53 protein-coding genes and 4 tRNA genes (2 of these 57 running past the window's edge) are annotated in these 56,159 nt (G+C 60.6%); 38 read left to right on the top strand and 19 right to left on the bottom strand.

Features of this window, described 5'->3' with window-relative positions:
• The 3 genes in view from bufB to ASG55_RS02555 are tightly spaced (each overlapping or abutting the next) and all read left to right on the top strand, a layout consistent with a single transcriptional unit that may run on beyond the window.
• Positions 1–174: the 3' portion of an MNIO family bufferin maturase gene (gene bufB / locus ASG55_RS02565; protein WP_056783393.1), read on the top strand. 714 nt of this gene lie to the left of the window's left edge; the window shows 174 of its 888 coding nt (coding positions 715–888); its start codon lies off the left edge, out of view; the stop codon is at positions 172–174.
• On the top strand, positions 171–929 hold the full coding sequence (locus ASG55_RS02560; RefSeq protein ID WP_056783391.1) for an HvfC/BufC N-terminal domain-containing protein: 759 nt from the start codon (positions 171–173) through the stop codon (positions 927–929). Before bufB ends, ASG55_RS02560 begins: the two co-directional genes overlap by 4 nt.
• Positions 926–1,402: a DoxX family protein gene (locus ASG55_RS02555; RefSeq protein WP_056783388.1), complete on the top strand. Its 477-nt coding sequence runs from the start codon at positions 926–928 to the stop codon at positions 1,400–1,402. Before ASG55_RS02560 ends, ASG55_RS02555 begins: the two co-directional genes overlap by 4 nt.
• Before the next feature lie 98 nt (positions 1,403–1,500).
• On the opposite strand, the gene ASG55_RS02550 is transcribed toward ASG55_RS02555, so the two are convergent.
• Entirely contained in the window at positions 1,501–2,415 is a 915-nt protein-coding gene (locus ASG55_RS02550) for a LysR family transcriptional regulator (RefSeq protein WP_056783386.1), read from the bottom strand.
• A gap of 104 nt (positions 2,416–2,519) precedes the next feature.
• Between ASG55_RS02550 and ASG55_RS02545 the strand changes: the two genes are divergently transcribed.
• A complete protein-coding gene (locus ASG55_RS02545) occupies positions 2,520–3,119 on the top strand; it encodes a short chain dehydrogenase (protein WP_056783385.1) in 600 nt (199 codons plus the stop codon).
• Positions 3,120–3,123: 4 nt separating this feature from the next.
• Here ASG55_RS02545 and ASG55_RS02540 read toward each other — a convergent pair whose 3' ends face one another.
• Entirely contained in the window at positions 3,124–3,471 is a 348-nt protein-coding gene (locus ASG55_RS02540; protein WP_056783383.1) for a hypothetical protein, read from the bottom strand.
• A 137-nt stretch (positions 3,472–3,608) separates the two neighbouring features.
• On the opposite strand from ASG55_RS02540, the gene ASG55_RS02535 reads away from it, so the two are divergent.
• Both ASG55_RS02535 and ASG55_RS02530 read left to right on the top strand, forming a co-directional pair.
• Complete coding sequence (locus ASG55_RS02535) at positions 3,609–4,262, top strand: COG3650 family protein (RefSeq protein ID WP_056783380.1); 654 nt, start codon at positions 3,609–3,611, stop codon at positions 4,260–4,262.
• A gap of 96 nt (positions 4,263–4,358) precedes the next feature.
• Entirely contained in the window at positions 4,359–5,972 is a 1,614-nt protein-coding gene (locus tag ASG55_RS02530; protein WP_056783378.1) for an NAD(P)/FAD-dependent oxidoreductase, read from the top strand.
• A 136-nt stretch (positions 5,973–6,108) separates the two neighbouring features.
• On the opposite strand, the gene ASG55_RS02525 is transcribed toward ASG55_RS02530, so the two are convergent.
• Entirely contained in the window at positions 6,109–7,203 is a 1,095-nt protein-coding gene (locus tag ASG55_RS02525; protein ID WP_056783376.1) for a PLP-dependent cysteine synthase family protein, read from the bottom strand.
• A 251-nt stretch (positions 7,204–7,454) separates the two neighbouring features.
• Here ASG55_RS02525 and nhaA point away from each other — a divergent pair, with 251 nt between their 5' ends.
• The 5 genes from nhaA (at position 7,455) to ASG55_RS02500 (ending at position 11,379) form a co-directional block, all read left to right on the top strand.
• Positions 7,455–8,642, top strand: a complete 1,188-nt coding sequence (gene nhaA / locus ASG55_RS02520; protein WP_056783374.1) for a Na+/H+ antiporter NhaA — start codon at positions 7,455–7,457, stop codon at positions 8,640–8,642.
• A 120-nt stretch (positions 8,643–8,762) separates the two neighbouring features.
• The gene (locus tag ASG55_RS02515; RefSeq protein ID WP_056783372.1) at positions 8,763–9,032 is read left to right on the top strand and encodes a hypothetical protein; all 270 of its coding nucleotides are present in this window, start codon (positions 8,763–8,765) and stop codon (positions 9,030–9,032) included.
• Positions 9,029–9,769, top strand: a complete 741-nt coding sequence (locus ASG55_RS02510; RefSeq protein ID WP_056783370.1) for a zeta toxin family protein — start codon at positions 9,029–9,031, stop codon at positions 9,767–9,769. The genes ASG55_RS02515 and ASG55_RS02510 overlap by 4 nt, the downstream gene beginning before the upstream one ends.
• A gap of 201 nt (positions 9,770–9,970) precedes the next feature.
• Positions 9,971–11,155 carry a colicin E3/pyocin S6 family cytotoxin gene (locus ASG55_RS02505; protein ID WP_056783368.1) on the top strand — a complete coding sequence of 395 codons (1,185 nt, stop codon included), beginning with the start codon at positions 9,971–9,973 and terminating at the stop codon, positions 11,153–11,155.
• On the top strand, positions 11,152–11,379 hold the full coding sequence (locus ASG55_RS02500; protein WP_056783366.1) for a hypothetical protein: 228 nt from the start codon (positions 11,152–11,154) through the stop codon (positions 11,377–11,379). The genes ASG55_RS02505 and ASG55_RS02500 overlap by 4 nt, the downstream gene beginning before the upstream one ends.
• Positions 11,380–11,506: 127 nt before the next feature.
• Here ASG55_RS02500 and ASG55_RS02495 read toward each other — a convergent pair whose 3' ends face one another.
• The 6 genes from ASG55_RS02495 to dinG all read right to left on the bottom strand — a co-directional run bounded on the left by ASG55_RS02495 (position 11,507) and on the right by dinG (position 20,111).
• Positions 11,507–11,971 (bottom strand): glycine zipper 2TM domain-containing protein, encoded by a 465-nt coding sequence (locus ASG55_RS02495; protein ID WP_016771369.1) that lies wholly within the window; start codon positions 11,969–11,971, stop codon positions 11,507–11,509.
• A gap of 180 nt (positions 11,972–12,151) precedes the next feature.
• Positions 12,152–12,799, bottom strand: a complete 648-nt coding sequence (pdxH, locus tag ASG55_RS02490; protein WP_056783364.1) for a pyridoxamine 5'-phosphate oxidase — start codon at positions 12,797–12,799, stop codon at positions 12,152–12,154.
• Positions 12,800–12,823: 24 nt separating this feature from the next.
• The gene (locus ASG55_RS02485; protein ID WP_056783362.1) at positions 12,824–13,933 is read right to left on the bottom strand and encodes an OmpA family protein; all 1,110 of its coding nucleotides are present in this window, start codon (positions 13,931–13,933) and stop codon (positions 12,824–12,826) included.
• A gap of 113 nt (positions 13,934–14,046) precedes the next feature.
• Positions 14,047–15,192 (bottom strand): serine hydrolase domain-containing protein, encoded by a 1,146-nt coding sequence (locus tag ASG55_RS02480; protein ID WP_056783360.1) that lies wholly within the window; start codon positions 15,190–15,192, stop codon positions 14,047–14,049.
• Positions 15,193–15,402: 210 nt separating this feature from the next.
• On the bottom strand, positions 15,403–17,871 hold the full coding sequence (locus ASG55_RS02475; protein WP_056783358.1) for a beta-galactosidase: 2,469 nt from the start codon (positions 17,869–17,871) through the stop codon (positions 15,403–15,405).
• A gap of 95 nt (positions 17,872–17,966) precedes the next feature.
• Entirely contained in the window at positions 17,967–20,111 is a 2,145-nt protein-coding gene (gene dinG / locus ASG55_RS02470; protein WP_024011911.1) for an ATP-dependent DNA helicase DinG, read from the bottom strand.
• Positions 20,112–20,208: 97 nt separating this feature from the next.
• Here dinG and ASG55_RS02465 point away from each other — a divergent pair, with 97 nt between their 5' ends.
• Positions 20,209–20,673: a CopD family protein gene (locus ASG55_RS02465; RefSeq protein WP_016771373.1), complete on the top strand. Its 465-nt coding sequence runs from the start codon at positions 20,209–20,211 to the stop codon at positions 20,671–20,673.
• A 200-nt stretch (positions 20,674–20,873) separates the two neighbouring features.
• On the opposite strand, the gene ASG55_RS02460 is transcribed toward ASG55_RS02465, so the two are convergent.
• The 4 genes from ASG55_RS02460 to ASG55_RS02445 all read right to left on the bottom strand — a co-directional run bounded on the left by ASG55_RS02460 (position 20,874) and on the right by ASG55_RS02445 (position 23,575).
• Positions 20,874–21,632 carry a collagen-like triple helix repeat-containing protein gene (locus tag ASG55_RS02460; RefSeq protein WP_056783356.1) on the bottom strand — a complete coding sequence of 253 codons (759 nt, stop codon included), beginning with the start codon at positions 21,630–21,632 and terminating at the stop codon, positions 20,874–20,876.
• A complete protein-coding gene (locus tag ASG55_RS02455) occupies positions 21,625–21,906 on the bottom strand; it encodes a DUF1145 domain-containing protein (protein ID WP_016771375.1) in 282 nt (93 codons plus the stop codon). Before ASG55_RS02455 ends, ASG55_RS02460 begins: the two co-directional genes overlap by 8 nt.
• A 160-nt stretch (positions 21,907–22,066) precedes the next feature.
• A complete protein-coding gene (locus tag ASG55_RS02450) occupies positions 22,067–22,789 on the bottom strand; it encodes an OmpA family protein (protein ID WP_056783354.1) in 723 nt (240 codons plus the stop codon).
• A 90-nt stretch (positions 22,790–22,879) separates the two neighbouring features.
• Entirely contained in the window at positions 22,880–23,575 is a 696-nt protein-coding gene (locus ASG55_RS02445; RefSeq protein WP_056783352.1) for an OmpA family protein, read from the bottom strand.
• Positions 23,576–23,774: 199 nt separating this feature from the next.
• On the opposite strand from ASG55_RS02445, the gene ASG55_RS02440 reads away from it, so the two are divergent.
• The 4 genes from ASG55_RS02440 (at position 23,775) to ASG55_RS02425 (ending at position 25,548) form a co-directional block, all read left to right on the top strand.
• A complete protein-coding gene (locus tag ASG55_RS02440; RefSeq protein WP_056783350.1) occupies positions 23,775–24,272 on the top strand; it encodes a DUF6231 family protein in 498 nt (165 codons plus the stop codon).
• A gap of 4 nt (positions 24,273–24,276) precedes the next feature.
• Complete coding sequence (locus tag ASG55_RS02435; RefSeq protein ID WP_041478058.1) at positions 24,277–24,753, top strand: YchJ family protein; 477 nt, start codon at positions 24,277–24,279, stop codon at positions 24,751–24,753.
• A 100-nt stretch (positions 24,754–24,853) separates the two neighbouring features.
• Entirely contained in the window at positions 24,854–25,339 is a 486-nt protein-coding gene (locus ASG55_RS02430) for an LEA type 2 family protein (RefSeq protein WP_024011906.1), read from the top strand.
• A 5-nt stretch (positions 25,340–25,344) separates the two neighbouring features.
• Positions 25,345–25,548 (top strand): SEC-C metal-binding domain-containing protein, encoded by a 204-nt coding sequence (locus ASG55_RS02425; protein WP_003198420.1) that lies wholly within the window; start codon positions 25,345–25,347, stop codon positions 25,546–25,548.
• Between the two features lie 146 nt (positions 25,549–25,694).
• Here ASG55_RS02425 and ASG55_RS02420 read toward each other — a convergent pair whose 3' ends face one another.
• Entirely contained in the window at positions 25,695–26,252 is a 558-nt protein-coding gene (locus ASG55_RS02420; protein WP_056783348.1) for a cysteine hydrolase family protein, read from the bottom strand.
• Positions 26,253–26,453: 201 nt separating this feature from the next.
• Here ASG55_RS02420 and ASG55_RS02415 point away from each other — a divergent pair, with 201 nt between their 5' ends.
• From ASG55_RS02415 to pdeM, 10 genes are all read left to right on the top strand, one after another.
• Complete coding sequence (locus ASG55_RS02415) at positions 26,454–28,904, top strand: penicillin acylase family protein (RefSeq protein ID WP_056783347.1); 2,451 nt, start codon at positions 26,454–26,456, stop codon at positions 28,902–28,904.
• A gap of 791 nt (positions 28,905–29,695) precedes the next feature.
• On the top strand, positions 29,696–30,730 hold the full coding sequence (locus ASG55_RS02410; RefSeq protein WP_056783345.1) for a ligase-associated DNA damage response exonuclease: 1,035 nt from the start codon (positions 29,696–29,698) through the stop codon (positions 30,728–30,730).
• Complete coding sequence (locus ASG55_RS02405; protein WP_056783344.1) at positions 30,727–32,415, top strand: ATP-dependent DNA ligase; 1,689 nt, start codon at positions 30,727–30,729, stop codon at positions 32,413–32,415. Before ASG55_RS02410 ends, ASG55_RS02405 begins: the two co-directional genes overlap by 4 nt.
• A 369-nt stretch (positions 32,416–32,784) precedes the next feature.
• Entirely contained in the window at positions 32,785–33,567 is a 783-nt protein-coding gene (locus ASG55_RS02400) for a transporter substrate-binding domain-containing protein (protein WP_041478063.1), read from the top strand.
• A gap of 56 nt (positions 33,568–33,623) precedes the next feature.
• The gene (locus ASG55_RS02395) at positions 33,624–34,352 is read left to right on the top strand and encodes an ABC transporter permease (RefSeq protein ID WP_056783342.1); all 729 of its coding nucleotides are present in this window, start codon (positions 33,624–33,626) and stop codon (positions 34,350–34,352) included.
• Complete coding sequence (locus tag ASG55_RS02390) at positions 34,349–35,059, top strand: ABC transporter permease (RefSeq protein WP_016771384.1); 711 nt, start codon at positions 34,349–34,351, stop codon at positions 35,057–35,059. The genes ASG55_RS02395 and ASG55_RS02390 overlap by 4 nt, the downstream gene beginning before the upstream one ends.
• 27 nt (positions 35,060–35,086) lie before the next feature.
• Positions 35,087–36,205 carry a succinylglutamate desuccinylase/aspartoacylase family protein gene (locus ASG55_RS02385; protein WP_056783340.1) on the top strand — a complete coding sequence of 373 codons (1,119 nt, stop codon included), beginning with the start codon at positions 35,087–35,089 and terminating at the stop codon, positions 36,203–36,205.
• 12 nt (positions 36,206–36,217) lie between these two features.
• On the top strand, positions 36,218–36,982 hold the full coding sequence (locus tag ASG55_RS02380; RefSeq protein WP_056783337.1) for an ABC transporter ATP-binding protein: 765 nt from the start codon (positions 36,218–36,220) through the stop codon (positions 36,980–36,982).
• Between the two features lie 193 nt (positions 36,983–37,175).
• On the top strand, positions 37,176–39,665 hold the full coding sequence (locus ASG55_RS02375; protein WP_056783335.1) for a ligase-associated DNA damage response DEXH box helicase: 2,490 nt from the start codon (positions 37,176–37,178) through the stop codon (positions 39,663–39,665).
• Entirely contained in the window at positions 39,662–40,315 is a 654-nt protein-coding gene (pdeM, locus tag ASG55_RS02370; protein WP_370695115.1) for a ligase-associated DNA damage response endonuclease PdeM, read from the top strand. The genes ASG55_RS02375 and pdeM overlap by 4 nt, the downstream gene beginning before the upstream one ends.
• A 44-nt stretch (positions 40,316–40,359) precedes the next feature.
• Here the strand turns inward: pdeM and ASG55_RS02365 are convergent, their stop codons facing one another.
• On the bottom strand, positions 40,360–40,569 hold the full coding sequence (locus ASG55_RS02365) for a hypothetical protein (RefSeq protein ID WP_016771389.1): 210 nt from the start codon (positions 40,567–40,569) through the stop codon (positions 40,360–40,362).
• Between the two features lie 107 nt (positions 40,570–40,676).
• Positions 40,677–41,243, bottom strand: a complete 567-nt coding sequence (gene dcd / locus ASG55_RS02360; RefSeq protein ID WP_007940589.1) for a dCTP deaminase — start codon at positions 41,241–41,243, stop codon at positions 40,677–40,679.
• 355 nt (positions 41,244–41,598) lie between these two features.
• Here dcd and ASG55_RS02355 point away from each other — a divergent pair, with 355 nt between their 5' ends.
• A complete protein-coding gene (locus ASG55_RS02355; RefSeq protein ID WP_002554837.1) occupies positions 41,599–41,808 on the top strand; it encodes a cold-shock protein in 210 nt (69 codons plus the stop codon).
• Between the two features lie 119 nt (positions 41,809–41,927).
• Here the strand turns inward: ASG55_RS02355 and ASG55_RS02350 are convergent, their stop codons facing one another.
• Positions 41,928–42,935, bottom strand: a complete 1,008-nt coding sequence (locus ASG55_RS02350) for a DUF481 domain-containing protein (protein ID WP_024011896.1) — start codon at positions 42,933–42,935, stop codon at positions 41,928–41,930.
• 165 nt (positions 42,936–43,100) lie between these two features.
• On the opposite strand from ASG55_RS02350, the gene ASG55_RS02345 reads away from it, so the two are divergent.
• The 4 genes from ASG55_RS02345 to ASG55_RS02330 all read left to right on the top strand — a co-directional run bounded on the left by ASG55_RS02345 (position 43,101) and on the right by ASG55_RS02330 (position 47,873).
• Entirely contained in the window at positions 43,101–43,454 is a 354-nt protein-coding gene (locus ASG55_RS02345; RefSeq protein WP_016771391.1) for an MGMT family protein, read from the top strand.
• A 43-nt stretch (positions 43,455–43,497) separates the two neighbouring features.
• Positions 43,498–45,057 carry an AmpG family muropeptide MFS transporter gene (locus tag ASG55_RS02340; protein WP_041478070.1) on the top strand — a complete coding sequence of 520 codons (1,560 nt, stop codon included), beginning with the start codon at positions 43,498–43,500 and terminating at the stop codon, positions 45,055–45,057.
• A gap of 129 nt (positions 45,058–45,186) precedes the next feature.
• On the top strand, positions 45,187–46,902 hold the full coding sequence (locus tag ASG55_RS02335) for a proline--tRNA ligase (protein WP_056783331.1): 1,716 nt from the start codon (positions 45,187–45,189) through the stop codon (positions 46,900–46,902).
• Between the two features lie 17 nt (positions 46,903–46,919).
• Positions 46,920–47,873: a hypothetical protein gene (locus ASG55_RS02330; protein ID WP_056783330.1), complete on the top strand. Its 954-nt coding sequence runs from the start codon at positions 46,920–46,922 to the stop codon at positions 47,871–47,873.
• Positions 47,874–47,983: 110 nt separating this feature from the next.
• Here the strand turns inward: ASG55_RS02330 and dinB are convergent, their stop codons facing one another.
• A complete protein-coding gene (gene dinB / locus ASG55_RS02325) occupies positions 47,984–49,045 on the bottom strand; it encodes a DNA polymerase IV (RefSeq protein ID WP_056786745.1) in 1,062 nt (353 codons plus the stop codon).
• 279 nt (positions 49,046–49,324) lie between these two features.
• Here dinB and ASG55_RS02320 point away from each other — a divergent pair.
• The 7 genes from ASG55_RS02320 (at position 49,325) to ASG55_RS02300 (ending at position 54,956) form a co-directional block, all read left to right on the top strand.
• Positions 49,325–49,401 (top strand) — tRNA-Met (locus ASG55_RS02320).
• A gap of 10 nt (positions 49,402–49,411) precedes the next feature.
• Positions 49,412–49,483 (top strand) — tRNA-Met (locus ASG55_RS26725).
• Between the two features lie 217 nt (positions 49,484–49,700).
• Positions 49,701–49,777, top strand: a tRNA-Met gene (locus tag ASG55_RS02315).
• Positions 49,778–49,787: 10 nt separating this feature from the next.
• Positions 49,788–49,859: transfer RNA gene (locus tag ASG55_RS26720), tRNA-Met, on the top strand.
• Between the two features lie 278 nt (positions 49,860–50,137).
• Positions 50,138–52,777, top strand: coding sequence for a bifunctional lysylphosphatidylglycerol flippase/synthetase MprF (gene mprF / locus ASG55_RS02310; RefSeq protein ID WP_056783328.1), 2,640 nt, complete (start codon positions 50,138–50,140; stop codon positions 52,775–52,777).
• Positions 52,777–54,072 carry a virulence factor family protein gene (locus ASG55_RS02305; protein WP_056783327.1) on the top strand — a complete coding sequence of 432 codons (1,296 nt, stop codon included), beginning with the start codon at positions 52,777–52,779 and terminating at the stop codon, positions 54,070–54,072. The genes mprF and ASG55_RS02305 overlap by 1 nt, the downstream gene beginning before the upstream one ends.
• 554 nt (positions 54,073–54,626) lie before the next feature.
• Complete coding sequence (locus ASG55_RS02300; RefSeq protein WP_056783324.1) at positions 54,627–54,956, top strand: DUF3077 domain-containing protein; 330 nt, start codon at positions 54,627–54,629, stop codon at positions 54,954–54,956.
• 198 nt (positions 54,957–55,154) lie between these two features.
• Here ASG55_RS02300 and ASG55_RS02295 read toward each other — a convergent pair whose 3' ends face one another.
• Positions 55,155–56,159: the 3' portion of a potassium transporter Kup gene (locus ASG55_RS02295; protein WP_370695135.1), read on the bottom strand. It continues 837 nt past the right edge of the window; 1,005 of the gene's 1,842 nt are visible here — the last part of the coding sequence; its start codon lies beyond the right edge, outside the window; the stop codon is at positions 55,155–55,157.

Genomic DNA, 56,159 nt, shown 5'->3' with positions numbered 1-56,159 from the left:
CACGGCGCGCCGATTGATCCGGCCGTCTGGGATCTGTACCGGCAAGTGCTGCAACGTATCGGCCCGGTGGCGACACTCATCGAACGCGATAATCACGTCCCGACTTTCAACGCATTGCTCGCCGAAGCGCAGCAAGCCGAGACGCTGTTGCGCCGCGCGGAGCGTGCGGCATGAGCACGCAAGCGGATTTCGCCGCCGCTTTGCTCAATGCGCAACTGCCGTATCCCAAGGGCCTGTGCAGCCGTAATGGCGCCGATCCGTCGCGACGTTTTGCGGTGTATCGCAACAACGTGCAGAGCTCGCTGATCAATGCCCTGGCCGACAGTTATCCAGTGGTGCTGCAATTGGTCGGCGAGGAATTCTTCCGCGCCATGGCGGCGATTTTCGTCCAGAGTCAGCCGCCACACAGTCCGTTGATGAGCCGCTATGGCGAGAATTTCGCCGACTTCATCGCAGAGTTTGAACCCATCGCCGGCGTGCCTTATGTCGCTGATGTCGCGCGACTCGAGCATTTGCGCACTGTTGCTTACCACGCCGCCGATGCGCAGCCGATCCGGCCTGAACAAGTCAGTGCCGCGCTGGCCGATCCGCAGACGCTGAGTGAACTGTGTTTCGAACTGCATCCCTCGCTGCACCTGCTCGACTCTGCTTTCGCGGTGGTGGCGATCTGGGCCGCGCATCAGCAGGAGCCAAGTCTGGCGGGCATTGGCCTCCATCAAGGCCAGCATGCCCTGGTGCTGCGCAACGGTCTCGACGTTGAGGTGTTCGCTCTTGAGGCGGGTGCGAGCGTGTTCATTGGTCATCTGCTTCAGGGCTCGCCGTTGCTCGCGGCGGCAGAAAACAGCCCGCCGTTCGATCTCGCGCAAACCCTCGCCTTACTGATTGCGCATAACGCGATCACCCAGCTGAATTACAAGGAGTTGCCATGAACGCCTTTATCCTGCGCGTCATCGCGCTGTTGGAAAAAATCCCGCACAGCCTGATTGCCCTCATCGCGCGTTTTTCCATCGCTGCGGTGTTCTGGAAATCCGGGCAAACCAAGGTCGAAGGACTGGCCGTCGATTTGATTGACGGCACTTTTGAACTGGGCTGGCCACGTTTGGCCGATTCGACGATTCCGCTGTTTCAGAGCGAGTACAACCTGCCGCTGCTGTCGCCGGAAATTGCCGCGCATCTGGCGGCGTTTGCCGAGCATGTGTTTCCTCTACTGATCCTGCTCGGCCTAGCGACGCGGTTTTCCGCGCTGGCACTGCTAGGCATGACCCTGACCATTCAACTGTTTGTCTACCCGGATGCCTACCCGACCCACGGCACCTGGGCGGCGGTGTTGCTGTACCTGATGGCGACCGGGCCGGGCAAACTGTCGATCGATCACCTGATTGCCCGCCGATGCCAAGGCTGACCTGAAACTGTAGGAGCTGCCGAAGGCTGCGATCTTTTGATCTTGCTTCTAAAAATCAAAAGATCGCAGCCTTCGGCAGCTCCTACACAGGTTCGGTGTCAGCGCTGGAGTCGATCCAGCGCCTCGCCACTGCGCTTGAACCAGCCCATCAAATAATCCGCCAACACCTGCGTGCGCTTGGGCAAACCACCCTGATACGGGTGCACCAGATACATCGGCATCCGTCGGGTCTGGTAATCGCGCAGCAACCAGCGCAAGCGGCCGTCAGCCAGTTCCGCTTGCAGTAGATACGACGGCAAACGGGCGATGCCGGCGCCGGACAGCGCTGCTTTCTTCAACAGGCTGTAGTGATTGCTGGCAAACGGACCCGAAACCCGCACCCGCAACAACTCGTGCTGCTGGTGATACAGCCATTCTTCGCGACCGCTGTAATGGCTGTTGAGCAGGCAACGATGCTCGGCCAAGGCATGGGGCGTCGCCGGCTCGCCGAAGCGCTCGAGGTAGGCCGGGCTGGCGCAGGTCATTTCGTGCCACGCCAACAACGGCTTGGCCACCAGCCGATCGTCATTGGCCACTTCGGCGCGAATCGCCAGATCAAAGCCATCGCGCGACAGATCGCGATAGCTGTTGTTCAGCTCCAGCTCGATTTGCACCTCGGGGTATTGCCCGGAAAACTCCAGCAGCAAGCCATCGAAGAAGGTCTCGCCGAGCGACACCGGAACCGTCATGCGCACGGGGCCGGCCATGTCGTCCTTCAACCGCGCCAAAGCCTGCCGTGCGCGTTCGACCTGGACCACCAGCGCCTGGGCCTGCGGCAGCAGCGCCGCCCCCGCCGCCGTCAGACTCAAGCGCCGGGTGGTGCGTTGCAGCAATACCACACCGAACTGCGCTTCGAGCTGGCTGATGCGCTTGGACAACTGGCCTTTGCTGCAGCCCAACTGCTGCGCCGCAAGGGTGAAACTGCCGGCCTCGATCAGCACAGCGAACGCGGCGAGATCATCCATTTCGCTCATGGATTGTTTCCAATTGAAAACCAAAGGTTGCCTATTAGTGCGCTTATCCGCTGAAAAAACCACCCTAGACTGAAACCTCATTCACACACATGGGGTACAGCACGATGAAAATTCTGTTGATAGGCGCAGGCGGCACCATCGGCTCAGCGGTGGACAAAGAATTGTCGCAACGCCACGAGGTCATTCGTATCGGTCGTAACAGCGGTGACTTGCAAGTGGATATCAGCGACAGCGCCTCAATCCGCAAGCTGTTCGAACAGACCGGCAAGTTCGATGCGCTGATCTGCGCGGCGGGCAACGTGACGTTCGCAGCGCTGGACGACATGACCGAAGACAGCTTCGCCCTCGGCCTGAAAGACAAACTGATGGGCCAGATCAACCTGCTGCTGATCGGCCGCGAGTACGCCAACGATGGCGCTTCGTTCACGTTTACCACCGGCGTGCTCAGCCACGATCCGATTCGCAGCGGCGCCTCGGCAGCGCTGGTCAACGGCGCCATCGACAGCTTCGTCCGCGCCGCCGCCATCGAACTGCCGCGTGGCCTGCGGGTGAACTCGGTGAGCCCGACCGTACTCACCGAAGCCCTGGGCAAATACGCGCCCTACTTCCGTGGCTTCAAGCCGGTTCCTGCAGCGGAAGTGGCATTGGCCTACGCGAAAAGTGTCGAAGGCCTGCAAACAGGGCAGACGTTTCACGTGGCCTGAATGATTAATCGATCAAGGTAGGTAAAAGCCGTTTGGCGACAGACCGCGACATAGAGATCCTGAACTCCCCGCCCAGCTCGGATCGCACTGTCGCCGTGGAAATGTGCTGGCCGTTGATCGAAAGACTCAATGGCTGGCCCATCGCCTCATGACTGATTGCCTTAGCCCTCTCAGTGGCTACGGGTGTCAACACCAGGGATAGTTCGACAAGATCCGGATTAGGCCCCTGATCATCCTTGAGCAGCATTACCATCTTTGTGAAATCAACCCCTGAAGAGAAAGCCAGATCGGCTGCCTGGACGCTGACAGCGCTTGCAGATGCCAACAGCAACAGCGCAATTTTCCATCTCATTTAACACTCCCTGATCTATCAAAAAACGTGCAAGAGACTATGCGATGCTCCCACGCCCGACTCAATAGTGGCAGACCAGACCTTGTGATAGGCACTCAGCCTCAGTAACGTGGCAGCACTTGTCTGGAGAGCCAAAGATGCGTGTTGCCCGTTCGATCGTCCTCGTTACCCTGCTGCCGATGTTTGCCGCCTGCCAGTTGTTCGACGGCCAGCGTGAAAGTGTGTCCCATGCCGGGCAAACGCGAATGCAGGGGCAACTGACCGCCGCCGACGGCAAACTGGTGTTCCAGCCGTGCCAGGATCAGCGGCAACTGGTGGTCAACGACATCGGCGGCACCAGCGTCCTGCAAGAGGCCGCCACCTTGGCCGACGAGCAGGGCAAGCTGTTTGCCGATGTGCGCGGCAAGGTCTCCGGCGACCGTCTCGACCTCGGCCAGTTGTATCGCGTCGAGCGCTCGGGCACGGCCTGCGACGACCCAAATTTCAAACTGCTGATCCTGCGCGCTGCCGGCCATGGCCCGGAGTGGAACGTCAAGGTCAGCGGCAAAGGCATGGTCATCGAGCGTGACGGCCAGGCTCCACTGGCGGTGCCGTATGTGGAAGAGCAACTGGGCGACGGCCGCTTCAATCTCAGCAGCGAAGCCAACAACCAGCGCATCGAATTGTGGGTGGCGCCACAGCGCTGCGTCGACAGCAGCACCGGCAGCGTGCAGCACATGAGCGCCGAGTTGCGCATCGACGGTCAGGTGCAGCGCGGCTGCGGCTATTTCGGCGGCGCACGCAACGACTGATCGTTTTTCCCCCACGGATCCGCTCGCGGCGGCTTATAATCGCCGCCTTCAAACGCCCTGGCGCAGTTGTGCGCCCCGCGAATCCGGATCCCCGCCATGTTACGAATCACTGAACTCAAGCTGCCAATCGACCATCCCGAAGAAGACCTGCGCGCCGCCATCGTGCAGCGTCTGGGCATCGCCAGCGATGATCTGCTCGATTTCACCTTGTTCAAGCGCAGCTATGACGCGCGCAAAAAGTCCTCCGAACTGTGCTTCATCTACACCATCGACCTCAACGTACGCGACGAGGCCAGAGTGTTGGGCAAGTTCGCCGACGACCGTAACGTCAACGTGGCGCCGGATGTCAGCTACAAATTCGTCGGCCAGGCACCGAGCGATCCCGGCCAGCGGCCGATCGTCGTCGGTTTCGGCCCGTGCGGCATCTTCGCCGGTCTGCTGCTGGCACAGATGGGCTTCAAACCGATCATTCTCGAACGCGGCACCGAAGTCCGTCAGCGCACCAAGGACACCTGGGGCCTGTGGCGCAAAAGCGTGCTCAATCCCGAGTCCAACGTGCAGTTTGGCGAAGGCGGCGCGGGCACGTTCTCCGACGGCAAGCTGTATAGCCAGATCAAGGACCCGAAATTCCTCGGCCGCAAAGTCCTGCACGAGTTCGTCAAGGCCGGCGCGCCGGAAGAAATCCTCTACGTCAGCAAGCCGCACATCGGTACGTTCCGCCTGACCGGTATGGTCGAAAACATGCGCGAGCAGATCCGCGAACTGGGCGGTGAAGTGCGCTTCCAGGAGCGCGTCAGCGACGTGCTGATCGAAGACGGCCAACTGGTGGGGGTGCAACTGGCCAGCGGCGAAACCCTGCATTCCAAACACGTGGTTCTGGCCCTCGGCCACAGCGCCCGCGACACCTTCCGCATGCTCCACAGCCGTGGCGTGTTCATGGAAGCCAAGCCATTCTCGGTGGGTTTCCGCATCGAACATCCGCAGTCGCTGATCGACCGCGCGCGCCTGGGCAAATACGCCGGCCACCCGAAACTTGGCGCGGCCGATTACAAACTGGTGCACCACGCCAAGAACGGGCGTTCGGTGTACAGCTTCTGCATGTGCCCGGGCGGCACCGTGGTCGCTGCGACGTCGGAACCGAATCGCGTGGTCACCAATGGCATGAGCCAGTACTCGCGTAACGAGCGTAATGCCAACTCCGGCATCGTCGTCGGCATTACCCCGGAAGTCGACTATCCGGGCGGCCCGCTCGCCGGTATCGAGTTGCAGGAGCGCCTGGAATCCCACGCGTTCATTCTGGGCGGCAGCGACTACAAGGCTCCGGCGCAACTGGTTGGCGACTTTATCAACGACATTCCATCGACCGAGCTGGGCGAAGTCGAGCCGTCGTACAAGCCGGGCGTGGCCTTGGGCGATCTGGCGCTGGCGCTGCCGGACTTTGCCATTGAGGCGATCCGTGAAGCCTTGCCGGCGTTCGAGAAGCAGATTCGCGGTTATTCGCTGCACGACGCCGTGCTGACCGGAATCGAGACGCGCACTTCATCGCCGCTGCGCATCACCCGCAACGAGTCGCTGCAGAGCATGAACGTCAAAGGCCTGTTCCCGGCCGGTGAAGGCGCGGGCTATGCCGGCGGGATTCTCTCGGCGGGTGTTGACGGGATTCGCATTGCCGAGGCAGTGGCTCGCGATATCCTCGGACTGGAAGCCTGATCAGCATCAGCTGACCCAACACAAAACCCTGTGGGAGCGAGCCTGCTCGCGAAAGCGGTCTGTCACTCAACGAAGTTGTTGAATGTGATTCCGCCTTCGCGAGCAGGCTGGCTCCCACATTGGTTTTTGCGTTTCTTCAGATGTTGGCGCGCAGCACCGAGGTCGGCAGCGCCTCCCCGCGCTCGGCACTCGCCGCCACCGCTGCAATCAAATCACCCAGTTCATAGCCCTGCGCCTTCAGCCATTGCTGATCGTAATACGTGTCGGCATAACGCTCGCCGCCATCGCACAGGATCGCCACGATCGACCCCGACTGCCTCGCCGCTTTCATCTGTTGCGCCGCCATCAGCGCACCGATCAGATTGGTCCCGCTCGACCCGCCGACATGCCGCCCCAAACGCTGCGCCAGATAATGCATGGCCGCCAGCGACAGGGCGTCCGGCACCTTGACCATCGCATCGATCACCTTGGGCAGGAACGACGCTTCCACCCTAGGTCGACCAATTCCCTCGATGCGCGAGCCGCAGTCCAGACGCAGGCTGGCATCACCGCTCTGATAGAAATCGAAGAACACCGAACGCTCGGCATCGGCACACAACACGCGGGTGCAGTGCTGGCGATAACGCACGTATCGACCAAGGGTCGCTGTAGTCCCGCCAGTGCCGGGGCTGGAAATCAGCCACGTCGGCTCAGGGTGCTTTTCGTAGCGCATCTGCTGGAAGATCGACTCGGCGATGTTGTTGTTCGCTCGCCAGTCGGTGGCACGTTCGGCGTAGGTGAACTGATCGATGAAGTGACCGCCATGCTCGCGGGCCAGGCGCTCGGATTCGGCGTAGATCTGCGTCGGATCCTGCACCAGATGGCTCTGCCCGCCGTAAAAAGCAATCTGGGCAATCTTCTCTTTCGAAGTCGTCGCCGGCATTACTGCGATAAACGGCAAACCGAGCATGCGCGCGAAATACGCTTCGGAAATCGCCGTCGACCCACTGGACGCTTCGATCACCGGCGCGCCGGGTTTCAGCCAGCCGTTGCACAGCGCGTAAAGGAACAGCGAACGGGCCAGGCGATGCTTGAGGCTGCCGGTCGGGTGGCTGGATTCGTCCTTGAAATACAACTCGATGCCGGCAAAACCGGGCAGCGGCAAAGGGATCAGGTGGGTGTCGGCGCTGCGCTGGAAGTCCGCCTCGATGATGCGGATGGCTTCGCGTGCCCACTGTCGGTTGTCGCTCATGGTCTCGGTTCTCATTGAATCAGCCAGGAGATCGGTCTCCTGAAAAAGGTCTGGCGCAAGCTTAGGAAAAATACCGCAGACGGCAAAGATACAGCTGAGTCTCAATGTGTCGGGCAACTGCTAGGCTCAGTGCTGCCCGAGCCAGACAGCCTGTAACGACATATAACAAAAAAGAATATAACTTTTGTTTTAACAACTAACGGTACGGGTTAGGGTGTTTCACCTTTTTCTTGATTCGATGGAGAGCGACCTTGCCTCTGCGTAGCACTTTCACGCGTTTCTTTCAGTTGGAAGCCGCCAGCGGTCTGCTATTGATCGCCGCAGCCGTTCTCGCGCTGATCATCAACAACTCACCGCTGTCGTGGCTGTACACCGGCCTGCTCGACACCCCGGTGGTGGCGCAGATCGGCGCGTTGAAAATCGCCAAACCCCTGCTGCTGTGGATCAATGACGGCCTGATGGCGATGTTCTTCCTGCTGATCGGTCTGGAAGTCAAACGCGAAGTGCTCGACGGCCAATTGTCCAAGCCTTCGCAGATCGTCCTGCCCGGCGCAGCGGCGATCGGCGGCATGTTGGTGCCGGCGCTGATCTACTGGTTCCTCAACCGCGACAACCCCGCCGCCCTGAGCGGCTGGGCCATTCCGACCGCCACCGACATCGCCTTCGCCCTCGGCGTATTGGCCCTGCTTGGCAAACGCGTGCCGGTGTCGCTGAAACTGTTCCTGATGACCCTGGCGATCATCGATGACCTGGGCGCCATCGTCATCATCGCAATCTTCTATTCCGGCGAACTCTCGACCCTGTCCCTTGGCCTGGCGGCTGCGTGCATTGCCGCGCTGGTGGCAATGAACCGGCTCGGCGTGGTCAAACTCGGCCCGTACATGATCATCGGCCTGATCCTCTGGGTCTGCGTGCTCAAGAGCGGTGTCCACGCCACACTGGCCGGCGTGACCCTGGCTTTCTGCATTCCCCTGCGCACGAAAAACGCCGAGTCGTCGCCGCTGCTGACCCTCGAACACGCGCTGCACCCTTGGGTCGCCTACGGCATCCTGCCGCTGTTCGCCTTCGCCAACGCCGGCCTGTCACTGAGCGGCGTCACCGTCGAAAGCTTCACCCACGACGTACCGATGGGCATCGCCATCGGCCTGCTGCTGGGCAAGACCATCGGCGTGTTCGGCCTGACCTGGCTGGCGGTCAAGATTGGCATCGCCGCCCTGCCCCAAGGCGCCAACTGGGGCCAGGTCCTCGGCGTGGCAATCCTCTGCGGCATCGGCTTCACCATGAGCCTGTTCGTCGGCTCGCTGGCCTTCGAACCGGGCGTGAGTGATTACGCCGGCATGGATCGCATGGGCATCCTCACCGGCTCGATTCTCGCGGCGGTGATTGGTTATGCGGTGACGGCGGCGGCGAGTCGCAGGGGCACGACACAAACTTCCTGAGGTTTATTGCGGCCAATGGCATAGCCCCTCCACAGACGAGGGGCTTGGCTCTAAGCCTTGAAAATGTGCTATATCTTGCGCATCAAACAGCCATCTACTCAGCACAGCTTGGAGTCATTCATGTCGCGCAAAGCCGAAAAACGCCCAATGACTGACGATCAGATTGCCATTCAGGAGTCGCGAATTCCTTACATCGCTCTAAAGGCCTTCAGCAACGCCTACAAAACGGCACTTGCAAACGGCGCAGCGGTGCTTGTCGCTAAAGATGGTCAACTGCTTGAAGTGACCGAGAAAACTTCCATCGTTTTGCGGTCGATTGGCGCCTACGGCAATCTGAAAAGCGGAACGCGTCTGCACATCAATAAATCTTCAAAACAGGTTACTTCTTGAGCACACCGAGAATACGGATATTTGCGGGACCGAACGGATCCGGGAAAAGCACATTCAATCGACTTGTCCCTGCGCACCTGCTGGGCAACTACATAAATCCTGACGACATCGAACGTTCAATCAAAGATACCGGTTACTTTGATTTCGGTTCTTATCGCATCGAAGCACATAAAGCGGAGCTTTTCGACTTTCTCCGTGCTCACCCCCTGCTGAAAAAATCGCCTCGTTCGCAGGCAAAGCTTGATGACCTCGCAATTGATGGAATCCGGCTCAACTTTTCGGATACTGAAATCGACTCGTACGTTGCGTCGGCACTCTGCGACTTCATCCGTAGATCGTTGATAAAAGAGCGCATCAGCTTTACGTTCGAAACCGTCATGTCCTCCGCGGACAAAGTCAGCCTCCTCGCTGAAGCGAGCAAATCCGGCTACAGGGTCTACGTCTATTACGTGGCGACAGCGGACCCGCAGATAAATATTGCGAGAGTTGCATACCGCGTTTCCCGAGGAGGACATAACGTTCCTGCTGAAAAAATTGAAGCTCGATACTGGCGATCCCTGGAGCTTTTATCCGAAGCTATCCTGGCCTCCAACCGGGCGTATATTTTCGATAACTCAGATGAAGGCAGTGAAGGCCTGACGCAGATAGCTGAAATTACGGATGGAGAACTGATCGAAATCAAATCAGACACTCAGCCGCCGTGGTTCAAGCAGTTCGTGCTAGATAAATTGCTTTAGATTCACTCCGAAGTTCACACTGCCAATCGGTAACGATGAGTTTGCGTAGCGGACTGCTCCACGTCTCTGCGGCAGACCTCGTTCGAGTCGAACAATCCCCACGTCATTAGCGACCCGTCCTACAGCCACATTTTCCCCGCTTCGATAACGTCCTGCAGCCCCTTTCCGAGGGGCTGTCGATGATGAACGAAGGGACGATCAGTGGCGCGGAACAAGGACATTCCCCGGGTGCAAAACCCACCGCAGGGCGACGGGCATCACGTTACCTGGCGGTATATGACGGCCGCAGAACTGGCCGAGCGCGAAGCCGGGCAAAACGCTTACGACGCGATGCTGGCGCGGCAGGAGGCTTTCGAGCACAGCCGTGAAGTGGCTGCGAAAAAACCTGAAGCCGTGCGTGCCGGCTGTGTATTCGCCAAGTCCTGCAAGTTGCCGGATGCGATTATCGATTACAGCAATCCTTCCGGCATGGTGCCGACCGACAGCCTGAAGGATTACGGCGAGCTGATCCTGCTCGGCGCTCGCGAAGCCGACGCAAGCGGCGGCATTCCTCTCAAGAAAATCAGCGCCAACACCATCCCGGTCGGGTTCGGCAGTCTGGCTTTGGCAGGCTCGGCTTTTGAAGTGCTACCGGCGCTCGCCTCCCCTGCGGCGGCTGCGACTTTGGTGGGGCTGATTGCGCTTTTGATGCCATCCAGCCTGGGCGACAGCGCGCTCTACACCGATGAGCAACTGAGCACACTCAAACAAGCCCGAACCCGCGTGCGCCTGCGCGTCGAGCAACAGGCCGATGGCAGCCTCAAGGGTTACGGTTTCTACACCGGTAAGAACCGCGATTGGGAAATGGTCGATGTCGTGCAGTTCATTGCGCGCGGCGACCGGTTTGTTGCCGATCTGGGTGAAGGCGTCGAACTGCTCTGGACCCCGGCGGTGGATGGCTCGGACATCCTAGGCATTCCAGCGCTGGAGGCCGCACCGCAGGCACCGCATATCTGGGTGTATCCACCGACGAAGGCGGCGGACGGGATACTGGTGAATCCGGTCTATCCGCCGGAGTATCGGGATTTTATTTTGGTCTTCCCTGCGGCAGCAGGCATGAGGCCGCTCTATATAGTGGCCAGTATTTCGCAGGGAAATTACCATCAAAAACCCAAAAATTTGCCTGCATATCCGGATGCTCGATGGGCTACCCCAAAAACACCAATAAAGGGTGGCGGAGGATTACGGCCACGCTGGAAAGATAGAGAGGGAATAATTTACGAATGGGATTTCCGACATGGCGCCATTGAGAAATATACAAAGCGTGGAAGGCATCTCGGGGAATACAACCATGAAACAGGCGAACAAACGAAACCAGCAGATCCTACAAGAAGGATAGAACCGTGAAGCATCGAATCATGGGCGTAGTAAAAGGTGACGACTCTGCTGTATTTGAGCAAGCGCTCTCCATCCCCACGTCCAATTTGAAAGTCATTATGGGTTGGAGTACGGAAGAAGACCTTCTTTACGATTACAAGCTGACGGAGCAACAGATCACTGATATTGAACAAGCATGCGCCGTAAAACTGCCTCGACACCTTGACCTATATCTATCCACTGAAGACCAATGACTTAGCAAATACAGGGGCCTCGAATACTTCATGGGCACCTGCGCCACATACTGAATGAGCAATTCACAAACAAAGAAAAACCCCGACCAGTCACCTGATCGGGGTTTTCTTTTACCCGGCTTCCCGCTTAGTGCGAAACGCGGCTGGTTCCGCCAACGGTGGAAATCCGCACCCGCTCGCCAACGCGGAATACTTCATTCTCCTGAACCTGCTGCACATAGGCGCGCATGCTGCCGTCGTCTTCGCGGACGGTGATTTCCACGCCCTGGGTGCGGGTCAGGCCTTCTTCGGTGGCCGAGCCAAGCAGGCCGCCGGCCACTGCCCCGATGACCGCAGCCACAATGCTGCCCTTGCCGCCGCCGATAGCGCTGCCGCCGACGCCGCCGACCACTGCGCCTGCTGCGCCGCCGATCGGGGTCTTGGTGCCTTCGATTTTTACCGGTCGCAGGGATTCGATGGTGCCCATGCGAATCGTCTGCACACGACGCGCTTCGTCACGGGAGTAGGAGTCGCCGGTGAGGCTCGATTGGCAGCCGGTCAGCAACATCGCCATCGTCGAAAAGGAAGCAACCAGCAGAACAGACTTACGCATAGCATCAACTCCAAAAGAACATGTGTTCATTAAACCCCGTGGCCTGGCGCCTGTCACGACACCATCCGGATAAAATTGGCTTCCATTCAGGCCTGGTACAGATGCCCGCGAGCGTCCACTCAAGGTAGCGTCAAATCAACGATCCTGCGCCATCCGCGTTTATCTCGCTCGGTAGACTGCTCAGGGTGCCAGACGTTCCAGAATCCATTCGGCGCCCTGGAGGCGGTAGTTGAGGCGATCGTGCAGGCGGCTCGGACGGCCTTGCCAGAACTCGATGCGCTCAGGCAACAAGCGGTAACCGCCCCAATGTTCCGGGCAGTGCGGCTGGCTGTCGCTGAAGCGTTGCTCGGTGGCCTTGAGCAAATCTTCCAGTTCGCCACGACCGTTGATGACCCGGCTCTGCGGCGAGGCCCAAGCGCCGAGGCGGCTGCCCAGCGGACGCACCTGATAATACGCGTCGGACTCTTGCGCCGTGACCTTGACCACCCGCCCCTCGATGCGCACCTGGCGCTCCAGGGTTGGCCAGAAGAAGGTCATGGCGGCAAACGGGTTGGCCGCCAGATGCTGGCCCTTGGCGCTGTCGTAGTTGGTGAAGAAGGTGAAGCCCTGCTCGTCCAGGCCCTTGAGCAACAGAATGCGGCAATGCGGACGACCGTTGGCATCGACCGTGGCCAGGGTCATGGCATTGGCTTCTACCGGCGCCTGCTCGGTTTTCACCGCATCGGCGAACCACTGGTGAAATAGCGCAAACGGCTCGGCCGGGGCTTGCGCCTCGGTCAAACCGTCACGGGTGTAGTCGCGACGCATATCGGCCAGAGCCTGGGTCATGGCGGATTCCTTTTCGTTAGCGGATCACTTCTTGGCGGCGTCGGCTGCGGCGACTTTCTTGTCGGTCGCGGCGGCTTTGGCTGGTGCAGTTTTTTTCGCTGGAGCCTTGGCCGGTGCCTTCTTCGCAGGAGCCTTGGCGGCGGTTTTCTTGGCTGGCGCCTTTTTCGCCGCCGGCACAGCGGCTTTTTTCGCGGCAGGCGCCGGGGTAACCGGTTTGGCCACTGGCTTGACGTCTTGCGCAGCAACCATCGTCACCGGCTTCGGCGCAGGCATGTTGTATTTGCTCAGCAGCGCAACCATGGTGTTTTGCGGAGTCACCAGCAGTTCGACACGACGGTTCAAGGCGCGGCCTTCAACGCTGTCGTTGGCCGCACGCGGCGCTTCGGAACCCATGCCGCGCAGCATCAGGCGATCACGCTGCAAGCCGCTGAGGCGGAAGATCGCTGCCACCGATTGCGCACGTTCCTGGCTCAGCTTGACGTTGGCCGGTGCGGCACCGCTGGTGTCACTGTGACCGAGCACCAGCACTGCGGTTTTCGGATCGGCTTCAAGGATTTTCGCCACGCGAGTGAACGGGCCAAGGGTGACCGGCAGCAGCATCGCCGGACGGTCCGGATTGAACGAGCCTTCGACCGGCGCCGTCACCACCAGTACGTTGTCGCGACGCTCGAGTTGCAGATTGCTGTCTTTCACCGCTTCACGCAGACGCGGCTCGTAGTCGTCGAGCCAGGCCTGAGTCACCTTCGGATCGGGCATCGGCACGGCTTTGGCGGTTGGCTGATCCTTGCCGCCGAACGGCCACCACCATTTGCCATTGGACTGCGCCTCGGCTTTGGCCACCTCGACCGGTTTGGCTTCAGGTTTGACCTCGGCTTTCAGATCAGCCTTGACCGCTTCATCGCTGGAACCGAACGGCCAGTACCACGGGTTGCTGCTCTCGGCCTTGGCCACTGGCGCGGTTGCCGCCGGTTTCAACGGGGCCGGGGCCGGGGCCGGGGCCGAATCTTTGGCCGCGACTTTGTCGGGAGAACCGAACGGCCACCAACTGCCGCCGTCTGCATCGTTTTTCGGAGTCTGTGCGCAACCGGTGATCGCTACACACAGGGCCAGGGCGAGGGTCTTTTTAGATGACATTGAAAATCCACAAAATGAAGTAATGAAAAATCAGAGCACTTTCGCCCGGATAAACAGCCGTTTTGAAACGAAAATCCCTTCGAGGTTCCGACCCTGGAACCTCAGTTGAAGCTTTACAGACAAGTGGCAAGCACCCGCGCCAGCTTTTGTGCACGCGGATCCATCAAAACGTAAGGCCCCAGGGTATTTGTCACGAAACCGAAAGCCACATCGTGCTCCGGATCAGCAAAACCGATCGAGCCGCCCGCTCCCGGATGACCGAACGCGCGTGGTCCGAGGCCGTAGGTGGCGTTGGGCACGTCCGGTTGATCGAGCATGCAGCCGAGGCCGAAACGGGTACGAGTGAGCAAGGTCTTGTCATCGCCAAGGCTGTGCTCGCGGGTCAGCTCTTCGAGCATCTCGCTTTCGAGCAGACTGCCGTCCAGCAGGCCGGCGTAAAACCCGGCGAGGCTGCGCGCATTGCCGTGGCCGTTAGCCGCAGGCTGCTGCATGCGGCGCCATTCCGGCTTGTTGGTGCTGGTCAGCACTGACGGCGGATTGGTGAATGCGCGGGTGGTCATGGCAGTCGGTTCGCGCATGGTCACTTGCAGCAGACGCTGAGCCGCAGCGTCGCCGGCGTTGCCCTTGCCACGGGCGATGTGCGCCACGCGATGAAACTCTTCGTCGGCCAGGCCCACATGGAAATCCAGGCCCAACGGTTTGGCGACCCGAGCGACGATCGACTCGCCCGGCCCGCGCCCGTCAGCGCGACGCAGTAATTCGCCGACCAGCCAACCGTAGGTGATCGCGGCATAACCGTGACCGGTGCCCGGCGTCCACCATGGTGCTTCGGCCGCGAGGGCATCGACCATGGTTTGCCAGTCGTAAAGGGCTTCAGGGGCGAGCAGTTCGCGCAGCGCCGGCAAGCCGGCCTGATGGCAGAGCAATTGGCGCAGGGTGACGGATTCTTTGCCGGCGGCGGCGAATTCCGGCCAGTAGCGGGCAACCGGGGCATCGAGTTGCAACTTGCCTTCAGCGACCAGTTGCAGTGCGGTAACGGCGGTGAAGGTCTTGGTGCAGGAGAACAGGTTGGCGATGGTATCGCTGTGCCAAGCCTCGGCGCCGTCCTTGTCGGCGGTACCGGACCAGAGGTCGAGGACGGTTTCTCCACCGACCTTGATGCACAGGGCTGCGCCGCGTTCCTGGGGATCGTCGAACAGTGCGGCGAAAGCCTCGCGCACCGCTTCGAATTGAAGCTCGTAATGTCCCTGAATCTGCACCCGCAACTCCCCCGCGAAAACGCTCTACAAAGTGGCCCGCATTGTTCCAGCCCTTGAGGGATTTGGGAACAGGCGCGGGCCAGACGGTTGATCCGCAATTTGTGGCGATCCCTTCGCGAGCAGGCTCGCTCCCACAGGGGATCTGCGCTGCTGTTGATATCCAGTGTGGGAGCGAGCCTGCTCGCGAAGAACGATAACGCGGTCTGAAACCTAGTGACCATTCCCCGAATGCCCACCCGCCTGTGCAGCCCCCGGCGCTTTGCCAGCCTCGGCCTTGCGCCCGCCTTCCACTTCCGCCGCCGGGGTTTTCTGCGCCTCCTTGCCCAGTTGCTCCAGCGCCTGCAGATTGCTTTTGCGCACCGCTTCGACGAAGCCCTGATACGGCAGATCGGTCATCCCGACCAGACCGAAATGGCCGTTCTCGCCGTCGAGCAAACGCCCGGTCACCGGTTGGTCGAGATACTGGAACCAGTGCACGCCGACAATCGACGGTTCGCTCAGTGCCTGTTTGAGGAAGTTGGCATAGGCCGGGCCGCGATCTTCCTCCTTGGCCAGCTGCGTCACGCCGCCCCAGAACGGGCCTCGGTCAGCCGAGCCGAAGTTGAATTCAGTGATCAGCACCGGTTTGTCCAGGGCTGCCAGCGCGGCGAAGTCGTAGCCGTCCTGCGGCTTGAGCGTGTACATGTTGAAGCTCAACACATCGCAATACTGCGCGCAGGACGCCACGGCTTCAGGCGTACTGGTGGCGAAGCGACCGCCCAGGAGCATCTGGTTCGGCGCGTGCCATTTCAGCGAATCGGAAATGGTCTTGAAATAGGTATCGGCGAAGACCTTCTGGAAGTATTTGAAATCCGCTTCGATCTCCGGATGCTCCGGGTTCGGCAGTGGCGGCACGAAGCCAGGGTCTTCCATCAATTCCCACGCCGGCAACTCGATGCCCCAGGCCTTGGACAGTCCGGCCTGATTGCGGTACTTGTCGCGCAATTGCTTGAGAAAGGCGCGTTTGGCCGGTACATCGGTGGTCATTTTCAACGTGCCGTAGGCCAGCGCGTAGCGAGCCTTCGGATCGTCGCCAGGACCAGCCCAGGCCAGTTCGTTGTCGGCGTAATAACCGATCAGCCACGGATCGTCACGGTGATCGCGGGCGGCAATGGCCACGGCGCGCTCGGTGGCCATGGCGAAACGCGGATCGAACGGATCCGGCATGCCGCCCCACCAATCGCTGCCCGTGCTGATGCTGGTGTAATCGCCGACGATCGACAGCGGCAAGGTGTACGGTACGCGCTCAGCATCCGCCAGCGACGGCGCGCTCCAGTTGCCCACTGTGTTGAAGCCCCAGGCTTGCAGCCGATCGAGGGTGTGCCGGGTCCAGCGCTGTTCATCAATCCTGGCTGTGCACGGAGCTATTTCCGTGCTGGACGCTTGCACCGCGTCAGTCTGCGCCGCTTCGGCAATTCCGGATTTTGGCTCGGCAGGCACCGCTGCGGTTTCAGCGGCCTGCACCGAACCGGCCTCAGCCGCCCCAGCCTTCGCCGCTTCGGCAATCCCGGCCTTGTTGTCGCTGTCTGCCTTGCACGGTTCGCCGTTCAGGCGTTGCAGATTGGCGCCATAGAAGTCGTACCAGCGGCCGTTGCCGTAGCCACGCCCCTGGTCGGCGCCATTGCCGCCACGGTTGTCACCCTCGCCAAAATGCGCGGCCAGCGGGTCGTCGTTCTTAGGCAACGATTCAAACATGGATTCACGGCCGGCGACGTAGGTCTGGTTGACCTGCGCGCTGACGGTGTTGACGCCCAACGAATAGAACGGGTGGCCTTCAGGAGTCACCAGATACCAGCGGCCATCGCGTTTTTCCGTGCGAAAGAAACCGCTGGCCTTGAACGCCGGGCCTTTGTTCCAGCCCCCGAATGTGTCCAGCGAAGCCTTTTCACGCTCGGCCAGCCACGTATTCAGCTGTTGCTGCTCTTTGCTGGCGGCGCTTTTCAGTTGTTCGTCGCTGCTGACTTTTTCCGGCCATTTACTACGGGTTGACTGACCGTAGGCGTCGACCAGATTGCCGTACACCGCCCGCGTCACCGATTCGCCGTCCTGCACGCCGAACCGCTCGAGCAACAGGCTCTGCGCAACTTTCGGCTGATCCATCGACAGACTCACCGAAACCACCTGGCTGCGGTCGATCTCGCCCGTGCTGCTGGCCAGCAGGATGCGTTGGCCATCGACGGTCATCGGCATCGGTGGCCCGGCTTTCATGCCCTGGCTCAGTGGCGTCGACGCCACCAGCGGCACCAGCAAGGTCTGCGCGGGGCCTGCGGGCAGATCGACGCGGCTGACCAGAGTGCGGCCATCGTTGCTCTGGATCTGCACATAGACTGTGACCGCCCAATTCATCGCACTTTGCAGACGCAGGGTCATCATGTCGGACTGCGACCAGTCCCAAGCACCAGTCTGTGGGGTCAGGCGCAAGGTCGGGCGGGCGACCGGGTTGAACGTCACCCGGCGCAGCACTTCACCTTCGGCGGTCTGTTCGGCATTGGCCTGTGGCAGGTCGGCGTTTTCCGTGGCGACCTTGACCACGTCGGCCGGGCGTACGAAGTTGAACAGCGTCTGCTGACCGGCAGGGGCCGCCAGCAACGGCGCGGCAAAGATCAAGGCGAAAACAGCGGGCAACGAACGGCGGATCATAAGAACGGAGTTCTCCCTAACGACCAGTCAAGGCCAGTGGAAAAGCGGTGGCAGAGAGATAGACAACGCGGCGGGCCAATCGGCCCACCCGTGTCTCAGGATATTTCACGACGGAAAGGAGGCAACGCATTGAGGATCGCCTTGCCGTAGCGCTGAGTGACCAGACGCCGGTCAAGCAAGGTGATGGTGCCGCGGTCTTCTTCGGTGCGCAGCAGACGGCCGCAGGCCTGGACCAGTTTCAGCGAGGCATCGGGCACGGAGATTTCCATGAACGGATTGCCACCGCGCGCCTCGATCCACTCCGATAACGCGGCCTCAACCGGATCATCGGGCACCGAGAACGGAATCTTGGCGATCACCACGTGCTCGCAGTAGGCCCCCGGCAAATCGACACCTTCGGCAAAACTGGCCAGCCCGAACAGCACGCTGGAATCACCGCCATCGACCCGCGCCTTGTGCTTGTTCAGGGTTTCCTGTTTCGACAGGTTGCCCTGAATGAACACTTGCTTGCGCCAGTCGCGGTCGAGACCGTCGAATACGTCCTGCATTTGCTTGCGCGAGGAGAACAGCACCAGTGTGCCTCGTGAACCTTCCACCAGATCGGGCAGCTCGCGAATGATCGCCGCCGTGTGGGCGGCGGCATCGCGCGGGTCGGCCTTGAGATCCGGCACGCGCAGCACGCCGGCATCGGCATGATGGAACGGGCTCGGCACCACCGCTGTGACAGCTTTTTTCGGCAGACCGGCGCGCATGCGGAAACGGTCGAAAGTGCCCAGCGCCGTCAGCGTCGCCGACGTCACCAAGCAGCCGTAAGCGACGTTCCACAAACTGCGACGCAAGGTTTCCGCCGCCAGAATCGGGCTGGCGTTGACCTCGATATCGAACAGCGAGCCGCTTTCGGCCAGGGTCAGCCAGCGCGCCATGGGCGGGCTGTCTTCCGGGTCTTCGGCGGTGAACGCGGTCCACAATTCCCAGTTGCCGGAAGCGCGGGACAACAGGCTGCCGAACAGCGGATACCATTCTTCGGCCTGATTGCTGGCGATGCCGATGTTGACCTCGCCGTCCATGCCTTCCTTGAGCAGGTCGGTCAGGCGTTGAAACAGGTCGTTTAGGCGCGAATAGCCTTTTTTCAGCTCGATGCCCATCTCGCGCATATCCTCGGGAATCACCCCGCCGACAAAGCGATGACGCGGGCGCTCGCGGCCTTCGACGTCTTCGCCCGGTTTGAAATCGGCGATCTGCTCGCAGGCGGTGAACATGAACTGCTGCTGGGTCTTGATCTCCCGTGCCAGCTCGGGCACCTGCTCGATCAGCTTGCCGAGATCACCCGGCAACGGATGCTGCGCGAGCAGTTTGGTCAGATTCTTTGCGGTGGTTTCCAGCCAGTCAGCAGTGGAGCGCAGGCGCGTGTAATGGGCGAAGTGGCCGATGGCTTTGTCCGGCAGGTGGTGACCTTCGTCGAACACGTAAATGGTGTCGCGCGGATCCGGCAACACGGCGCCGCCGCCCAGTGCCAGGTCAGCCAGGACCATGTCGTGGTTGGTAACGATCACGTCAACCTTGCCCATGCCTTCGCGGGCCTTGTAGAAGGCACACTGGCCGAAGTTCGGGCAATGACGGTTGGTGCACTGGCTGTGATCGGTGGTCAGGCGCGCCCAGTCGGCGTCTTCCAGCGCGTTCGGCCAACTGTCGCGGTCGCCGTCCCACTTATTGCCGGCGAGCTTTTCGATCATGCTGGTGAACAGCTTCTGACTGGCCTCGTCGACTTCGATCTTGAAGCCTTCTTCTTCGAACAGCTGCGCGGTGGCGGTTTGTGCGTGGCCTTCCTGCAACAGCATGTCGAGCTTGGACAGGCACATGTAGCGACCACGGCCCTTGGCCAGGGCAAAACTGAAATTCAGCCCGCTGTTGCGCATCAGGTCGGGCAGATCCTTGTAGACGATCTGCTCTTGCAGGGCGACGGTCGCGGTGGCTATCACCAAACGCTTGCCGGCCAGTTTCGCCGTAGGGATCGCCGCCAGGCTGTAGGCCACCGTCTTGCCGGTACCGGTGCCGGCTTCCACCGCGACAATCGCGGGGTCGCCACTGCGCCGGCCTTCGTCATCGGTGTCGATATCCCCGAGGACCTTGGCGATTTCGGCGATCATCAGGCGCTGGCCGTAACGCGGCTTGAGGCTCTTGGCCTCTAGAAAACGCGAATAGGCGCCCTGGATCGTGGTTTTGAGTTCAGTGCTGATCATTGAGTGTCGGGCGCAAAACGCTGGATAAATTTTCAGTGGTTTGATTCGGCGGCTATCATACCCCGCTAATCGATCCCGCGCAGAACGGAGTGACCCAATGACACCTTTTAGCCTCGTTTACCCCCTGCATGTCCTCGCCGCTCTGGTGTGGGTCGGCGGTATGTTTTTCGCCTGGATGGTCTTGCGCCCTGCGGCTGTGAAGGCTCTGGACGGCCCCGCTCGCCTGACCCTGTGGGTGGAAGTGTTTCAAGGTTTTTTCCGTTGGGTCTGGGTCGCCGTGATCCTGTTGCCGATCAGCGGCGTGGGCATGTTGCATCTGCAGCAGGTCGGATTTGAAACCGCGCCGAAGTACGTGCAGGTGATGATCGGTTTGTATGTGGTGATGACGGCACTGTTCATCCGCATTCAGGGGTTGATGCTGCCAGAATTGCGCAAGGCGGTTGAGGCGAAGGATTGGCCGGCGGGTGCGGCAGTGCTGGGGCGGATTCGGCGGGTGGTGGGGCTTAATCTGCTGGTCGGGTTGGTGCTGGTGGCGGTGGCGGCGGCGAGACCGATGCTCTGAATCGCACTATTTTTCTGCTGTGAACACAGTTGTGGCGAGGGGATTTATCCCCGCTGGGTCGCGAAGCGGCCCCGCTCTAAAAATCAAAAACGGGACTGCTACGCAGCCCAGCGGGGATAAATCCCCTCGCCACATAATTTCACTCACCAAAGATCTTCACTCACCAAAGCATTTTATTGATCAGAGAGTGGGTCGCAGTTTTAGAGCCGTTGCACGGTAACCGAACCCGCCGCCCCCACCGGCCCCGGCTGGCCATCCGCACCGGCCTTACCGTTCTTGCCGCCATCAGCGCGATAGACCAGGCAGCCCTTGGATTTGCCGCCCTTCCCTGCTTTACCACCGACACCCGCCGGTCCGCCGGCACCGCCAGCCACGTTGACCTTGATCAGCTCGGCCGGGAAATCCCGTGGTACGGCGAGTCGCACCAGCGCACCCGGCGCGCCTGGCTGGCCATCGCTGCCGTCACTGCCATCGGCGCCGTGGCCGGCCGATCCATAGGTGCAGCCCGGATCTTCACCGTTGCCGCCGTCGAGGCCGACGAAACCCGGCGCGCCCCTGCCGCCACGGGCATCGACCGTCAGTTGCGGCGCGCTCAGGGCCTGAAATTGCAGGTTCAGATTGCGCCCGGCCCGGGCCGCTTTTTCATAAGTGCCGGGGGCGCCGCGCGCGGTGATCTGGCTGCCCTCGCTCAATTCAGCGCGCTTGACCTTCACTTCCAGCGCTTGTTCAGCGGGAACGATAGCAATACGTGCTTCATGGCCCAGGCGCAGTTCATTGATGTTCAATTCAGTCACGTTGGACGGGATCAGCAAGGTGCCGTAATCGGCGACTTCCAGTTTCTCCAGTTGCAGCGTGCTGGTGGTGTTGGGCAAGCGCATCAAAGAATTGCTTTGCACGTTGACCACCTGGGCGCAGGCCAGTGGACTGATGAATGCAGCGAGCAGGCAGAGTTTACGCATGGGAAGAAGCCTCCGGAGCGGCCGGGGCCGGGATGGTTTGCAGGTGGAAAACGCCGAACAACAGGATGCGGCCACGATCTCGCCAAGGGTGCGGACGGCCCTTGAGGCTGCGGTTGCACAGCAGCACTTCGAGTAGATGAATCAGCAACAACAGAGCGCCGGCCAGATTCACCAGCAGATGCAGCGGATGAACAAACGGCACCAGTTGATTGGCCAGTACCACGCAGCAGAACAGCAGGGTCAGCAAACGCCCCAGCCCCCAGAACACCTTCATACGCTCCCCCGTGTTGCGAATTATTCTTTGCACGCACAGTACCGGCTTCTGCGGGGGATAAGCCAGAGGGAAAAATGAAATTTGTGCAAACGCGGATGAAATGGCTGCCGGGGCGACGATCTCGACCCGGCAGCTCTAGCCTGCGTACTACAGACGGTTGCTAACGATTGATGTGCAGCTCGACCCGGCGATTGTCCGCGCGGCCTTCATCGCTGGCGTTATCGGCGACCGGCTCACTCTCGCCTCGGCCCTCGCTGGTGAGCTTGTTCGGCGCCAGCCCCTGACTCAACAGATACGCTGCGACACTGCTCGCGCGCCGCTCGGACAAAGCCTGGTTATAGGCGTCGGAGCCTTTACTGTCGGTGTGCCCGATGACCTTGATGCTGACCACATCGGCATTGCGCAGCTTGTCCATCAAGGTGTCGAGCTGGGCTTTGGCCGCCGGGGTAAGATCGGACTTGTCGAAATCGAACAGCACGTTGCCGGCATCGCTCAAGGTGATCACTTCAGATTGCGGCGCCGGTTCGACCGGTTTGACTGCCACCGGATATTGCGGCAGCGGGCAGCCACGGTGATCGACTTCGGTGTTTTCCGGAGTGTCCGGGCAGCGGTCGCGGCGGTCGAAGACGCCGTCGCTATCTTCGTCGCCATCCTGGGCGTAACAGATCAGCCCGCCGGTGACGATACCCAATGCCGCGCCGCCGCCGGCCCAGCCGGCGCTTTCAATGGCGCCAAGACCGCCGCCGACCAGACCGCCAAGCAGGCTGCAGATCGGCCACGTACGTTGATTGAGGGGGGCGGTGCCATCGCTGTGAGTGGCACAACCGGTGAGCAAGCTGCCAAGCAGCAGCACCGGCAAGACGGACCTTGAGAAAAGACGCATTTGTGAACGCTCCTGTGTACCGGCCCATACCGGTTACACAGGAGTAAAGACCCGCATCCGCGACTGCACAAGCCGCGGATGCGAGAGGGGCTAGCGGACGATTTTGATTTCGGTGCGACGGTTCTGTGCACGACCATCAGCCGACTTGTTGTCAGCCACAGGCTGGCTTTCACCAAGGCCCGACACCGAAACGAAGCTGGCACGTGGCACGCCCTGCTGGATCAGGTATTCCACCACCGAGTGCGCACGACGATCCGACAGTTTCTTGTTGTAGGCATCGCTGCCGACACTGTCGGTGTGACCGGTCACGGTCAGTTGCGCGGTAGAGGATTCCTGTTTCAGGCGATCGGCGACCTTGTCCAGCACTTGCCTGTCAGGGCCGGTCAGCGTGGCTTTGTCGAACTCGAAATGCACATCACGAATGACGATGGTTTCTTCCTTGACCACAACCGCTTCTTCGACCACTGGCGCAGGCGTCGGTGGCGGGCAACCGTCAGCATCGACCTGCACGCCTTTAGGCGTACCAGGGCACTTGTCGCGACTGTCCGGCACGCCATCGCCGTCTTCATCACCATCACCGTGCACCCAGCAATAGGCCGCCGCCGTACCACCGACAATCAGTGCACCGTAACCTGCCCACGAAGCGCTTTCCGTCGCGCCGAGACCGGCACCGACCACACCGCCGACCGCCGCACAGGTCGGCCAGTCGGTTTTCTGCAAACCTGCACAACCAGTCAACACACTGGTTAGCAGAACCAAGGGTAATGCTGTCCGAACTATGCTCATCTAGTTTTCTCCTGAGGGATCGGCTTAAAACCGATTCAGGGAGTAAAGACCGGAGTTTTAATCTCCGCCAGCAATAGGCCACCGCTGTTTGCGACCGTGTTCACAGGGGTTTGCCTCTTTGGGCGAAAACCGCCGCCACCGGGCGCTTTGCCGACGCGGTCTGGCAGGCTAGTCTTGGCGGTCTGACTGAGGAGCTTCGATGAACGTCGCCATTTCTTCGCGCACGCCACAACAGGCGTTGGCCGCTTTGCTGGATCGCTACGCCCCGGCCCGACTGCTGCTGATCGGCGCCAGCGAGTTTCCCGCCTTGAGCGCTTTCAAGGACGCGCATCCAGACACCGTGGTCGCTCATGCCGCGCCCGGCGCGTTGCCCGCCGAATTGGCTGCGCAACGCTTCGATCTGGCGCTGGTAGTCGATTGCCTGGAACATTTGCCCAAACGCGATGGCCTGAATCTGTTGGGCGGCATCCGCAATCTCAACGCCAGTCGCATCGCGGTGCTGGCGGATCTGGCCGCCAGTGGCTGGCAGGAAACCGATTTCTATTCGCTGGCACTGCAGGCCAGCGAGCGTTTTCAGCGCGACGCGCAGGTGCTGACCCTGTTCACCTACGATCTGCTTGACTACAAACAAGTCCCCGACTGGCTCAATTCACGCTTCTGGGCCAATCCGGAAAACTTCGGGAAATACTGGTGGTAATGCAATGAGTACAGCCATTTGCCCTTGCGGCAGCGGCAATCTGCTGGATGCCTGCTGCGGCCCTTATCATGACGGCCACCCGGCGCCGTGTGCCGAAGCCTTGATGCGTTCGCGCTACAGCGCTTATGTGCTGGGGCTGATCGACTATCTGGTGGCGACCACCCTGCCCGCGCAGCAGGCGGGGCTGAACCGACAATCGATCAGCGACTGGAGTGCGCAAAGCACCTGGCTTGGTCTTGAGGTGGAAAGCTCGGAAGTGTTCGGCGGCCAGCCGGAACACGCTTTTGTGACCTTCACCGCACGCTGGCATGACAGCCAGGGCGAGCACAGCCATCGCGAGCGCTCTTCGTTTGTGCAGAACGGCGGGCGCTGGTACTTCATCGATCCCACGGTGCAGCTGAAGCTGGGGCGCAATGACGGCTGCCCTTGCGGCAGCGGGCAGAAGTTCAAGAAGTGTTGTTCGGGTTATTTCGGCGCTTGAAAGCCAAGATCAAAAGATCGCAGCCTTCGGCAGCTCCACGGGATTAGCCGAAGGCTGAAATCTTTTAAGGTCTAGACTGGGCACAAAGGGAGTCAATTTCATGCTCGGTCGTCGGCGCACATTACATTTCCTGCTGTTGATGCTGATCGTAAACCTCGGCGGCTGTGCCTCGTGGTTCAGCGATGACAGCGTCGAGCCTGCCGTGCATCTGGTGAAAGTCGAGGTGGTGCGGGCCAAACTGCTCGAGCAAAAATTCATCCTGCACTTTCGCGTCGACAATCCCAACGACAGCGATCTGACCGTGCGCGGCCTCGAATACCGGATTCACCTGGCGGACATGCTGCTCACCGAGGGCGAGCATGAGCACTGGTTTACCGTCGGGCCAAAGCGCAGCGCTTACTTCAAAGTGCCGATCCGCACCAACCTGTGGCCGAAGGTCAAACAGGTGGTGAAACTGCTGAAAAATCCGAACCAGCAGATTCCCTATCGATTGCAGGGGGAAATGGAAACCGGTTTATTCATCGCCCACTACGTGCACCTTGAGCGCAATGGCGTGATAATCCCCGCCGATCTAACTCCGGAGTGACCTCGATGACCCAGCAACCCCATGTCCATGGCCCTGACTGCAACCACGATCATGACCACCATCATGATCACGACCATGGCCATGTCCACGGCCCGAACTGCGGCCACGCCCACCAGGAACCGGTGCGCAACGCCCTGAAAGACGTCGGCCGCAACGACCCTTGCCCATGCGGCAACGGCAAGAAATTCAAGAAGTGCCACGGCGCTTGATGTCACGGGCGAAGATCTTCTTCGCCTGACACACCGCTTCGCGAGCAGGCTCGCTCCCACAGTGAATTGCATTCCTTCTGACGAAATGCGCTCGAATGTGGGAGCGAGCCTGCTCGCGAAGGCGGCGGCACATACGCTACAAAATTTCAGCCCGCCGCCAGAATCTGTGAAGAGCCGACCACCGTCGCATACTCCCCATGCAGATTGCCCAGCGACATCCCGTGCACCTCTTCAGCGGTACGCGGTTTGCCGAAATAATCGGCCTTGTCGAAGGTAAAGCACGCATCCTCTGCCACCCATGTGTCGAAACCCAGGTTGCCCGCAGTGCGCGCCGTCGACTCAACAGAGTTATTGGTCGCCACACCAACGATGATCAGTTGCCCGATCCCGGCCTCACGCAACTGCGCCTCCAGCCCACTGGCACAAAACGCATCGGGCACCTGTTTCTGGATCAGCCATTCAGCGTCCTGCGGCATAAAGCGCGGCTGAAACTCCACTCCGTCCTGCTCCGGCCAGAACACCGAATCAGGTGAGCGCGACAAATGCTGCACGTGAATCACCGGGCGCCCGCGCAGGCGCCACAGCGCCAATAACTCAAGCATTCGCTCTTCGGCCTGAGGATTATTCCGCCGCCCCAGACGCGGATGCAGAATGCCTTTCTGCTGGTCGATGATGATCAGCGCAGCGTTGCTTTGAAGCTCCATAGCGATCTTTCTCCTGACAGGTCTCGGGACTCATTCCGCAGTTCAACATCAGCGCTTTCCCACAAGCAACTGTCACAGCTTTGACCGATCAGCCGACAACAGCACAAATAACCGCTCGCCCCGCTTGCGCGGCCCTCGCGCCCTCACTAACGTAGCGGCTTTATTGCGCCCCCAGCCTTATACCCCCGCAGGAGCTTCGCCATGGCCTCGCCAGCCCTTACACATTTTCTTCCCCGGTTCGGCGTTGCCGCAGCAGTGGCCGGTGTTCTCGGCCTGTCCGGTTGCCAGACCTGGAACGCCCAGGACAGCCTGCCGCCGACCTCCGGCGTACAACCGCTCAAGGGCCTGGCGCAGAACGTGTCGGTGCGGCGCAATGCGATGGGCATGCCGTTGATCGAGAGCAACAGCTTCCATGACGCGCTGTTCAGCCTCGGCTATGTCCACGCCAGCGACCGCATCAACCAGATGGTCACCCTGCGCCTGTTGGCCCAGGGCCGGCTGGCGGAAATGTCTGGCGCGTCGATGCTCGATGCCGACCGCTACATGCGCGCGGTCAATCTGAAGAAGAGCGCCGGCGAGCTGTACAAGGCCTCGTCGCCACGGCTCAAGCGCTTCTTCGAAGTCTACGCACGAGGCGTCAACGCTTATCTGTTCCGCTATGCCGACAAGTTGCCGGGCGACCTCGCCGCCAGCGGTTACAAGCCCGAATACTGGAAACCGGAAGATTCGGCGCTGATTTTCGCCCTGCTGAATTTCAGCCAGTCGGCCAACCTGCCGGAGGAAATCCAGTCGCTGGTGCTCGCGCAAACCGTGACCACTGACAAACTCGCCTGGCTGAGCCCGTCGGCGCCTGATGAAAACCTGCCAGTGGCTGAAGCCGACAAACTGCAAGGCCTCAAGCTCAACGGGCAGATTCCGGGGCTGACGGAATTGAGCAACGCCAGCCAGCAACTGTCGTCGCTGAACCTGCTCGCCACACCGACTGCGAACAATTGGGCGATCGCCCCGCAACGCAGCCGCAGCGGCAAGAGCCTGCTGGCCAGCGATGCGCACGGGCCGCTAGCCGCACCGTCTCTGTGGAGTTTCGTGCAGATCCGCGCGCCGAAATATCAGGCCGCCGGCGTCACGGTTGCCGGTCTGCCGATGGTGCTCGGCGGCTTCAACGGCAAAGTGGCGTGGAGCATGACCAGCGTGCTCGGCGACAATCAGGACCTGTTCCTCGAGAAAATCCGCCGTCAGGGCAGCAGCCTCACTTATGAAGTCAACGGCAAATGGCAGCCGTTGGGCGTGCGCAACGAAACCTATTTCGTCAAAGGCCAGCGGCCGATTCGCGAAGCCGTTTACGAAACCCGCCACGGCGCGCTGCTCAACAGTGCCCACGCAGCGGCGCAGGGCAGCGGTTTCGGTCTCGCTTTGCAGACGCCAAGCTTCACCGACGACAAAACCCTGGATGCCTTCTTCGATCTGACCCGCGCGCAGAACGTCGAGCGCGCCTCGGACGCCAGCCGCGAAATCCGCGCCATTACCCTGAATCTGGTCTTTGCCGATGCAAGCAATATCGGCTGGCAAGTCACCGGGCGCTTCCCCAACCGTCGCGAAGGTGAAGGCCTGCTGCCCTCGCCGGGTTGGGACGGTCGCTACGACTGGGACGGTTACGCCGACCCGATGCTGCACCCCTACGATCAGGACCCGGCACAAGGCTGGCTCGGCACCGCCAACCAGCGTGTAATTCCCGACGGCTACGGCATGCAGTTGTCGAAATCCTGGGCGGCACCGGAGCGCGGCGAGCGCCTGGCGGAAATGGCCGGCAGCGGCAAGCACGACAGCCGCAGCGTGATCGCCATGCAGTACGACCAGACCACCACGTTCGCCGCCAAGCTGAAAAAAGTCTTCGAAGCACCGGGGATGAAGCAACCGCTGAAACAGGCGATCGACGCCCTGCCGGACGCCGAGCGCAGCAAAGCCCGTGAAGCCTTCACGCGCTTGATGGCGTTCGACGGCAAGCTCAGCCCGACCTCGGCGGATGCGGCGATTTATGAACTGTTTCTGCAGGAAAGCATGAAGCAGATCTTCCTCGATGAACTGGGTCCTGAGTCGAGCCAGGCGTGGAAGGCCTTTGTCGCCAATGGCGATCTGTCCTACGCGGCGCAGGCCGATCATCTCTTGGGGCGTGAGGACAGTCCGTTCTGGGATGACCTGCGCACGCCGCAGAAGGAAGACAAAGCGGTGATTCTCGCCCGCAGTCTCGCTGCAGCGATTACAGCGGGCGACAGCCAGTTGGGCGGCGATCATCGCGCCTGGCAGTGGGGCAAACTGCACAGCTATGCGTGGAAGAACAGCAACGGCCAGACCGTGCGCGGGCCGCTGGCAGCCGGTGGCGATCACACCACGCTGAACAACTCGGCGTTTGCCTGGGGCCAGGACTTCGTCACCACGCGCGCGCCGTCGATGCGTTTTATCGTCGACTTCGGCCAGAGCGAGCCACTGATGGCGCAGAACGGTACGGGGCAGTCGGGCAATCCACTGAGCCCGAACTACCTGAACGGGATCGATGCATGGCTGAAAGGTCAGTACATCGGCTTGCCGATGCAGCCGCAGAACTTTGATCGGGTGTATGGCAAGGCTCGCTTGACCCTCACCCCCGGGAAATAGAGCAAAGATCAACAGCCCCTCACCCTAGCCCTCTCCCGGAGGGAGAGGGGACTGATTGGGGGATGCTTGGGTCTTGCGCCGACCTGAAAGAGAGATGGTGAATCCAACATTGGATCAGGCTCAAGGCTGTGCCCGATCCATATTCAACTCGGCCCTCCAGGTCGATGTACCTCACCAGACACCTCGGTCGGCCCCTCTACAAAGCGAGGTGAATCCAACGTTGGATCAGGCTCAAGGCTGTGCCGGATCCATATTCAACTCGGTCCCCCAGGTCGATGTACCTCACCAGACACCTCGGTCGGCCCCTCTACAAAGCGAGGTGAATCCAACGTTGGATCAGGCTCAAGGCTGTGCCGGATCCATATTCAACTCGGTCCCCCAGGTCGATGTACCTCACCAGACACCTCGGTCGGCCCCTCTACAAAGCGAGGTGAATCCAACGTTGGATCAGGCTCAAGGCTGTGCCGGATCCATATTCAACTCGGTCCCCCAGGTCGATGTACCAGGCGACAAACTCCGCCTGCAGCACTTCCTCCAGGTCGATGTACCTCACCAGACACCTCGGTCGGCCCCTCTACAAAGCGAGGTGAATCCAACGTTGGATCAGGCTCAAGGCTGTGCCGGATCCATATTCAACTCGGTCCCCCAGGTCGATGTACCTAACCAGACACTTCGGTCGGCCCCCTCTCCCTCTGGGAGAGGGCTGGGGTGAGGGTAGCGCTTCAAAGCCGATCGAACTTCCAGCCTCACGCCCGCCTCATAGCTAACAAGCCCCCCATTCCGGTCACGACATGGATCTTGTTATTGCCCGACCTGAAGGTCTCTACTGCCCCGCCGGAGATTTCTATATCGATCCGTGGCGGCCGGTCGAGCGCTCGGTGATCACCCATGCCCATGGCGATCACGCGCGCACCGGTAATCAGCACTACCTGTCGAGCAGCGCCAGCGCCGGGATTCTGCGCGCGCGCCTGGGTCAGGACATCCAGTTGCAAACCCTTGATTACGGCCAACGCCTGACCCATCACGGCGTGACCCTGAGCTTTCACCCCGCCGGGCATGTCCTCGGTTCAGCGCAAGTGCGCCTGGAATACGGCGGCGAAGTCTGGGTCGCGTCGGGGGATTACAAGGTCGAGCCGGATGGCACGTGCGCCCCATTCGAACCGGTGCGCTGCCACACCTTCATCACCGAATCGACCTTCGGCCTGCCTATCTACCGCTGGCAGCCGCAGGCGCAGATCTTCGCCGAGATCAATCAGTGGTGGGCGGCCAATATCGCCGCCGGCAAGGCCAGCGTGCTGTTCTGCTATTCCTTCGGCAAGGCCCAACGCATCCTCCACGGCATCGACGAAACCCTCGGGCCGATCCTCAGCCACGGCGCGGTCGAACCGTTGAACCGTGTGTACCGCGATGCCGGTGTGTACCTGCCGCCGACGATCTATGCGGGCGACGTGAAAAAAAGCGATCCGATCATGCGCCAGGCGTTGGTCATTGCCCCGCCGTCGGCGGGCGGCAGCACGTGGATGCGCCGTTTTGGCGACTTCAGCGATGCCTTCGCCAGCGGCTGGATGCGCTTGCGCGGGACCCGGCGGCGGCGCGGCGTCGATCGCGGTTTCGTCCTCTCCGATCACGCCGACTGGCCCGGCCTGCTCTGGGCGATCAACCAGACCGGCGCGGAGCGGGTGATGGTCACTCACGGCTCGATCGGCGTGCTCGTACGTCATCTGCGCGAGCAGGGCCTCGATGCACAAGGCTTCACCACTGAATACGGCGATGACGAAGACGACAACATCGCCACCGCACCCACCGTTGCCGAGACGTCCCCATGAAAGCGTTCGCCGAGTTATATGCCGAACTCGACGCCACCACGTCGAGCAACGCCAAGCTGGCGGCGATGCAGGCTTACTTCGCGCAGGCCGCGCCGGAAGATGCCGCATGGGCGGTGTATTTCCTCTCCGGTGGTCGGCCTCGTCAACTGGTGCCGGTGCGCATCCTCCGTGAGCTGGCGGTAGAAGTTTCAGGATTGGAGCCGTGGCTGTTCGAAGAAAGCTATCAGGCCGTCGGCGATCTGGCCGAGACCATTTCTCTGGTGCTGCCGGAAAACTCCCACAGCTCCGAGGTCGGTCTAGCCGAATGGATCGAAGACAAGCTGCTGCCACTGCGCGGCGAAACCCCGGAATATCTGGCGCGCCAACTGCCGATGTTGTGGGCGCAACTGGATCGGCCGAGCCTGATGCTGTGCATCAAGCTGATCACCGGCAGTTTCCGCGTCGGCGTGTCGAAGCTGCTGGTCACCCGCGCCCTCGCCTCGATGGCGGGACTGGACAGCAAACGCGTGGCCCAGCGCCTGGTTGGTTACACGGACCTGTCGAACCGGCCGAACGCCGCCAGCTATCTGAAACTGATCGCCCCGGAATCCGCAGACGAACATGCCCAGCGCGGCGGCCAGCCCTACCCGTTCTTTCTTGCCCACGCCTTGGCGCAACCGGTCGAGGAATTCGAAGCGCTGCTCGGCCCGGCCAGCGACTGGCAGGTGGAATGGAAGTGGGATGGTATTCGCGCGCAAGTGGTCAAGCGCGACGGCAAGCTGTGGGTGTGGTCGCGCGGCGAGGAACTGGTGACCGAGCGCTTCCCCGAGTTCGATGTGCTGGTTCACGGCTTGCCCGACGGCACGGTGATCGACGGCGAAATCGTCGTGTGGAAGAGCACCCATCCGACCACCGAAGATGCCTTCGATCCGCAATCCGATGAGCCGCCAGCCGTGCAACCGTTCGCCCTGCTGCAACAACGCATCGGTCGCAAGACGCTCGACAAGAAAATTCTCGAAGAAGTGCCGGTGGTAGTGCTGGCCTACGACCTGCTGGAGTGGCAGGGCGAAGACTGGCGCAACCAGCCGCAGGTCAAGCGCCGTGCGCAACTCGAGGAAGTCATCGCGCACTGCAACAGCCCGGTACTGCTGCCCTCCCCTGTATTGACCGGCAAAGACTGGCTCGACCTCGGCCGCCAGCGCGAAGCGTCACGCAAACTCGGCGTCGAAGGCATGATGCTCAAGGCCCGCGACTCGCTGTATGGCGTCGGCCGGACCAAGGACATGGGCGTGTGGTGGAAGTGGAAGGTCGACCCGTTCAGCGTCGACGCGGTACTGATTTATGCCCAGCGCGGACACGGCCGTCGCGCCAGTCTGTACAGCGATTACACCTTCGCCGTGTGGGACGGCCCGCCGGAATCCAGTAAACGCTCGCTGGTACCGTTCGCCAAGGCTTATTCGGGGCTGACCGATGAAGAGATGCGCCAGGTCGACAGCATCGTGCGCAAGACTACCGTGGAGAAATTCGGCCCGGTCAGCAGCGTCAAGCCGAGCCTGGTGTTCGAACTCGGCTTCGAAGGCATCGCCCTGTCGCGCCGGCACAAGAGCGGCATCGCCGTGCGTTTCCCGCGCATGCTGCGCTGGCGCAAGGACAAGACCGTCGAAGAAGCGGACAGCCTCGCGACTCTGCAAGACTTGTTGGCCTGATTCATTCTCGACACATCGCAGAACCCTGTGGCGAGGGGATTTATCCCCGCTGGGCGGCGCAGCGGCCCCCAGCAATTTCCCCCTAAAATCGTGCACTCAGGTTTTTGCGCCTGCTGCGCAGCCGATCGGGATAAAGCCCCTCGCCACAGTTTCAACTGCTCTGAGCCACGCGTTTGAACCGAAACAGTGCATGCAAACAGCAATGCCCGTTTCCGTGCATTCAACTACCCTTGCCTCTCTCCGCTCAACCTTTTAAAACACCTGTTCGGCACTCTGGTTCGGAAATTGCTACTTTCTATAGGTCGTAAGCGTTGCAGTAACAATAATTCTGCGCCACAAGCGCTCATATTGGTTCTTAGGGATTGAATAATGAAAAAAGCATTGCTGACCCTTTCTGCACTGGCGTTGTGCATGGCCGCCGGCTCCGCGCTGGCCAAGGAATACAAAGAGCTGCGCTTTGGCGTTGACCCTTCGTACGCACCGTTCGAGTCGAAAGCGGCCGATGGCAGCCTGGTCGGGTTCGATATCGATCTGGGCAACGCGATCTGCGCCGAACTGAAGGTCAAGTGCAAATGGGTCGAAAGCGATTTCGACGGCATGATTCCGGGCCTCAAGGCCAACAAGTTCGACGGTGTGATCTCGTCGATGACCGTGACCCCGGCTCGCGAGAAGGTCATCGACTTCTCCAGCGAACTGTTTTCCGGCCCGACCGCTTACGTGTTCAAGAAAGGCTCCGGCATCACCGCCGACGTCACTTCACTCAAGGGCAAAACCGTCGGTTACGAGCAAGGCACCATTCAGGAAGCCTACGCCAAAGCCGTGCTGGACAAGGCTGGCGTGAAAACCCAGGCCTATCAGAACCAGGATCAGGTGTATTCCGACCTGACCTCCGGTCGTCTCGACGCCGGTATCCAGGACATGCTGCAAGCCGAACTGGGCTTTCTGAAGTCGCCAAAAGGCGCTGATTATGAAATCAGCCAGCCGGTCGACAGCGAATTGCTGCCAGCCAAAACCGCTGTCGGTATCAAGAAAGGTAACACTGAGCTGAAAGCACTTTTGGATAAAGGTATCAAAGCGTTACACGACGACGGCAAATACGCCGAGATTCAAAAGAAACACTTTGGTGACCTGAATCTGTACAGCGGCAAATAATGCCCCGGCGCCCATCCTCGATGGGCGCCTTTTCCATCCGCTCAGGTTGCTGATTTATGTTTGAAACCCTCCTGCAAAATCTGGGGCTGACCTCGTTCAGTCTGCAGGGCTTCGGCCCGTTGCTGCTGCAAGGCACCTGGATGACCATCAAATTATCGGCAATGTCGCTGCTGGTGGCCGTGTTGCTCGGCCTGCTCGGCGCCAGTGCCAAACTGTCGAAAGTCAAACTGGTGCGCCTGCCCGCGCAGCTCTACACCACGCTGATTCGCGGCGTGCCAGATCTGGTGCTGATGCTGTTGATCTTCTACAGCCTGCAAACCTGGTTGACGTCGCTGACCGACTACATGGAATGGGAATATATTGAAATCGACCCGTTCAGCGCCGGCGTACTGACGCTGGGCTTCATTTATGGCGCGTATTTCACCGAGACCTTCCGTGGCGCCATCCTCGCGGTGCCGCGCGGCCAAGTCGAAGCCGCCACTGCGTATGGCCTCAAACGTGGCCAGCGCTTTCGCTTCGTGGTGTTTCCGCAAATGATGCGTTTTGCCTTGCCTGGCATCGGCAACAACTGGATGGTCATGCTCAAGGCCACCGCGCTGGTGTCGATCATCGGCCTCGCCGATCTGGTCAAGGCTGCCCAGGACGCCGGTAAAAGCACCTATCAACTGTTCTACTTTCTGGTCCTCGCCGCCTTGATTTATCTGCTGATCACCAGTGCTTCGAACTTCATCCTGCGCTGGCTCGAACGCCGCTACGCCGCCGGTGCCCGGGAGGCCGTACGATGATCGAACTTCTCCAGGAATATTGGCGCGCCTTCCTTTATACCGACGGCCAGAACATCACCGGGCTGGCGATGACGATGTGGCTGCTGACCGCGTCGATCTGCATCGGCTTCGTCGTCTCGATTCCGCTGTCGATTGCCCGCGTCTCGCCGCACTTCTACATTCGCTGGCCGGTGCAGTTCTACACCTACCTGTTCCGGGGCACGCCGCTGTATATCCAGCTGCTGATCTGCTACACGGGCATCTACAGCCTCGCCGCCGTGCGCGAACAGCCGATCCTCGACAGTTTCTTTCGCGACGCGATGAACTGCACGATCCTCGCTTTCGCTCTCAATACCTGCGCGTACACCACGGAAATTTTCGCCGGGGCGATTCGCAGCATGAACCATGGCGAAGTCGAAGCGGCCAAGGCTTATGGCCTGACCGGCTGGAAGTTGTACGCCTACGTGATCATGCCGTCGGCACTGCGCCGCTCGTTGCCTTACTACAGCAACGAAGTGATCCTGATGCTGCACTCGACCACCGTGGCGTTCACCGCGACCATTCCCGATATCCTGAAAGTCGCGCGGGATGCCAACTCGGCGACCTTCCTGACCTTCCAGTCATTCGGCATCGCCGCGCTGATCTATCTGACCATTACGTTTGCGCTGGTCGGTCTGTTCCGCCTCGCCGAACGCCGCTGGCTGGCCTTCCTCGGGCCGACTCACTAGCACCGGTTTGAAAATAAAGAGATAACAATGCGCCACCAGATCCATGACTTGCTGGCCCCGCTGCCGGGGACCGCACGGCAAATTCACAGCTTCCACTTCGGCCCACAACAGGCCAAGGGCAAGGTTTACATTCAGGCGTCGCTGCACGCTGACGAACTGCCGGGCATGCTGGTCGCCTGGCACCTGAAACAGCGTCTGACCGAGCTGGAAGCTGCCGGCCGCCTGCGCAGCGAAATCGTACTGGTGCCGGTGGCCAACCCGGTCGGCCTCGAACAAGTGCTGATGGACGTGCCGCTGGGCCGTTACGACCTGGAGAGCGGGCAGAACTTCAATCGCTGGTTCGTCGACCTCAGCGAAGAAATCGGCAACGCCATCGAAGGCCAACTCAACGACGATGCGCAGCACAACCTCGAACTGATCCGCGCCAGCCTGCGCAACGCCCTCGACCGTCAGACGCCGACCACCCAACTGCAATCCCAGCGCCTGACCCTGCAACGCCTGGCCTGCGATGCCGACATGGTGCTCGACTTGCACTGCGACTTCGAATCCGTGGTGCACCTGTACACCACGCCCGAGGCGTGGCCGCAGGTCGAGCCGCTGGCGCGCTACATGGAAGCCCAGGCCAGCCTGCTCGCCACAGACTCTGGCGGGCAGTCGTTCGACGAATGCTTCACCCTGCTCTGGTGGCAATTGCGCGAGCGCTTCGGCGAGCAGTTCGAGATTCCGCTGGGCAGCTTCTCGGTGACCGTCGAATTGCGCGGCCAGGGCGACGTCAATCACCCGCTGGCCAGCCGCGATTGTCAGGCGCTGATCGATTACCTGATCCAGTTCGATGCCATCGTCGGCGAGACCAAGCCGCAACCGCCACTGCCGCACCCGGCCACGCCGCTGGCCGGGGTCGAACCGGTGACCACGCCAGTTGGCGGCCTGCTGGTGTACTGCGCGACACCCGGCCAATACCTGGAAGCCGGGCAGCAGATCGCCGAAATCATTGACCCGGTCCACGACAAGGTCACCCCCATTCATTGCACCGCCGCCGGCCTGCTGTATGCGCGCTCGCTGCGGCGCATGGCCACTGCCGGCATGGTCATCGCCCACGTCGCGGGCGCCCAGGCCTATCGCAGCGGCTACCTACTTTCGCCTTGAGGATGCTCGTCCATGTACAAACTGACCGTTGAAGGCCTGCACAAAAGCTATGGCGATCATCAGGTGCTCAAAGGCGTTTCGCTCAAGGCCAAAACCGGCGACGTGATCAGCCTGATCGGCGCCAGCGGCTCGGGCAAAAGCACCTTTTTGCGCTGCATCAATTTCCTTGAACAACCCAATGACGGCGCCATGAGCCTTGATGGCCAGGCGATCCGCATGGTCACCGACCGCCACGGCATGCACGTTGCCGACGCCGATGAACTGCAACGCCTGCGCACGCGGCTGGCGATGGTGTTCCAGCATTTCAACCTGTGGAGCCACATGACCGTGCTGGAAAACATCACCATGGCCCCGCGCCGGGTGCTGGGTTGCAGCAAACAGGAAGCCGAGGATCGCGCCCGACGTTATCTGGACAAAGTCGGCTTGCCGGCGCGGGTCGCCGATCAATACCCGGCGTTTCTGTCCGGCGGCCAGCAACAACGCGTGGCGATCGCCCGGGCACTGGCGATGGAACCGGAAGTGATGCTGTTCGACGAACCGACCTCGGCACTCGACCCGGAACTGGTCGGCGAAGTGCTGAAAGTGATTCAGGGCCTGGCCGAGGAAGGCCGGACGATGATCATGGTCACCCACGAAATGAGTTTTGCGCGCAAGGTGTCGAATCAGGTGCTGTTTCTGCATCAGGGTCTGGTGGAAGAAGAAGGTGCGCCCGAAGAAGTGCTGGGCAACCCGAAAAGCGAACGCCTGAAGCAATTCCTGAGCGGCAATCTTAAATAAGGTTGGCACTCAACCCTTTGTGGGAGCGAGCCTGCTCGCGAAAGCGGTTTATCAGTCAACATCAATGTTGAAGGTGACATCGCATTCGCGAGCAGGCTCGCTCCCACGGGGGAATCCACCGACCGACAAAGTTAAACTTGTCCCCCCGCTTCGCTGTCTCTGAAACAACACCTCCAGAGCGCACGCAGCCGGCATGGCGAAATCCCCCGACTTTGCAAAAACCTGGTTCAGCGCCCGCGACTGGAAGCCGTTCGCCTTTCAGAAACAGGTGTGGGCGGCGGTGAAAAACGGCGAATCCGGGTTGCTCCACGCCAGCACCGGCGCCGGCAAAACTTATGCGGTATGGTTTGCTGCGCTCAACCGCTTCGCCCGCCTGCAACCGCCCGTGGCTACACCGCGCAAACGCAAAGCGCCGGCCGAACCGCTGACGGTGCTGTGGATCACGCCGATGCGCGCCCTCGCCGCCGATACCGCCCGCGCTTTACAAAGCCCGGTCGATGAATTGCAGATTCCGTGGAGCATCGGCCTGCGCACCGGCGATACCAGCAGCAGCGAACGCGCGCGTCAGGGCCGACGTTTGCCAACGACGCTGATCACCACACCGGAAAGCCTGACCCTGTTGCTCGCCCGCGCCGATGCGCGCACGGCGTTGTCGAGCCTGCGCATGATCGTCGTGGATGAATGGCACGAATTGCTCGGCAACAAACGCGGCGTGCAATTGCAACTGGCCCTCGCCCGCCTGCGTCATTGGCAGCCGGAACTGATTGTCTGGGGGGTATCCGCCACCCTCGGTAATCAATCCCACGCCGAGCAAGTGCTGATCCCACAGGGCGGCGGCGTCAGTGTTCAGGGCAAAAGCGAAAAAACCCTGCAAGTCGACACCCTGCTGCCTCCGGCCATCGAGCGTTTTCCCTGGGCCGGCCACATCGGTCTGAAGATGCTGCCGCAGGTGGTGGCCGAACTTGACGCCTGCGCCAGCAGCCTGGTGTTCACCAACACCCGCGCGCAATCGGAGATCTGGTATCAGGCGCTGCTGGAAGCGCGGCCGGACTGGGCCGGGTTGATCGCGCTGCACCACAGCTCACTGTCCCGCGATAACCGCGATTGGGTCGAGCAGGCGTTGAAGAATGGCCAGTTGAAAGCAGTGGTGTGCACCTCGAGCCTGGACTTGGGTGTGGATTTCCTCCCGGTCGAGCGCGTATTGCAAATCGGCTCGGCGAAAGGCGTCGCACGTTTGATGCAACGTGCCGGGCGCTCCGGCCACGCGCCGGGGCGCACCTCGCGGGTGACGCTGGTGCCGACCCACAGCCTTGAACTGATCGAAGCGGTCGCCGCACGCGATGCCGTCGAGCAACGGCGCATCGAGCCGCGCCTGTCACCGCTCAAGCCGCTGGATGTGCTGGTCCAGCATTTGGTCAGCATGGCCCTTGGCGGTGGCTTTATTCCTGGAGACTTGTACGAAGAAGTCCGAGGCGCCTGGGCCTATCGCGACCTGACAGCGGCAGACTGGGCCTGGGCGCTGGCGTTCGTACGCCATGGCGGGATGTCTCTTACAGCGTATCCGGATTACCGCCGGGTCGAGCCGGACGAACACGGCGTCTGGCGTGTGCCGGATGCGCGTCTGGCGCGGCGCCATCGCATGAGCATCGGCACCATCGTCAGCGACGCGAGCATCAACCTGAAATTCTGGAGCAAGGGCGGCGGCGGCAAACAGCTGGGCAGCGTCGAGGAAGGCTTTATCGCCCGGCTGAAACCGGGCGATGGTTTCCTCTTCGCCGGGCGCCTGCTGGAACTGGTGCGGGTGGAAAACATGACCGCCTACGTCAAACGCAGCACCGCGAAAAAGGCTGCCGTGCCGCGCTGGAATGGCGGACGCATGCCGTTATCCAACGAACTGGCCGAAGCGGTGGTCACGCGCTTCAGCGCCGCTGCTCAAGGTCAATTCAACGGCCCGGAAATGCACGCGTTGCGGCCGCTGCTGGAGACGCAGATACGCTGGTCCGGCTTGCCCACCACGGAAAATCTGCTGGCCGAAGTGCTGAAATCCCGCGAAGGCTGGCATCTTTTTCTCTATCCGTTCGCCGGGCGACAAGTGCATCTGGGACTGGCGAGCCTGTTGGCGTGGCGCGTCAGTCAGCGCCAGCCGGTGACCTTCTCGATTGCCGTGAATGATTACGGCCTGGAACTGCTCAGCGCCACGCCGGTGGATTGGGCCACGCATCTGGACGCGCACCTGTTCAATGCCGATGACCTGTTGCTGGACGTGCTCGCCAGTCTCAATGCCGGTGAACTGGCGTTGCGCCGCTTCCGCGAAATCGCGCGGATCGCCGGGCTGGTGTTCGCCGGGTATCCGGGCGCACCAAAGAGTACCCGCCAGGTGCAGGCGTCGAGTGGCTTGTTCTTCCAGGTGTTCAAACAATATGACGCCGACAACCTGCTGCTGGCCCAGGCTGGGGAAGAAGTCCTACGCGAGGAACTGGATATTCGTCGCCTGGAACAGACACTGGAGCGCATCAATCAGATGAAAATGGACGTGCATCAGGTTAAACGTCCTACACCGTTGGGCTTTCCGCTGCTGGTGGAGCGGATGCGCGAGAGCATGAGTTCGGAAAAACTGGCTGACAGGATCAGAAGAATGGTTGGTGACCTGGAAAAAACCGCTGATAACGGGAAATCGTCGTGAGTGCGTACCCGGTGCGTTTGGCCGGTGAGGAGTTGTGGCTGCTGCCGGAGAAAGCGCTGTACTGGCCAGCGCAGGAAGCATTGCTGATCGCCGATGTGCATTTCGGTAAGGCGGCGGCCTATCGCAGCCTCGGCCAGCCGGTGCCGCATGGCACGACGGCGAGCAACATCGAGGTAATCGACGCGTTGCTGACGCGGTTGCCGTGTCGCCAGTTGATCTTCCTCGGGGATTTTCTGCATGGGCCTGGTTCCCATCTCCCGACCACACTGAATGCGCTGGCAGAGTGGCGCACGCGGCACGCTGACCTGCCGATGACGCTGATTCGCGGCAACCACGACAAACGCGCAGGCGACCCACCAGCCTCGCTGAATATTCGCGTGGTACCAGAGCCGCTGTTACTAGGGCCATTCGCCCTGCAGCATGAGCCCGATCCGCATCCGGAACGGCACGTGCTCGCGGGCCACGTGCATCCGGTTTATCGATTGCACGGCAAAGGTCGGCAGAGCCTGCGCCTGGCCTGTTTCAGACTCGGTGAGCGCATCAGCCTGATGCCGGCATTCGGTGCGTTCACCGGCGGCTATCAGGTCGAGCGCGACGACAGCTGCAGAGTCTTCGTGATCGGCGACAACGAAATATGGCCCGTCAGCTAGATCGCAAATCGATCAGACTGACGGGCCATATTCATGACAGTGGATCAGGCCACAGGCGCCGGAGGCGGCTCGTCCGGCAGCGTCGGTTCGCCTGGTTCGGTCGGTTGTTCGTTGGGAGTATCGGGATCGGGCTGGCCGGGCACGCCGCCGGACAGGCTCAAAGACGGATTCGCCAGTAACGACCAGGCCAGAACGCCTATCTGATTGGGCTCAAGCCTTGCCAGTTCAGCGCTGATTCGCGGGTCGATCTTCATAGGGCACTCCTCAGTGAAGGCCCGAATCTGTGTGTAACAAAAACGGGCAGTACACCCCATAGAGTGTCTGCCCGCCAAAGAATTCCCGACATCCGTCGGATGGTCGATCAGGTACGCGGCAAGGTCACGCCACGCTGGCCCTGGTACTTGCCGCCACGATCCTTGTAGGAAACTTCACATTCTTCATCGGATTCGAGGAAGAGCATCTGCGCCACACCTTCGTTGGCGTAGATTTTCGCCGGCAGGTTGGTGGTATTGGAGAATTCCAGGGTCACATGACCTTCCCACTCAGGCTCGAGCGGAGTGACGTTGACGATGATGCCGCAGCGCGCGTAGGTGCTTTTACCCAGGCAGATGGTCAGCACGTTGCGCGGAATGCGGAAGTATTCGACGGTGCTGGCCAGGGCGAAGGAGTTCGGCGGAATGATGCAGACGTCGCTGTGGATGTCGACGAAGCTGCCGGCGTCGAAGTTCTTCGGGTCAACAATGGCCGAGTTGATGTTGGTGAACACCTTGAAGTGGTTGGTGCAACGCACGTCGTAGCCGTAGCTCGACACGCCGTAGGAAATCACCCGGCTGTCGTCGCTGCCGCGCATCTGGCGCTCGACGAACGGTTCGATCATGCCGTGTTCCTGCGCCATGCGGCGAATCCACTTGTCCGATTTGATGCTCATGGCGGGTTTGTCCTGAATAGCGAGGTGGAAAAATTCTGTCCGGCATCTTACCGGGCGCGTCGTCTCGTTCAAAGTGCGCAACGCAATTCTCGGCGAACACCCCGTATTTACGCGATGTGGCGACGAACCGTCGCACCGCCGATCCCTAAAACACAGAATCCTTTGCAAGAAACATTGGCACGTTCCGGAAAAAGGGTTAAGGTGGCGTCACTGTGTTGCTTGTGTCACTGAGAATCTCTACACGATATGTTGAATTTCGATCCAACCATCTACAAGAATTTTTCCTGCTCTTTGCACTCAGTCTCGGCCAGGGTTCTTCCTGAGTCGCAGTTATCTTTGTTCAAGGAGTTACACCATGTCTAATCGCCAAACCGGTACCGTTAAGTGGTTCAACGATGAAAAAGGCTTCGGCTTCATCACTCCACAATCCGGTGACGACCTGTTCGTTCACTTCAAAGCTATCCAATCCGACGGCTTCAAAAGCCTGAAAGAAGGCCAACAGGTTTCTTTCATCGCTACCCGCGGTCAGAAAGGCATGCAAGCTGAAGAAGTACAAGTTATCTAACTTGTAGCTTCTTTAGAAAAGAGCCCCGCCCTTAAAAGCGGGGCTTTTTTGTGGGCGCCTGTTTTGCGCTGGCAAAAAAAATCGCGACCCTTGAGGCCGCGATTTTTTTGTTTCTGCCCTTACCAGGCGACGCCAAACCCTGCGGTATAACGGGTCTTGTTCAGATCCGCATCGTTGGTGCCACTGATGATGTCGCGCTCGGCCTTGAGGTTGAGCGAGGCCCAGTCGGTGACCTTGTAGCGCAGGCCCAGCTCGGCATCCAGTGCGTAATCGGCAACACCCGACAGCGGCTTGCCGACTTCGCCATTGGTGAAGAACTCGACCTTCTTGCCGATCAGGTAGCGGTTGTAGTCCCACTTCATCGCGACGGAGTAGAAGTTGTCCTTGCTGCCATCGCGGTATTCATAGTCGGTGCGGTTGAGCAACGAGCCCAGCGAGAACGCACCCAGTTCATCGTCCCAGAACTGGTAACCCGGACCGGTACCGACCACACGCTGACGCGCCAGCTCTTCGATGTGATCACGCTTGTAGTTGATGCGCCCTTGCCAGAACCACTGATCGGTAAGGAAGCGGTCGAGGGAGTATTCGGCGCGCCAGTTGTTGGTGGTGGTTTCCGCATCCTGGACTTCGCGGTTGTACTCGCCCTCGCCGGTATGGCGCCAGCGACCATGGCGAGCCGAAGTCTTGAAGGCGACGTCGTAATCGTCGGTGTCCTTTTCGGCGCGCTGATAGTCCAGCGCCAGATCGACGTTACCCTTCCATACCAGGTCGGTGACGATCGGCTTGGGCTTGAGAATCTGCTGAATGCTCGCCAGCTCGACCGTCTTCGGCGCCTCGCCGTTGGCCAGGGTGACCTTGCCATCGTCGGCCGCCGTCAGCGACTTCGATACTTCACCGGCATAGGCGTCCTGCTTGACCAGCAGATGCTGATCGCTGTCGAGGGTCTTGACCTCTTTCCAGTCAATCGCCACTGCGCCGGCGTATTTGGTCTGGATCAACAGCTTGCCGCCATCGAATACCGTGATAGTGCCGCTCAGCTTGTCGCCGTTTTTCAACCAGACGGTGTCGGCAAGCAGGGGCGTGGACGCGCTGAAAACAGCGAGGCACAACAGGGTTCTGGGGAACATAAGCAGATCGGAGGCTCAGAGTTGGCGAAAAGGGTCGGCATTATCCGTAGGATTTTGCCCATGACAAGGACTGACCGGACTATTTCAATTGAGTTCATTTCTCAACTGCACCACGAGCGATTACCCTTGTCGCCATCATCACGCTAATACTCAGGAGCCGCGTACGTGAAAGACCCGCTCGACAGCGTCGAAAACGATGCGCAAATCCGACGCACGGCACTCTACTCGACGCTCGCGCAAGTGCCCGAAGGCAAAGTCGTCAGTTATGGCCAGTTGGCCGAACTTGCCGGGCTGGGCCGCGCCGCGCGCTGGGTCGGGCGGACTTTGAGCCAGTTGCCCGGCGACACCAAGCTGCCCTGGCACCGCGTACTCGGCGCCGGCGGGCGCATCAGTCTGCCGGTCGGCAGCCCCTCCGGTGACGAGCAGCGCGCGCGATTGCGCATGGAAGGCATCACCGTCCAGAACAATCGTGTGGATATTCGGCGCCATGGCTGGCGTCCGGTAGAGCACAGCGGTTAGAGTGCGCGCTTTGTTTTCGCAATTTTGAGGCAGACTTCAGCCCATGCCCCGTAAAACCTGGCGCGCCGCGCTCGCCGCCTATGCCAGTCCTTCGACGCTCGTGCTGTTGTTGCTCGGTTTTGCCGCCGGCCTGCCGTACATGCTGGTGTTCTCGACGCTCTCCGTATGGCTGCGTGAAGCAGGCGTGGCCCGTGAAACCATTGGCTATGCCAGCCTGATCGGCCTGGCGTACGCGTTCAAATGGGTCTGGTCGCCGCTGCTCGATCAATGGCGCCTGCCCTTACTGGGCAAACTCGGCCGTCGCCGCTCCTGGCTGGTGCTCTCCCAGGCACTGGTGATTCTCGGCCTGATCGGCATGGGATTCTGTGATCCGCAGAAGCATTTGTCCTGGCTGATCGCCATTGCTGTCGTGGTTGCCTTCGCCTCCGCCACGCAAGATATCGCGGTCGACGCCTATCGCCTGGAAATCGCCGATGACAGCCGCCAGGCCGCCCTCGCCGCCAGCTACATGTCCGGTTACCGCGTTGCCGCCCTGCTCGCCACCGCCGGTGCGCTGTTCTTCGCCGAAGGTTTCGGCTCCACCGGCTTCAACTATAAGCACGCAGCTTGGACCGGCACCTATGTGCTGTTCGGCGCATTGATGGTGCCCGCGCTGCTGACCACGCTGTTCATGCGTGAACCACCCGTACCGCTGCGCACGCAGTTGCAGGCCGGGCGCTATACGTTCATGCATCAATTGATGTCGGTGTTCGTGCTGATCGTGCTGCTGGTTTCCGTACCGGCGATGTTCACCCAGCTATACAACACCGATTTCGCCGGCGTGCTGTTCGGCGACATGAGCCCACTCGATTTGCTGCTCGAAGACCGCGCCTTCCTGCGTGCCATCCTCTATACGTTGCTGACGGGGATGTGTCTGTCGGCCATGGGCCGGCGCGGACTGGCGCCGGTACTGACGCCGATCAATGACTTCATCCTGCGTTATCGCTGGCAGGCGCTGTTGCTGCTGGGCCTGATCGCCACTTACCGGATGTCCGACACGGTAATGGGCGTGATGGCCAACGTGTTCTACATCGACCAGGGTTTCACCAAGGATCAGATCGCCAGTGTCAGCAAGATTTTCGGCCTGATCATGACCCTCGTCGGCGCCGGCATGGGTGGCCTGTTGATCGTGCGTTTCGGCATTCTGCCGATTCTGTTTATCGGTGGTGTGTCTTCGGCAGCGACCAACCTGCTGTTCGTCATGCTCGCGGACATGGGCCCGAACCTGCAGATGCTGGTGGTGACCATTTCCCTCGACAACTTCAGCTCGGGCCTGGCGACATCGGCGTTCGTTGCCTACCTGTCGAGCCTGACCAACCTGAAGTTTTCCGCTACGCAATATGCCCTGCTCAGCTCGATCATGTTGCTGCTGCCGCGCCTGATGGGCGGCTATTCCGGCGTGCTGGTCGAGAAGTTCGGTTATCACAGCTTCTTCCTCATTACCGCCCTGCTCGGCGTGCCGACGCTGCTACTGATCGCGCTGCACTGGTTCCAGGAGCGCCGCCGCGAAGGACAAACACCGACGCCCGAGCCTGCACCGACGCCCGTCACCGAAGAATCGTAGGACGCTTCGCCAATGGCGGGAGGAATCCCGCCGCTGACGCCCTCGCCCGGCCACACTTCTGTACGTCAGCAAAACTCGCCGGTACACTGCTCCGTCATTTCCAGTCATAGCAACCGACAACGGCCAACCATGCGCACCAGTCAATTTTTGCTCGCCACACAGAAAGAAACGCCTTCCGACGCGGTCGTGATCAGCCACCAGCTGATGCTGCGCGCCGGCATGATCCGCAAGCTTGCCTCGGGCCTGTACACCTGGCTGCCGATGGGCCTGCGAGTCATGCGCAAGGTCGAAGCCATCGTTCGCGAAGAGATGAACGCTGCCGGTTCTCTGGAAGTGTTGATGCCGAGCACCCAACCGGCCGAGCTGTGGCAGGAATCGGGGCGCTGGGAAGAATACGGCCCTGAGCTGCTGCGCATCAAAGACCGCCACGGTCGTGATTTCTGCGCGGGCCCGACCCACGAAGAAGTGATCACCGATCTGATGCGCAACGAGTTGAGCAGCTACAAACAGCTGCCAATCAACCTGTATCAGATCCAGACCAAATTCCGCGACGAAATCCGCCCACGCTTCGGTTTGATGCGCGGCCGCGAATTCATCATGAAGGACGCCTACTCCTTCCACGCTGATCAGGCGTCGCTGCAGGTCACCTACGACCGCATGCATGAAGCCTACTGCAACATCTTCACGCGTCTGGGCCTGAAATTCCGCCCGGTAGAAGCCGACAACGGTTCGATCGGTGGTGCCGGTTCCCACGAATTCCACGTGCTGGCCGAGTCCGGCGAAGACGATATCGCCTTCAGCAACGGCTCCGACTACGCGGCGAACATCGAAAAAGCCGAAGCGGTGCCACGGGAAACCTCGCGCCCTGCGCCAACCGAAGAGCTGCGTCTGGTCGACACACCGGACACCAAAACCATCGCCGCCCTGGTGGAAAAATTCAATCTGCCGATTGAAAAGACCATCAAGACCCTGATCGTCCATGCCGAAGAAGAAGGCAAGCTGATCGCGCTGGTGATTCGTGGCGACCACGAACTGAACGAAATCAAGGCTGCCAACCAGCCTGGCGTGGCCAGCCCGCTGGTGATGGCCTCCGATGCCGAACTGCGTGACGCGATTGGCGCCGGCGCCGGCTCGCTCGGCCCGCTGAACCTGCCGCTGCCGATCATCATCGACCGCTCGGTGGCGATGATGAGCGACTTCGGTATTGGCGCGAACATCGACGACAAGCACTATTTCGGCGTGAACTGGGAGCGTGATCTGCCGGTTCCGACCGTTGCCGACCTGCGCAACGTCGTCGCCGGCGACCCAAGCCCGGACGGCAAAGGCACGCTGGAAATCAAGCGCGGCATCGAAGTCGGCCACATCTTCCAGCTGGGCAACAAGTACAGCAAGGCGATGAAGTGCGAAGTGCTGGGCGAAAACGGCAAGCCGGTGACTCTGGAAATGGGTTGCTACGGCATTGGCGTTTCCCGCGTGGTCGCTGCTGCCATCGAGCAGAACAACGACGCCAACGGCATCATCTGGAGCGACACCCTGGCGCCATTCCAGATCGCGCTGGTACCGCTGCGCTATGAAACCGAACAGGTGCGCGAAGCCACCGACAAGCTCTATGCCGAACTGACGGCGGCCGGCTTCGAAGTGCTGCTGGACGATCGCGACAAGAAAACCAGCCCGGGCATCAAGTTCGCGGACATGGAGCTGATCGGCATTCCACACCGGATCGTGGTCAGCGACCGCGGCCTCGCCGAAGGCAACCTGGAATACAAGAGTCGTTCCGAAGCAGAGGCGCAAGCACTGCCGGTGGCCGATGTTGTGTCCTTCCTTCAGGCCCGTATCCGCCGCTGAAACCAGATAGAGACGTCATGTTCAAGCGAAACACCTTAGGCCTCGGTGGCGCCGCCCTGTGCGGCGCCCTGCTGGTCAGCGGCTGCGCCAATCACATGTCGCAACGCAGCGAGCACGAAGAGCGGGTCGAGCGAAAGTTGCTCGATCACAGCCTGCAGATCGATGTCGGCGAGCCCAAGGTGCTCGAGCTGCCGCAGCGACGCGTGAAGATCAACGAGCAGAAGACTTTCGAAGTCACCGAGTTCGAGGTCACCCGTCGCTACGACCGCTACACGCCTTACCAACCCTGGCGCGAAGTCTACGAGATTCCGCTGGGCGCGGTAGCCGTGGTCGGTGGTGTCGGTGCCAACGTGGTCAACGTGTTTGCCCTCGGAAACCTGCCGGATAGCGTCACCCGGGATTGGCTGAGCTACGGTTTCGCCGGGCTCAACCCGTTCATGAACGTGCAGTCCAATGGTCGTGCGCAGCAGAACCTCGCGGGCATCGACGAAGTCCAGCGCGACAAGCGCACGGAGTATTCGAGCCTGCCGTGGAGCGAACGACCGGTGCAGGTCAAGGCCGGCAAGCAGACGTTCGACATGACCACTGATCGCAACGGTGTGCTGCGCTTGAATCTGCTCGATAGCCCTTTCGCCGAACATGACCTCAACCATGTCGGCCGCTTGCAGATCAGTGTCGAAGACGCCAAGGACGATGTGCATTCCGACTCGACCCTGATGCTCAGCGGCCACCTGCGCGGCAAGTTGATTGAGGCGCACGGGCTGATTTATGACGATCTGGAAGATGACGAGGTGAGCCAGTGGGTACACCGGGTTAAACGCCTGTCGGAGCTGGGTCTGGAAGAAGAAGCCAGTGAGCTGGAACAGAGCCTGATCGAACTGACGCGCAACGATCCGGAGTTGCAGGCTGAGTTTCTCAAGTCTCTGGCCAAGGATGCCGGGCGTTTAGTGGCTGATCCGGGACCGAATTAAAGCTTAAAAGCTTCGCGAGCAGGCTCGCTCCCACAAGGGATTTGTGAACGACAAAGATCCAATGTGGGAGCGAGCCTGCTCGCGAAGAGGCCCTGCCAGGCACCGCGAATCTACCGCTCAAACAACTCCATCTGCTCAAACCCGCCGCGCAAATCCTCCAGCCTCACTCCCACCCCCAACAGCCGCACCGGCTTGCCGCCGCGGTTGAACGCCTGCGTCAGCATCAACTGGTAACTGCCCAGGTCCCGCCCTGCCCCGGCCTGCTCCAGCGTGGTCTGGGTGAAATCATGGAATTTGACTTTGACGAACGGCTTGCCCGGTCGATAACTGCTGTCGATCCGCGCCATGCGGGTTTTCAGGGTATCGAGCAGCTCGGGCAATTTGTCCAGGCAGCTGCGCAAGTCCGGCAGATCAACGTCGTAGGTGTTTTCCACGCTGATCGACTGACGACGGCTGTCGTTGTGCACCAGCCGGTCATCGATCCCACGGGCCAGATTCCACAAGCGCTCGCCGAAACTGCCGAATTCGCGCACCAGCGCCAGCCTGCCCCACTCGCGCAGATGCTGGCAGTCAACGATGCCGAGCTTGCCGAGCTTGTCGGCGGTGACCTTGCCGACGCCGTGCAGCTTGCTCACCGGCAGACCACTGACGAACTCCTCGACCTGATCCGGGGTGATCACGAACAAACCGTTGGGTTTTTTCCAGTCACTGGCGATCTTCGCCAGAAATTTGTTTGGCGCAACGCCTGCGGAAACGGTGATGTGCAATTGGTTGGAGACCCGGCGGCGAATGTCCTGGGCGATGCGCGTGGCGCTGCCGCCGAAATGCGCGCTGTCGGACACATCCAGATAGGCCTCGTCGAGCGACAGCGGCTCGATCAGGTCGGTGTAGTCGGCGAAGATCGTATGAATTTCCTTCGACGCTTCCCGATAAGCGTCCATGCGCGGCTTGACGATGGTCAGGTTCGGGCACAATTTCAACGCGTGACAGGAAGCCATGGCCGAGCGCACACCATAGGCGCGCGCTTCATAGTTGCAGGTGGCGATCACCCCGCGTCGATCCGCTGAACCACCCACCGCCAGTGGCTTGCCGGCCAGACGCGGGTCATCGCGCATCTCGATGGCGGCATAGAAACAGTCACAGTCGATGTGGATGATTTTTCGCTGGGTCATGTCGGAAAAAGACAACGTGGCAAGCCGGAGCGGCAGTATCTCATTGGCACCTGTATATAGCACCAGTGGTTGAATGTTCTTTTCCGACCGTAGGAGATTTCCGATGAATTTATTTTTTCAATTACAGATCAACGGGCAATAGAGCTGAAAGCCTTGCACCACCTGCCCTGCGCGCCGGTCGCCCGCCCGGAAAAGACGCTAAGCGCTTGAACCTCAACAGATTTATCCAGATCGACGGTTGACACATTCGCGAACCTCTGTAGAATGCCGCCACACAGACGCGGGATGGAGCAGTCTGGTAGCTCGTCGGGCTCATAACCCGAAGGTCGTCGGTTCAAATCCGGCTCCCGCAACCAAACATCAAAAAATGGAGCAGTCTGGTAGCTCGTCGGGCTCATAACCCGAAGGTCGTCGGTTCAAATCCGGCTCCCGCAACCAAACATCAAAAAAGGCTACTCGAAAGAGTGGCCTTTTTTGTGCGCGTCTGTTTTGCAAACGGGCGCCCCGCTCAATCGCTGGCGAAACGGCAATTCGTTGAATTTCCGAAACTTACGCATCACCTGCGACCGTTTGCCGCGATTTCGCAGTTATTTGGCCCATTCCGGGATTAGCGGTTGACACCTCGTCGTTCGCCTGTAGAATGCCGCCACACAGACGCGGGATGGAGCAGTCTGGTAGCTCGTCGGGCTCATAACCCGAAGGTCGTCGGTTCAAATCCGGCTCCCGCAACCAAACATCAAAAAATGGAGCAGTCTGGTAGCTCGTCGGGCTCATAACCCGAAGGTCGTCGGTTCAAATCCGGCTCCCGCAACCAAACATCAAAAAAGGCTACTCGAAAGAGTGGCCTTTTTTGTATCTGTTGAAAAAGTCCTTTCGCAACAATGATCTGTCACTGTGCAGTGACCGCTGGGGATCATCAGAACCACTGACTTGCGACTATGCTTGAGTCGCAGACAGGGCTTCTGCAATCCAGGAACTGCCCTCGCCGATGCCCGACGAGAGGCGTAGTATTTTGTGATTATTTTTTTCTACAGGGATTGGTAACTTGGCTGGATACCTCCATCCTGTCGCGCACAATCCAAGAGGTGATTGATGCGCGCCAACTCGTCTGATCCACAAGACACCGTTACAGCAGAACAACCGATCAAACCCGAGCGTTTGCGCTGGCTGGATCGATTAAGCAAATACCGTCAGCCGATCGGTCTGGCCGTCACGTTGCTGCTGTTTGCCATTGCCCTGATTGCCTGCCGCCATCTGCTCGCCGAGCTCGATCTCTATGCGTTGCATGACTCGATTCTCGACGTGCCGAAACCGGCCCTGCTCGGCGCCATCGGTGCGACCGTGGTCGGTTTCATCATTCTGCTCGGCTATGAATGGTCGGCCAGCCGCTACGCTGGCGTGAAACTGCCGCCGCGCACGCTCGCCCTCGGCGGTTTCACCGCATTTGCGATTGGCAATGCGATCGGCCTGTCGCTGCTGTCCGGCGGCTCGGTTCGTTATCGTTTATATGCGCGATTGGGCGTCGGTGCGTCGGAAGTGGCGCACATGACGCTATTTGCCAGCCTCTCGCTGGGCTGCGCCTTGCCGCCACTGGCAGCGTTGGCCACCCTGAGCAACCTGCCCGCCGCCTCGCAAGCGCTGGGGCTGTCCGAAATCTTGCTGGGCTCGGTTGCCGCTGCCATATTGATCCTTGGTACGGTGCTGGCGATCGGCATCTATCGTCGTCGCCTGCCGGAACAACCCTACCCCGACAATCTGCTGGTCCGTGCCGGGCGGCGCACCCTGCGCCTGCCGGGTCGTCGTCTGACCTTTCTGCAACTGGTGATCACCGCCCTCGATGTCGCGGCTGCCGCCACCGTTCTCTACTTGTTGCTGCCGGAAGCGCCGCCGTTTGCGCCGTTCCTGCTGGTGTATCTGCTGGCCCTGGCCGCCGGTGTGCTCAGTCATGTACCTGGCGGCGTCGGTGTGTTCGAAGCGATTCTGCTCGCCGCGTTTGCCGACAAGCTTGGCGCCGCGCCGCTGGCCGCTGCACTGCTGCTGTATCGCCTGATCTACGTGGTGCTGCCGCTGCTGGTCGCTTGCGTATTGCTGCTGATCAACGAAGGCCAGCGCCTGTTTCAATCCCAGACCATGCGCGCGGCGTCCGGTCTGGCCGCGCCGGTTCTGGCGGTGCTGGTGTTCCTGTCTGGCGTGGTGCTGCTGTTTTCCGGCGCGACCCCGGAAATCGACACGCGCCTGGAGCACATCGGTTTTCTGATCCCGCATCGCCTGGTCGACGCCTCGCACTTCGGCGCCAGCCTGATCGGCGTCCTCTGTCTGTTGCTCGCCCAAGGTCTGCGTCGACGCCTGTCGGCGGCGTGGATGCTGACCACCATTCTGCTGCTGGTTGGCGCCCTGCTCTCGCTGCTCAAAGGCTTCGACTGGGAAGAAGCCACGCTGATGACGTTGACGGCCGCGCTGCTCGGCGTGTTCCGCCGCTCCTTCTACCGTCCGAGCCGTTTGACCGAACTGCCGTTTTCGCCGCTGTATCTGGTCGCCAGCCTGTGCGTACTGGGCGCTTCGGCCTGGTTGCTGCTGTTTGCCTATCAGGACGTACCCTACAGCCATCAGCTGTGGTGGCAGTTCACCCTCGACGCTGACGCGCCGCGCGGTCTGCGCTCGCTGCTCGGTGCGGCGGTGTTGCTGGTGATCATCTCGCTGACCTGGCTGCTGCGCACGGCGCGCCCGGTGATTCATTTGCCGACGCCGGACGAACTGGATCGCGCGGCGAAAATCCTCATGGCCTCGTCGCAACCCGACGGCGGCCTCGCGCTGACCGGTGACAAGGCGTTGCTGTTTCACCCCAACGATGAGGCGTTCCTGATGTACGCCCGCCGTGGCCGCAGTCTGGTGGCGCTGTACGACCCGATCGGGCCGAGCCAGCAACGCGCGGAAATGATCTGGCAGTTCCGCGATCTCTGCGACATCCATCACACCCGCCCCGTGTTCTATCAGGTGCGCGCGGAGAATCTGCCGTACTACATGGACATCGGCCTGACAGCGATCAAGCTCGGCGAAGAAGCCAGGGTCGATCTGCTGCGCTTCGATCTGGAAGCCAAGGGCAAGGAGATGAAGGACCTGCGCTACACCTGGAACCGTGGCACCCGCGATGGACTGTCGCTGGAAATCCATGAGCCGGGGCAGGCGCCGATGGACGAGCTGAAAGTGATCTCCGATGCCTGGCTGACCGGCAAGAACGTGCGCGAGAAAGGCTTCTCCCTCGGCCGTTTCAGCGACGATTACCTGAAGCATTTCCGCATTGCAGTGATTCGCTTCGAAGGCCGCCCGGTAGCGTTCGCCAATCTGCTCGAGACCTACAGCCACGATCTGGCCAGTCTCGACCTGATGCGCGCGCACCCGGAAGCGCCGAAGCTGACCATGGAATTCATGATGGTCGGCCTGATTCAACACTATAAGAGTCACGGATACGCGCGCTTCAGCCTGGGCATGGTGCCGTTGTCGGGGCTGCAACCCCGGCGCGGCGCACCGCTGACCCAGCGCCTGGGCTCGATGGTCTTCCGCCGTGGTGAGCAGCTGTACAACTTCCAAGGCTTGCGCCGCTTCAAAGACAAGTTCCAGCCCGACTGGGAACCCCGTTATATGGCCGTGCCCGCCGGACTCGATCCGCTCGTGGCACTGGCCGACACTGCTGCCCTGATCGCGGGCGGCTTGACCGGATTGGTGAAACGCTGATGATTCAACGCTCCCTGAAGTACATCCTGGCCGCCCTGCTGGTGCTGGCCGTGATTGCCGGCGGCGGTTACTGGTACCTCAAACGTCCGGCACCGGAACCGACCGTCGAACAACTGAAACCCGCCGATGGCACGGCCATGACCCGCGTGATCCCCGGCAACAAGCCGAAGGCTCAGGTGCTGGTGGCCGTCACCGACGAACAGAAGCTTTCCGAGAAACAACTGACCACCCTCAGCCGCAGCGCTTCGGCGCAGATCGTTCAGGTGATTCTGCCCAAGGACTGCCTGCTGCAAAGCCGCGCCCTGCAGTCGGGCCTGCGTGAACTGAATGGCCCGGCCACCCTGGTCAGCGGCATCGGCCCGGGCGCTGTGCTGGCGTGGCGCTGGCTGGCGGAACAGAAAGACGACAAGGCCCAGGCCGTCTCCGTCGATCTGGCCCTGGAAAAACCCGGCTGCACCCACCTGTTGCCAAAATCCGCCGCCCACGGCCACTGGCTGGTGGCGTGGAACGACAACCCGGACGACGCCAGCGCAGGCTTTGTGCGCGATCAGCCGAACGCCGAAACCAGCATCAGTGACTACGACATCAACCTGCCGCAAGTGCTGAACAACGAACTGCGCAAAATCCTCGTCGGCGGCGACAAGGCCAACGGCGGCCTGGCGATCCCGGTCGTGGAAGTGCCGGCCGGTCAGGCCAACGACACCGTGACCCTGTTCCTCTCCGGCGACGGCGGCTGGCGCGACCTCGACCGCGACGTGGCGGGCGAAATGGCCAAGATCGGCTACCCGGTGGTCGGCATCGACACCCTGCGCTACTACTGGCAGCACAAAAGCCCCGAGCAAAGCGCGCTCGACCTCACCGAACTGATGCAGCACTACCGGCAGAAATGGGGCACCAAACGCTTCATCCTCACCGGTTATTCGTTCGGCGCTGACGTCCTGCCGGCGATCTACAACCGCCTGCCAGAGAACGAACAGCAACGCGTCGACGCGATCATCCTGCTCGCCTTCGCCCGCACCGGCAGCTTCGAAATCGAAGTCGAAGGCTGGCTGGGCAACGCCGGCAAAGAAGCCGCGACCGGCCCGGAAATGGCCAAGCTGCCAGCGGCCAAGGTTGTGTGCATCTATGGCGAAGAAGAGACGGATGAAAGTGGCTGCACCGACAAGACTGCTGTCGGCGAAGCGGTGAAACTGCCCGGCGGGCACCACTTCGACGAGAACTACCCGGCGCTGGCCAAGCGCTTGGTGGATTTGATCCAGAAGCGTCAGAGCAAGGATTCGGTCGCCGAAGAGTGATCTGAAGCGCATCCACAAAAAGCCCCCGCAACTTCACGGTTGCGGGGGCTTTTTACATCCCAACAGACACCAAAATCCCTGTGAGAGCGAGCCTGCTCGCGAAAGCGGTGGGTCAGTTTACAGATTCGGCGACTGACACTACGCCTTCGCGAGCAGGCTCGCTCCCACAGAGAAAAAAGTGCCAGGTGTTTACTTTCGTTTACTTCCAGTCTCGCAATATCAGATGACGCCCACAGACCTTGTAGGCAAACTCCGAAACTCTTGTTGGGGCGCTTTGCCGCTCTATTGCGCTGTTTTTTGACGGGATACTCTCCGGACGTCGCTGACCCATTCAGCGATCGGGTGTGGTAACCCGGTTAAGCAAAGTGCAACAGTGCCTCCATCACGACATCAGGCGTTCTTTTACGCCTGTAATTTACTGTCATGGCAGCTGTACGTGGGAGACCTTCGGGTCTGCCGGTTTCTTTGCTCTCCCGGTTTACCACCCTGCGTACAGCTGCCACCCATTCGTGTGGTAACGAATGCGGCAGCTCCTCGTTTTAGGGAGCAAAACAATGAGCAAAGAAATTCCGTCAACGCCTTCAGACCTTACAACAATCGGCTTCACCCCTTTCCTCTACAACTCGGATCAAGCGTTCTTCAACGTCCGCTCCGGCGTCCCGATCATCGATGCCTTGTCCCAATCCTCCGACCTGCTATCCCTCGCCAAATCCTTCGCCGAGGACGCTGCCTTCATCAAAGACACCGACCGCCATGCCTGGGCTGCGCATTACCTGACCGTGATGGGCAAAGCCTTGGTTGATGACGTGATCCAAGCGCTGATCCCACGACCCGCGCGGACGAAGACTGAATCTGAAGCTGATCTGTCTGAACGCACCTCTTGATTCAACCCAATACCCTGTGGGAGCGAGCCTGCTCGCGAATGCGGTGGTTCAGCCACCACATGCTTCGACTGACACTACGCCTTCGCGAGCAGGCTCGCTCCCACAGGGAATCAGCGGTGGTTTGAGGGATTGGGCACAGGCACAAAAAAGCCCCCGCCAACCACAAGGCTGACGGGGGCTTTTCAGTTGAGGTCAGGCTTACATCTCCACCTGTGTCCCCAACTCAATCACCCGGTTCAACGGCAAATTAAAGAACCGCAAATTGCCATTGGCATTCTTCAACATGAACGCAAACAACGCCTCACGCCAACGGGCCATACCTTCCAGTTTCGAGGCAATCACCGTCTCGCGGCTGAGGAAGTAGGTGGTACGCATCGGGCTGAAATCAAGATCATCCAGATGACACAGCTTCAGCGCTTGCGGCACGTCCGGCTCGTCGGTGAAGCCGAAGTGCAGGATCACCCGGAAGAAACCCTCTCCGTGCGCTTCAACCTCGAAACGCCGCGATGGCGGTACGCGCGGGATGTCTTCGTAGACCACCGTCAGCAACACCACTTGCTCATGCAACACCTGGTTATGCAGCAGGTTGTGCAACAAGGCATGGGGCACGGCGTCGGAGCGTGCGGTGAGGAACACCGCGGTGCCTTGCACCCGATGCGGCGGTTGCACGCGGATGCTGCTGATGAAGATCGGCAGCGGCAGCGCGCCTTCGTCGAGGCGTTCGACCAGCAGCTGTTTGCCGCGCTTCCAGGTGGTCATCAGCACGAACAGCGCGATACCGGCGATCACCGGGAAAGCGCCGCCCTGGACGATCTTCGGTACGTTGGCAGCGAAATACAGACCATCCACCAACAGGAAGCCGATCAACACCGGCACCGCAAGGATCGGTGGCCATTTCCACAGCAGCAGCATGACCGCCGACACCAGAATGGTGGTCATCAGCATAGTGCCGGTCACTGCGACGCCGTAGGCCGAGGCCAGTGCACCGGAGGATTCGAAGCCCAGCACCAACAGCACCACGCCGACCATCAGCGCCCAGTTCACCGCGCCGATGTAGATCTGGCCTTGTTCGTCGCTGGAGGTGTGCTGGATGTACATGCGCGGGATGTAACCGAGCTGGATCGCCTGACGGGTCAGGGAGAACGCGCCGGAAATCACCGCTTGCGAAGCGATCACCGTGGCCAGGGTCGACAGGCCGACCAG

The organism is Pseudomonas sp. Leaf434, assembly GCF_001425545.1.
Lineage (GTDB): Bacteria > Pseudomonadota > Gammaproteobacteria > Pseudomonadales > Pseudomonadaceae > Aquipseudomonas > Aquipseudomonas siliginis.
Note: the sequence above shows the minus strand (reverse complement) of the source record. Positions and strands in the feature narration are given on the sequence as shown.

Excerpts from the sequence above, each read along its gene's own strand:
- ASG55_RS02560 (WP_056783391.1), top strand. The coding sequence starts at position 171 with ATGAGCACGCAAGCGGATTTCGCCGCCGCTTTGCTCAATGCGCAACTG.
- ASG55_RS02555 (WP_056783388.1), top strand. The coding sequence starts at position 926 with ATGAACGCCTTTATCCTGCGCGTCATCGCGCTGTTGGAAAAAATCCCG.
- ASG55_RS02550 (WP_056783386.1), bottom strand. The coding sequence starts at position 2,415 with ATGAGCGAAATGGATGATCTCGCCGCGTTCGCTGTGCTGATCGAGGCC.
- ASG55_RS02545 (WP_056783385.1), top strand. The coding sequence starts at position 2,520 with ATGAAAATTCTGTTGATAGGCGCAGGCGGCACCATCGGCTCAGCGGTG.
- ASG55_RS02540 (WP_056783383.1), bottom strand. The coding sequence starts at position 3,471 with ATGAGATGGAAAATTGCGCTGTTGCTGTTGGCATCTGCAAGCGCTGTC.
- ASG55_RS02535 (WP_056783380.1), top strand. The coding sequence starts at position 3,609 with ATGCGTGTTGCCCGTTCGATCGTCCTCGTTACCCTGCTGCCGATGTTT.
- ASG55_RS02530 (WP_056783378.1), top strand. The coding sequence starts at position 4,359 with ATGTTACGAATCACTGAACTCAAGCTGCCAATCGACCATCCCGAAGAA.
- ASG55_RS02525 (WP_056783376.1), bottom strand. The coding sequence starts at position 7,203 with ATGAGCGACAACCGACAGTGGGCACGCGAAGCCATCCGCATCATCGAG.
- ASG55_RS02515 (WP_056783372.1), top strand. The coding sequence starts at position 8,763 with ATGTCGCGCAAAGCCGAAAAACGCCCAATGACTGACGATCAGATTGCC.
- ASG55_RS02495 (WP_016771369.1), bottom strand. The coding sequence starts at position 11,971 with ATGCGTAAGTCTGTTCTGCTGGTTGCTTCCTTTTCGACGATGGCGATG.
- pdxH (WP_056783364.1), bottom strand. The coding sequence starts at position 12,799 with ATGACCCAGGCTCTGGCCGATATGCGTCGCGACTACACCCGTGACGGT.
- ASG55_RS02485 (WP_056783362.1), bottom strand. The coding sequence starts at position 13,933 with ATGTCATCTAAAAAGACCCTCGCCCTGGCCCTGTGTGTAGCGATCACC.
- ASG55_RS02475 (WP_056783358.1), bottom strand. The coding sequence starts at position 17,871 with ATGATCCGCCGTTCGTTGCCCGCTGTTTTCGCCTTGATCTTTGCCGCG.
- dinG (WP_024011911.1), bottom strand. The coding sequence starts at position 20,111 with ATGATCAGCACTGAACTCAAAACCACGATCCAGGGCGCCTATTCGCGT.
- ASG55_RS02465 (WP_016771373.1), top strand. The coding sequence starts at position 20,209 with ATGACACCTTTTAGCCTCGTTTACCCCCTGCATGTCCTCGCCGCTCTG.
- ASG55_RS02460 (WP_056783356.1), bottom strand. The coding sequence starts at position 21,632 with ATGCGTAAACTCTGCCTGCTCGCTGCATTCATCAGTCCACTGGCCTGC.
- ASG55_RS02455 (WP_016771375.1), bottom strand. The coding sequence starts at position 21,906 with ATGAAGGTGTTCTGGGGGCTGGGGCGTTTGCTGACCCTGCTGTTCTGC.
- ASG55_RS02450 (WP_056783354.1), bottom strand. The coding sequence starts at position 22,789 with ATGCGTCTTTTCTCAAGGTCCGTCTTGCCGGTGCTGCTGCTTGGCAGC.
- ASG55_RS02445 (WP_056783352.1), bottom strand. The coding sequence starts at position 23,575 with ATGAGCATAGTTCGGACAGCATTACCCTTGGTTCTGCTAACCAGTGTG.
- ASG55_RS02440 (WP_056783350.1), top strand. The coding sequence starts at position 23,775 with ATGAACGTCGCCATTTCTTCGCGCACGCCACAACAGGCGTTGGCCGCT.
- ASG55_RS02435 (WP_041478058.1), top strand. The coding sequence starts at position 24,277 with ATGAGTACAGCCATTTGCCCTTGCGGCAGCGGCAATCTGCTGGATGCC.
- ASG55_RS02430 (WP_024011906.1), top strand. The coding sequence starts at position 24,854 with ATGCTCGGTCGTCGGCGCACATTACATTTCCTGCTGTTGATGCTGATC.
- ASG55_RS02425 (WP_003198420.1), top strand. The coding sequence starts at position 25,345 with ATGACCCAGCAACCCCATGTCCATGGCCCTGACTGCAACCACGATCAT.
- ASG55_RS02420 (WP_056783348.1), bottom strand. The coding sequence starts at position 26,252 with ATGGAGCTTCAAAGCAACGCTGCGCTGATCATCATCGACCAGCAGAAA.
- ASG55_RS02415 (WP_056783347.1), top strand. The coding sequence starts at position 26,454 with ATGGCCTCGCCAGCCCTTACACATTTTCTTCCCCGGTTCGGCGTTGCC.
- ASG55_RS02410 (WP_056783345.1), top strand. The coding sequence starts at position 29,696 with ATGGATCTTGTTATTGCCCGACCTGAAGGTCTCTACTGCCCCGCCGGA.
- ASG55_RS02405 (WP_056783344.1), top strand. The coding sequence starts at position 30,727 with ATGAAAGCGTTCGCCGAGTTATATGCCGAACTCGACGCCACCACGTCG.
- ASG55_RS02400 (WP_041478063.1), top strand. The coding sequence starts at position 32,785 with ATGAAAAAAGCATTGCTGACCCTTTCTGCACTGGCGTTGTGCATGGCC.
- ASG55_RS02395 (WP_056783342.1), top strand. The coding sequence starts at position 33,624 with ATGTTTGAAACCCTCCTGCAAAATCTGGGGCTGACCTCGTTCAGTCTG.
- ASG55_RS02390 (WP_016771384.1), top strand. The coding sequence starts at position 34,349 with ATGATCGAACTTCTCCAGGAATATTGGCGCGCCTTCCTTTATACCGAC.
- ASG55_RS02385 (WP_056783340.1), top strand. The coding sequence starts at position 35,087 with ATGCGCCACCAGATCCATGACTTGCTGGCCCCGCTGCCGGGGACCGCA.
- ASG55_RS02380 (WP_056783337.1), top strand. The coding sequence starts at position 36,218 with ATGTACAAACTGACCGTTGAAGGCCTGCACAAAAGCTATGGCGATCAT.
- ASG55_RS02375 (WP_056783335.1), top strand. The coding sequence starts at position 37,176 with ATGGCGAAATCCCCCGACTTTGCAAAAACCTGGTTCAGCGCCCGCGAC.
- ASG55_RS02365 (WP_016771389.1), bottom strand. The coding sequence starts at position 40,569 with ATGAAGATCGACCCGCGAATCAGCGCTGAACTGGCAAGGCTTGAGCCC.
- dcd (WP_007940589.1), bottom strand. The coding sequence starts at position 41,243 with ATGAGCATCAAATCGGACAAGTGGATTCGCCGCATGGCGCAGGAACAC.
- ASG55_RS02355 (WP_002554837.1), top strand. The coding sequence starts at position 41,599 with ATGTCTAATCGCCAAACCGGTACCGTTAAGTGGTTCAACGATGAAAAA.
- ASG55_RS02350 (WP_024011896.1), bottom strand. The coding sequence starts at position 42,935 with ATGTTCCCCAGAACCCTGTTGTGCCTCGCTGTTTTCAGCGCGTCCACG.
- ASG55_RS02340 (WP_041478070.1), top strand. The coding sequence starts at position 43,498 with ATGCCCCGTAAAACCTGGCGCGCCGCGCTCGCCGCCTATGCCAGTCCT.
- ASG55_RS02335 (WP_056783331.1), top strand. The coding sequence starts at position 45,187 with ATGCGCACCAGTCAATTTTTGCTCGCCACACAGAAAGAAACGCCTTCC.
- ASG55_RS02330 (WP_056783330.1), top strand. The coding sequence starts at position 46,920 with ATGTTCAAGCGAAACACCTTAGGCCTCGGTGGCGCCGCCCTGTGCGGC.
- dinB (WP_056786745.1), bottom strand. The coding sequence starts at position 49,045 with ATGACCCAGCGAAAAATCATCCACATCGACTGTGACTGTTTCTATGCC.
- mprF (WP_056783328.1), top strand. The coding sequence starts at position 50,138 with ATGCGCGCCAACTCGTCTGATCCACAAGACACCGTTACAGCAGAACAA.
- ASG55_RS02305 (WP_056783327.1), top strand. The coding sequence starts at position 52,777 with ATGATTCAACGCTCCCTGAAGTACATCCTGGCCGCCCTGCTGGTGCTG.
- ASG55_RS02300 (WP_056783324.1), top strand. The coding sequence starts at position 54,627 with ATGAGCAAAGAAATTCCGTCAACGCCTTCAGACCTTACAACAATCGGC.